The sequence below is a fragment of the Fretibacterium sp. OH1220_COT-178 genome, assembly GCF_003860125.1.
GTDB lineage: Bacteria > Synergistota > Synergistia > Synergistales > Aminobacteriaceae > CAJPSE01.
Window position 1 is genome coordinate 115,344 of the sequence record NZ_RQYL01000002.1, and the last position, 44,269, is coordinate 159,612.

38 protein-coding genes and 1 riboswitch are annotated in these 44,269 nt (G+C 59.4%); of the genes, 11 read left to right on the forward strand and 27 right to left on the reverse strand.

Going from position 1 to position 44,269, the window contains the following annotated elements:
• Window positions 1-51 precede the first annotated feature (51 nt).
• The 6 genes from EII26_RS01430 (at window position 52) to phoU (ending at window position 7,759) form a co-directional block, all read left to right on the forward strand.
• A complete protein-coding gene (locus EII26_RS01430; protein ID WP_124887347.1) occupies window positions 52-1,584 on the forward strand; it encodes a sugar ABC transporter ATP-binding protein in 1,533 nt (510 codons plus the stop codon).
• Between the two features lie 89 nt (window positions 1,585-1,673).
• Window positions 1,674-2,645 (forward strand): ABC transporter permease, encoded by a 972-nt coding sequence (locus EII26_RS01435; RefSeq protein WP_124887348.1) that lies wholly within the window; start codon window positions 1,674-1,676, stop codon window positions 2,643-2,645.
• Between the two features lie 177 nt (window positions 2,646-2,822).
• The gene (locus EII26_RS01440; protein WP_158612087.1) at window positions 2,823-3,917 is read left to right on the forward strand and encodes an AI-2E family transporter; all 1,095 of its coding nucleotides are present in this window, start codon (window positions 2,823-2,825) and stop codon (window positions 3,915-3,917) included.
• A 570-nt stretch (window positions 3,918-4,487) separates the two neighbouring features.
• Window positions 4,488-5,180: a LexA family protein gene (locus EII26_RS01445; protein WP_124887350.1), complete on the forward strand. Its 693-nt coding sequence runs from the start codon at window positions 4,488-4,490 to the stop codon at window positions 5,178-5,180.
• Between the two features lie 214 nt (window positions 5,181-5,394).
• Window positions 5,395-6,975 (forward strand): Na/Pi cotransporter family protein, encoded by a 1,581-nt coding sequence (locus EII26_RS01450; protein ID WP_124887351.1) that lies wholly within the window; start codon window positions 5,395-5,397, stop codon window positions 6,973-6,975.
• A gap of 106 nt (window positions 6,976-7,081) precedes the next feature.
• Window positions 7,082-7,759, forward strand: coding sequence for a phosphate signaling complex protein PhoU (gene phoU, locus EII26_RS01455; RefSeq protein ID WP_158612088.1), 678 nt, complete (start codon window positions 7,082-7,084; stop codon window positions 7,757-7,759).
• A 20-nt stretch (window positions 7,760-7,779) separates the two neighbouring features.
• Here the strand turns inward: phoU and EII26_RS01460 are convergent, their stop codons facing one another.
• Window positions 7,780-8,343, reverse strand: a complete 564-nt coding sequence (locus tag EII26_RS01460) for a hypothetical protein (RefSeq protein ID WP_124887353.1) — start codon at window positions 8,341-8,343, stop codon at window positions 7,780-7,782.
• A 35-nt stretch (window positions 8,344-8,378) separates the two neighbouring features.
• Complete coding sequence (gene htpG / locus EII26_RS01465) at window positions 8,379-10,268, reverse strand: molecular chaperone HtpG (RefSeq protein WP_124887354.1); 1,890 nt, start codon at window positions 10,266-10,268, stop codon at window positions 8,379-8,381.
• Window positions 10,269-10,616: 348 nt separating this feature from the next.
• On the opposite strand from htpG, the gene EII26_RS01470 reads away from it, so the two are divergent.
• The 4 genes from EII26_RS01470 to EII26_RS01485 all read left to right on the forward strand — a co-directional run bounded on the left by EII26_RS01470 (window position 10,617) and on the right by EII26_RS01485 (window position 15,341).
• On the forward strand, window positions 10,617-10,826 hold the full coding sequence (locus EII26_RS01470; RefSeq protein WP_124887355.1) for a hypothetical protein: 210 nt from the start codon (window positions 10,617-10,619) through the stop codon (window positions 10,824-10,826).
• A 13-nt stretch (window positions 10,827-10,839) separates the two neighbouring features.
• On the forward strand, window positions 10,840-11,196 hold the full coding sequence (locus tag EII26_RS01475) for a DUF1294 domain-containing protein (RefSeq protein ID WP_124887356.1): 357 nt from the start codon (window positions 10,840-10,842) through the stop codon (window positions 11,194-11,196).
• Between the two features lie 3 nt (window positions 11,197-11,199).
• Window positions 11,200-14,166: a PD-(D/E)XK nuclease family protein gene (locus tag EII26_RS01480; RefSeq protein ID WP_124887357.1), complete on the forward strand. Its 2,967-nt coding sequence runs from the start codon at window positions 11,200-11,202 to the stop codon at window positions 14,164-14,166.
• A gap of 308 nt (window positions 14,167-14,474) precedes the next feature.
• Window positions 14,475-15,341, forward strand: coding sequence for a MurR/RpiR family transcriptional regulator (locus EII26_RS01485; RefSeq protein ID WP_158612089.1), 867 nt, complete (start codon window positions 14,475-14,477; stop codon window positions 15,339-15,341).
• 172 nt (window positions 15,342-15,513) lie between these two features.
• Here the strand turns inward: EII26_RS01485 and EII26_RS01490 are convergent, their stop codons facing one another.
• The 24 genes from EII26_RS01490 to EII26_RS01605 all read right to left on the reverse strand — a co-directional run bounded on the left by EII26_RS01490 (window position 15,514) and on the right by EII26_RS01605 (window position 41,380).
• Entirely contained in the window at window positions 15,514-16,227 is a 714-nt protein-coding gene (locus EII26_RS01490; RefSeq protein WP_124887359.1) for a thiamine diphosphokinase, read from the reverse strand.
• A gap of 22 nt (window positions 16,228-16,249) precedes the next feature.
• A complete protein-coding gene (locus EII26_RS01495) occupies window positions 16,250-19,150 on the reverse strand; it encodes a DNA translocase FtsK (RefSeq protein ID WP_233572534.1) in 2,901 nt (966 codons plus the stop codon).
• A gap of 49 nt (window positions 19,151-19,199) precedes the next feature.
• Entirely contained in the window at window positions 19,200-20,234 is a 1,035-nt protein-coding gene (gene mltG / locus EII26_RS01500; RefSeq protein WP_124887360.1) for an endolytic transglycosylase MltG, read from the reverse strand.
• Between the two features lie 79 nt (window positions 20,235-20,313).
• Complete coding sequence (gene queA, locus EII26_RS01505) at window positions 20,314-21,420, reverse strand: tRNA preQ1(34) S-adenosylmethionine ribosyltransferase-isomerase QueA (RefSeq protein ID WP_124887361.1); 1,107 nt, start codon at window positions 21,418-21,420, stop codon at window positions 20,314-20,316.
• The gene (locus EII26_RS01510) at window positions 21,417-22,922 is read right to left on the reverse strand and encodes a SpoIID/LytB domain-containing protein (protein ID WP_124887362.1); all 1,506 of its coding nucleotides are present in this window, start codon (window positions 22,920-22,922) and stop codon (window positions 21,417-21,419) included. The genes queA and EII26_RS01510 overlap by 4 nt, the downstream gene beginning before the upstream one ends.
• 51 nt (window positions 22,923-22,973) lie before the next feature.
• A complete protein-coding gene (ruvB, locus tag EII26_RS01515; RefSeq protein ID WP_124887392.1) occupies window positions 22,974-24,026 on the reverse strand; it encodes a Holliday junction branch migration DNA helicase RuvB in 1,053 nt (350 codons plus the stop codon).
• Between the two features lie 27 nt (window positions 24,027-24,053).
• Window positions 24,054-24,674, reverse strand: a complete 621-nt coding sequence (ruvA, locus tag EII26_RS01520) for a Holliday junction branch migration protein RuvA (RefSeq protein ID WP_124887363.1) — start codon at window positions 24,672-24,674, stop codon at window positions 24,054-24,056.
• On the reverse strand, window positions 24,671-25,219 hold the full coding sequence (ruvC, locus tag EII26_RS01525) for a crossover junction endodeoxyribonuclease RuvC (RefSeq protein WP_124887364.1): 549 nt from the start codon (window positions 25,217-25,219) through the stop codon (window positions 24,671-24,673). Before ruvC ends, ruvA begins: the two co-directional genes overlap by 4 nt.
• A complete protein-coding gene (locus EII26_RS01530; protein WP_124887365.1) occupies window positions 25,219-25,971 on the reverse strand; it encodes a YebC/PmpR family DNA-binding transcriptional regulator in 753 nt (250 codons plus the stop codon). The genes ruvC and EII26_RS01530 overlap by 1 nt, the downstream gene beginning before the upstream one ends.
• Window positions 25,972-26,054: 83 nt before the next feature.
• Window positions 26,055-26,792, reverse strand: a complete 738-nt coding sequence (nadE, locus tag EII26_RS01535; RefSeq protein ID WP_124887366.1) for an NAD(+) synthase — start codon at window positions 26,790-26,792, stop codon at window positions 26,055-26,057.
• A gap of 169 nt (window positions 26,793-26,961) precedes the next feature.
• The gene (gene fcl / locus EII26_RS01540; RefSeq protein ID WP_274703308.1) at window positions 26,962-27,903 is read right to left on the reverse strand and encodes a GDP-L-fucose synthase; all 942 of its coding nucleotides are present in this window, start codon (window positions 27,901-27,903) and stop codon (window positions 26,962-26,964) included.
• 8 nt (window positions 27,904-27,911) lie between these two features.
• Window positions 27,912-29,000 (reverse strand): GDP-mannose 4,6-dehydratase, encoded by a 1,089-nt coding sequence (gene gmd / locus EII26_RS01545; protein WP_124887367.1) that lies wholly within the window; start codon window positions 28,998-29,000, stop codon window positions 27,912-27,914.
• A 65-nt stretch (window positions 29,001-29,065) separates the two neighbouring features.
• Complete coding sequence (locus EII26_RS01550; protein ID WP_233572537.1) at window positions 29,066-30,784, reverse strand: sulfatase-like hydrolase/transferase; 1,719 nt, start codon at window positions 30,782-30,784, stop codon at window positions 29,066-29,068.
• A 34-nt stretch (window positions 30,785-30,818) separates the two neighbouring features.
• On the reverse strand, window positions 30,819-31,781 hold the full coding sequence (locus EII26_RS01555) for a glycosyltransferase (RefSeq protein WP_158612091.1): 963 nt from the start codon (window positions 31,779-31,781) through the stop codon (window positions 30,819-30,821).
• A 104-nt stretch (window positions 31,782-31,885) separates the two neighbouring features.
• Window positions 31,886-32,752, reverse strand: a complete 867-nt coding sequence (locus EII26_RS01560; protein WP_158612092.1) for a glycosyltransferase family 2 protein — start codon at window positions 32,750-32,752, stop codon at window positions 31,886-31,888.
• A 46-nt stretch (window positions 32,753-32,798) separates the two neighbouring features.
• Window positions 32,799-33,998 (reverse strand): glycosyltransferase, encoded by a 1,200-nt coding sequence (locus tag EII26_RS01565; protein ID WP_124887371.1) that lies wholly within the window; start codon window positions 33,996-33,998, stop codon window positions 32,799-32,801.
• Complete coding sequence (locus tag EII26_RS01570) at window positions 33,995-34,843, reverse strand: polysaccharide deacetylase family protein (protein ID WP_158612093.1); 849 nt, start codon at window positions 34,841-34,843, stop codon at window positions 33,995-33,997. Before EII26_RS01570 ends, EII26_RS01565 begins: the two co-directional genes overlap by 4 nt.
• Before the next feature lie 149 nt (window positions 34,844-34,992).
• Complete coding sequence (locus EII26_RS01575) at window positions 34,993-35,589, reverse strand: methyltransferase domain-containing protein (RefSeq protein WP_199735013.1); 597 nt, start codon at window positions 35,587-35,589, stop codon at window positions 34,993-34,995.
• A 132-nt stretch (window positions 35,590-35,721) separates the two neighbouring features.
• Window positions 35,722-36,510 carry an FkbM family methyltransferase gene (locus EII26_RS01580; protein ID WP_124887373.1) on the reverse strand — a complete coding sequence of 263 codons (789 nt, stop codon included), beginning with the start codon at window positions 36,508-36,510 and terminating at the stop codon, window positions 35,722-35,724.
• Between the two features lie 263 nt (window positions 36,511-36,773).
• Complete coding sequence (locus EII26_RS01585) at window positions 36,774-37,721, reverse strand: glycosyltransferase (RefSeq protein WP_124887374.1); 948 nt, start codon at window positions 37,719-37,721, stop codon at window positions 36,774-36,776.
• Between the two features lie 98 nt (window positions 37,722-37,819).
• Window positions 37,820-38,593: an FkbM family methyltransferase gene (locus EII26_RS01590; RefSeq protein WP_124887375.1), complete on the reverse strand. Its 774-nt coding sequence runs from the start codon at window positions 38,591-38,593 to the stop codon at window positions 37,820-37,822.
• A gap of 19 nt (window positions 38,594-38,612) precedes the next feature.
• Window positions 38,613-39,944, reverse strand: coding sequence for an ABC transporter ATP-binding protein (locus tag EII26_RS01595; protein WP_124887376.1), 1,332 nt, complete (start codon window positions 39,942-39,944; stop codon window positions 38,613-38,615).
• 20 nt (window positions 39,945-39,964) lie between these two features.
• Window positions 39,965-40,804: an ABC transporter permease gene (locus EII26_RS01600; RefSeq protein WP_124887377.1), complete on the reverse strand. Its 840-nt coding sequence runs from the start codon at window positions 40,802-40,804 to the stop codon at window positions 39,965-39,967.
• Window positions 40,805-41,380, reverse strand: coding sequence for an ArsR family transcriptional regulator (locus tag EII26_RS01605; RefSeq protein ID WP_342447293.1), 576 nt, complete (start codon window positions 41,378-41,380; stop codon window positions 40,805-40,807).
• Window positions 41,381-41,509: 129 nt separating this feature from the next.
• Between EII26_RS01605 and EII26_RS01610 the strand changes: the two genes are divergently transcribed.
• Window positions 41,510-42,496, forward strand: a complete 987-nt coding sequence (locus EII26_RS01610) for a YeiH family protein (protein ID WP_124887378.1) — start codon at window positions 41,510-41,512, stop codon at window positions 42,494-42,496.
• A 77-nt stretch (window positions 42,497-42,573) separates the two neighbouring features.
• Here the strand turns inward: EII26_RS01610 and metK are convergent, their stop codons facing one another.
• Window positions 42,574-43,779 carry a methionine adenosyltransferase gene (gene metK / locus EII26_RS01615; protein WP_124887379.1) on the reverse strand — a complete coding sequence of 402 codons (1,206 nt, stop codon included), beginning with the start codon at window positions 43,777-43,779 and terminating at the stop codon, window positions 42,574-42,576.
• A 156-nt stretch (window positions 43,780-43,935) separates the two neighbouring features.
• Window positions 43,936-44,034, reverse strand: a riboswitch (SAM riboswitch).
• Window positions 44,035-44,269: the final 235 nt, after the last annotated feature.

The following is a 44,269-nucleotide window of genomic DNA, read 5'->3' on the forward strand; positions in this document are numbered from 1 at the left end:
GGGCTCCAAGCCCCCCTCCTCAAAAAAAGCGGTGAAGGCTCGCGAGAGGTCATGAGGGGGGGAGATGATGCTTTGGAGCGTTCCGCGGAGCAACACATTCTGAGCATTCGAGGCATCGGCAAGACGTTTCCCGGAGTTCGGGCGCTTTCCTCCGTCAAGCTGAATATCGGAAGGGGTTCCATTCATGCGCTCCTGGGCGAGAACGGGGCCGGCAAATCCACGCTGGTCCGCATCGTGACCGGCGGATATCTTCCGGATGAAGGAACCATGTCCTTCGATGGTCGCCCCTACTCCCCACGCACACCTCATGACGCCATTGCGGCCGGCATCCGCGTGGTGCACCAAGAGCTGAACCTGCTGCCGTATCTTTCCGTCGCCGAGAACATCTTTCTCGATTCCCTGCCCCGCCGGGGTCCTTTTCTGGATATCCGGCGTCTTCACGAAAGCGCGCTGGCGCTCCTGAAACGAGTGGGCTTGGATGTGGATCCGGCATCCCAGGTGGAACGGCTTGGGGTGGCGCAGATGCAGCTGGTCGAAATTGCGCGTGCACTCTCGCAGAGTTGCAAGCTCCTGATTCTGGACGAACCCACCGCCAGCCTTTCCGCAAAAGATGCGGAACGCCTCTTCCAAATATTGAGGGACTTGCAGAAAGACGGCCTCTCCGTCATCTACATCTCCCATCACCTCTCGGAGATCTTCAAAATCGCCGACACCCTTTCCGTCCTGCGGAACGGTTCCATGGTGCTGACCCGCCCCGTAGCCGAAATGGACCTGCCGCAGATCGTCTCCGCCATGGTCGGGCGCCAGATGGACTCCGAATACCCATTTTTGGAGGGCTCCCCCGTGACGGAGCAGCCCATTCTCGAGGTCCGTGGCCTGCGCTTTCGGGGAAATCCGCACAGTCTGTCCTTCGTGTTGAAAAAGGGCGAAATTCTGGGCATCTCCGGGCTCGTCGGTTCCCTCAGGACCGAGGCCATGAGGGCCCTTTTCGGCGCGGACCCCAAGGAGGCGGGGGAAATCCTGCTGGATGGCACCGAGGTCCGCATTTCGAGTCCATCGGATGCGGTGCGCTCCGGAATCTGCCTGCTCACCGAGGACCGAAAGGAACAGGGCCTGGTGCTCGATCTGCCCGTCGTCCAAAACGTGTCTCTGGCAAGTCTCCAGAAGGTCAGCCACAGCGGCATCCTCGACTTCGGGGAGGAGCGGCACCGCGCCGAGGAGTTCTGCGAGAGTCTGTCGATCCGCACGCCCTCGGTGGATCAGCTCGTCCGAAATCTTTCCGGCGGCAACCAGCAGAAGGTGGTCCTCGCCAAATGGCTTTTGAGGGACGCTCGGGTGTTGATCTTCGACGAGCCGACCCGCGGAATCGACGTCGGGGCAAAATACGAGATCTACCTGCTTCTCTGGAGGCTGCTGGCCGAAGGGAAGGGAATTCTGGTCGTCTCTTCGGACCTCAGCGAACTCATGGGAATTTGTCACCGCATTCTGGTATTTTCCGACGGGGAAATTGTGGCCGAGGTCCCCCGAAAGGCTTTCGATCAGGAAAAAATTCTCTCCTTTGCCTATAAAAACTATCTCCGCTGAAAACAATGGGGACAAGGGAGGTTGAGCCTCCAAGGGCTTATTTCCCTCTCCTGGGAAATGTCGCTTTGTTCCCTCTCGAGGTGAGATTCATGAAAAGCAAAAAACTGCTCAAGCTTCTGCTCAACGAGGCGGGAATCGGCGTCATATTCCTGGTCCTGTGCGCTTCGTTCGCCCTGTTCGTGCCGAACTTCGCCTCCATGAACAACATCTCCAACATATTCACCCAAATCAGCATCAACACGGTGATCTCGACAGGCATGACGTTCGTCATCCTCCTGGGCGGGATCGACCTCTCCGTCGGGTCCGTGCTGGCTCTTTGCACGATTTTGGCGGGGAAGGTCCTGACGGCGGCCAGCCTGCCCCTTCCCATCGCCATAGCCGGGGCCATAGCCGTGAGCATCCTCTGCGGAATGCTCTGCGGCCTGTTCAACGGTTTCGTCTCGGAAAAATGGAGGGTCCACTCCTTTGTCGTGACCCTCGGAATGCTCAACGTCGCCCGCGGTGCCGCACTCCAGATCAGCGGCTCCCGGACCATCTTTTCGTTTCCCAAGGCCTTCAACGATTTTGGCACCCTCTCGGCCGCCGGAGTTCCTGCAATCTTCATTCTGGCGGTCCTGGGCGTGGTTCTCGGTCATCTGGCACTGAGACGGACGGTTTTCGGCCGCATGATCTATGCCATCGGCAACAACGAGGAGGCCGTAAGGCTCTGCGGGCACAATACGCGCGTCTACAAGATATGGGCCTTTATCCTTTGCGGGGGCATGGTCGGCATCGCCGCCATCATGTACATGCTTCGCCTGAACATAGCCAGCCCGATTCTGGGGGCGGGCTTCGAGCTCTCCGCCATCGCCGCGGTCGTCATCGGCGGGACCAGCATGAGCGGCGGCAAGGGATCCCTCATCGGAACCCTGATCGGAGCCGCGATCATCGGCGTCTTGAACAACGGCTTGCTGCTCCTGGGCATGAAGGACTTTTCACGTCAAATCGTCACGGGGCTCATCATTGTGGGAGCCGTCGTTTTGGACACCTACCGCGTGCGGCTTTCGCGGATGCTCTCCTGAGGCCACCGGATGAAAAGGATCTTTCAGTAAAAGTTTTCAAGGGAAAGCTTGCGAAAAAAAATCCTTGGGGACGGAATTCCAATTCTGCGTTTTTAGGGTATAGTAAATATTGAGGTCGGTTGCTTTCTGTGTGGACGACGGGTATGAAAATCCGGGACGAGGGGATGCGGAATGAACATGAAGGTCTTGGTAGGACTTGTTGCCCTGTTGTCTGCAATAGCGCTTTGCACGGTTCTGAACCTGGCCAGCGGGGTGTTCATTCCGCTGGTCGTCGCGTGGTTCATCCTGCAGGTCTTCCGTCCGGTCATTCGGCTGGGTTGGAAACTTCATCTGCCTCCGGCCCTGAACATCACACTGGTATTCGCCATTTTTTTTGGCCTCTGCATCCTTGGAATCTACTTTTGCGCCTCTCAGGCCGTCGAGTTCAACCGGGCCTACAACCTGTACTATTCAAAGCTCAACACGATGTTCCACTCGGTTTTGAAGGCTTTGAGCATCCCCCCCTCGACGATCTCCGATTTCAACTGGCTCGACCTTCTGGGGCGCTATGTGCGCAACATTTCGGAATTGATCCTCACCTTTTCCAGCAAATTTGTCCTTACGCTTGTCTTTCTGATGTTCATGCTCCTGGAGGCCCCCTACGTCAACGAAAAAATCGACAAATCCTTTTCCGGGCCCAATGCCTTCAGGATTAAGAACATCCTGGACACCGTTTCCCAGCAAATAAGCCGCTATCTGGGCACGTTGACGCTCATTAGTCTGGCCACGGGCTTCTGCGCCTGGCTCCTGCTTGCCGCCATGGGAGTCGAACTGGCTGCCGGCTGGGGCGTACTGACCTTTCTGCTGAACTTCATCCCCACCGTGGGCTCCATCATCGCCACCATCCCCCCCGTACTTATGGCAGCACTCCAGTTCTCGCCCAGCTTATTCAAACCTCTTGCGGTCTTTTTTTCCCTGACGGCCATTCAGATCACCATAGGCAACGTGATCACCCCCAAGGTGGTGGGGGACCGGCTGGGCCTGAGCCCGATCGTCATCCTTCTCTCCCTTCTGCTCTGGGGAACGATCTGGGGAATCCCCGGCGCCCTCCTGTCCGTCCCCATCGCTTCGATCATCAAGATCGTATGCGAGAACATCCAGTCTTTACGCCCCATCGCAGTCCTGATGGGCAGCGGCAAGGACGCCCTGATGGCCGCTCCCCCCGTCGTCAGGAGGAAAACGAAAACACACGTTCAGACCAATGTCCCGAACACCTCCGAGGATTTCGAGTAGGTGGCTTTCGTTCAAAAAACCTCGGCTTTTCTGATCCGTCTCACGGGCCCGCGGCGTAATGGAAGAGGCGCCTCACCACCCACCCTCCAGGCTCTCTCGGGCACCTTACGCCCGCTCCCGGCAGAGCCTGCGCGAAGGCATCCGTTGTCTTCGCGCTCCAAAAACCCAACCGCGGTCTCGTTTTTTCTAGGCCCTTCCCTCCACAACGCCCGGACCTCCCCATAGGCGATTCTCAAAAGCCCCATCCACAACAGGAAAACGATGCATTGCTGAAAAAAATAAGCGTCCCCCAAGCCCGACAGAATCCTTTCCAACATAGGCGCGTCCTCCTTCTGTTCCGCATCCGCTCGAACTTATGCTCTTCGTGATCTTCACGATTGATTATACTACGTAATACGTAGTATAATCAATACGCAAAAGGTATTTAAGGCATAAAAACGTCGTTGAAAGCCCCTCCAAACACCTCTCGTCCTCGCCTGTCCGAGCAGGGGAGAGGAGGAAGGGGCTTAACAGAATGCCTTTCTTGGAGTAGGATAAGCTAGGCCGGCAGACACGAGAGGAGGAAGCCCCGTGAAGAAGGATGCCTCGACCATTGGGGAGCGGATCAAAGCCTGCAGGGAAAGGATCGGGATGAAACGCCCGGAGCTCGCCCGCCGCTTGGGGGTTGCTCCCAACACCCTATACCGCTACGAAATCGGGAGCATAGGGATCAAGGACTCCATCAAGGAGAGGATCGCTCACGTCCTGGGCGTCACTGTGGGCTACCTCGTGGAGGGCCGGGCTCGGGAGAGCGAGACTGCGTATCAGGAACCGGAACCGATCGTTCCGCCGCAGATCTACCTTCCGATCCTGGATCAGGAGGCCTGCGCGGGCAGCGGTTTCAATTGGACGGATGTCGAATCGGGGGTGAAGGAGTGGATGCCTTGGCCAACACTCGAAACGGGAGGGCCCGTCGGGCCTGAAAAACCCTACTTCGTACGAGTGGAGGGGGAGAGCATGATCGGCGCCAATATCGACGACGGCTGCCTGATTCTGGTCAATCCCAACATCGAGGTCAAGAGTGGGGACATCGCCTACATCCGCTGGAATGAGCGATGCTCCGTCAAGGGCATCATATTCTATCGGGATGGACGTGTGGAGCTTCGCCCGGCCAACAAGGACTTTCGCTCCATATGGGTGGAGAAGGACGAGATCGAATCTCTGGAGGTCCTGGGCAAAGTGGTCCGCTGGCTCAACATGGGCGTTCCCAAAAGCATCTTTTAATCTTCCGCGTCCCCTCCCTCCGGGATACAGGGCCGGCGCTCGAACCTTTCGGAACGCCCTTGCCGCCGCCCCCAAAATTTTGTCCTGGCCATGGCGGCTTGCGGAGCGGCAAAAAATGGAAAAGGACGTATTTCTGTCGTCCTTTCCCCCGTCGGTCTGGAGTATAATGCTGTTCTAAACCGATGAACGACGACGAGGCGAAGGAGGGAAGGGGGTGCTTTCAGGCTTTTTCACCGTCCTGGGCGGACTTGCCCTTTTTCTCTTCGGAGTCGAGACCTGCCGGGAAAGCTTTCAGGTAGTGGGAGGATGGCTTCATCGGATGCTCTTCCGACTGGCGAGAGGACGTTTCATGCCCTTCGTCTTCGGAGTTTTTTTGACGCTGTTCTCCCAGAACAGCACGATTGCCACGTCTTTGGCGATCGGTTTCGTCGATATCGGCACCATGCAGCTGACCGAGGCCATCCTGGCCATGAGCGGAGCCAGTCTGGGAGGGGGACTGGTCATCCTCCTGATCAGCCTCAATGTCGTCAGGTTCGGTCCCCTTCTGCTTTTCGCAAGCCTGCTTATGATCCGTCTTTCACGCAAGCCCGAGATTCGCAATTACGGGCGCATCCTTCAGGGCATCGGGCTCATCTTCCTGGGAATGCTCGCCATCCAGGCCGGAGTCGTTCCCATCGTGGAAAACCCCGATGTCCGCAGCCTTATCCTTTGGAGCAGCCGCAACTCTTTCCTGATCGGCCTCGTGTCCTTTCTGCTCACCTCCCTGATCCAGAACAACACCGCGGTCGTCGCCATCGCCATATCCGTCGCCGGCACCGGCCTGATCTCCCCGACCGCGGGCATGGCCATCGTTCTGGGCGCCCACATAGGCTCGACCACCATCATCCTCATCTCGGGCCTGAGCGGCAAACTCAACGCCCGTCGTCTGGGTCTGGCGACGGTGGTCTACAAGATCCTGGGAGCCCTCGTCATGGCCTGTGCAATTCCGTTTATGCCAACCCTGTTTCGACGGATGGGTTTGTCGGTCAGTTCCTCCCTGGTCTTTTTCCAGATTCTGCTGGCCTTCGTCAACGCCCTCGTCGTCACGCCCTTCGCACCGATTCTCCGCCGGATATGCGAACATGTTTTTCCCTCCGCGCGCAGTCCTGCCGAGCCCGCCTATCTCAACCCCGAACTGCAGAACGTCCCGGCCATAGCCCTGACGCTTCTTTCGCGCGAGCTGGTGCGGCTCTCCAATTTTCTCGAGGCCTATTTCCAGATCCTCTTCTCCTTTCCCTCGGAGCGCAAGCGGCTCCCCAAACTTCAGGAGGATATATGGAGCCTGTTTCGAGAGTGCCGGACCTACTTCTCGGCCATTCCGATTCCCCAGGGAGCTCTGGCCCTGAGGCGGAAGCACTTCAACCTTTCGATCACGCTTTCCTCCTTCGAGACCATGGCCTCCGGCATCCATTTCGAGCTTTCCCAGCTCTGGATGCCCAACTTCATGGAAAACGGCGCCCTGGACGGGTTGATCCTCAGTTTTTTAACCCTTCTGCGCCATTCCTTCCGCTTCTTCGTCCTTGGAGACGAGGCCATTGCCCGATCCGCAAGAAGCCACATCGAGAACTTTCGTATCTGTGAGGACAGCCTGGGCTACGCATTATTGCTGGATCTGGACAGGCAATACGGGGAAAACGGGCGGGAGCTGATGATGATTCTGGCCGTCCTGGGGCGCACCGTGTATGCGGCCGAACATATGCTGAAGAACCTGGAGCACAACGAGTCCAAGTTCTCCCTATACCGTGCAATGGAGTGATGGGATGAAAATGCAGAACGTCTTTGGGCGATTTTGGGGAAGGCCTCTCGCCTCCTCGAGACCTAAACCCCTGATCGGCGAGGAAAAAGCTCTCGACGAAATCCTGATGGCTCAGGACAAGGCGCGCATAACCCGAGAGGTTCTCGAGATGGGGCGGATGACGCATGAAATGCTGGCGCGAAGCCTGTACGTCTTCGAAAGCAACGACGACAAGGACGCCCGTTCCGTCATCGAACAGGACAACGAGGTCGATCGCCAGGAGATGGAGATCGACTGGGAATGCCTCTCGACCATGGCCATACGCCAGCCGATCCATGACGACCTGCGCTTCCTGTTCGCCGTCATCAAACTGACGACGGACCTCGAGCGCGTCGCCGACGAGAGCACGAACCTCGCTCGCCACCTGCTGCTCCACCGCTCCATCATCCGGGAATCGGACGACCTCGAGGAGATCCGCTCCATGAAGGACTCGCTTCTCGAACAACTGAAGGATGTCCTGAAGGCTTTCGAAAAACAGGACCTCTCCCTCGCACGACAGGTCTTTGCCAGAGACAGGTCCATCGATGAGCGCTACAACAAACTCTACGAATCCTTTCTGGATAACATCTCAGTCAAGGACAACGACAGGATCCGCCGTCAAGCCTATATCCTGGCTCTGGCCCGACACCTCGAACGAGCGGGCGACCACATCGCCAACGTCGCTGAGTACATTTGCTTTATGATCACGGGAGAACGCATCGCCTCGGAATCGGACCCCAACAAGGACCTGAATTCCTCGGAGTGATCTTTTCCCGCTCTTGGGGGTCATTCGGCGGGCTCCCCGTCCTCTTGCTCCTCCCCGTCGAAGAGGCCCAACATATCCGAGATGTCGAAGGATTCATCCTGCTTCGCCTTGATGGCCTCGACCTCCAGATCGAGCTTCTGCCTGGCCTCCAGAACGTTCCTCGCCTGCTCCAAACGTCGAAAGGCGACCTCCGGATACCCGCGGTTGTAAAGCTCGAGCGCGGCGTTCGTAATGAAGGCCCCCAAGAAGGACTCCAGCTTGCGGGCAAGGATCTCCTCCTCGTCCCCCGCATATTTCCGGGTGAATTTTTCCACGTCCCATTCGAGCGTCTCCCTGCTGATCGACGCAAGCTCGTCCAGGACCTTGTCGAACTCGCTCTTCTGCGACGTCGAATCCACATAGCGTTGGTTCGAGTTCGTATCGTACTGCAGGACGAAGGCCGACTCCCCTCCCTCCGAGATGGTCTCCTCGGACAGCGCCGAGGAGGGAGTCCGAACTTCAACCTCGTCCTTCGGTTCCTGAACCTCCGACTTCTTTGAGCTCTTTTTGACCGCTATTGCGTCCACCCCCATAGCATCGGCCATCCGCCCAGCGGACGGCCGTCAGAAATTCGTTTGCTCTACTCGCCCTCTCCCTCCAGGGCCAAAGCCATAACCGCACTCAGCCTTTTGACGAAAACGGACGGATCGGAGACCGTTCCCCCCTCCAGGATCAGCGCCTGATCATACAGGACACCCAGGAAGTTTTCGACCCTCTCGTCCTCCTCCTCAGCCATCTTCAGAAGGCGGAGGACAAGAGGATGCCCGGCGTTCAGCTCCAGAATACGCTTTTGGGACGGTACCTCCCCTCCCATCGCACGCATGAGCTGTTCCATCTGGAGGGACATGCCGTTTCGGGAATCCACCAGGCAGGCCGGAGAGGAGGTCATCCGAAGCGAGAGACGCACGTCCTCCAGAGAATCCCCAAAGATCTTCAGCGTTTGTTCCCTGAGGGGGGCAAAGTCCGACTCGAGCGCCTTGAGGCGGGCTTCCTCCTCCCTGCGCTCGTCCTCACTTGAAGGATGAACGGAATCGCTTGCCACATTCAGAAGCTTGAGGGATTCGAACTCGGGCCCTTCCGCAAGGACCACCTCGTCCACCGGATCCGTCAACAACAGGACCTCGTATCCCTTCTCCACAAGACGCTCCAGCTTGGGGGACGCCTTGAGCGCCGCCAGGTCCCGGCCTGCCAGGCAGAAAATCCCCTCTTGATCCGACTTCATGCGTTCCCTATAGCCTGCGAGGGTCGTCCAGCCCTCCTGGGCGGTCGAGCGGAACAACGCCAGCTCCAGGATCGTCGCCGAGTGTTCCCGGTCCCGGACGAGCCCCTCCTTCAGCACCCTGCCGAAGGTGCTCCAGAACTTCTCGTAGGCCTCCCTCTCGGACTCCAGCATCCTCCGAAGGGAGGCAAAAACCTTGCGCTGCGTGCTGCGGCGGATGACCCGGATGATCGGGTTGTCCTGCAGAATCTCCCGGGAGATGTTCAGCGGGAGGTCCTCGGAATCCACGACGCCCCTCACGAATCGCATATACTCGGGAATGAGGTCGTGGCAGTCGTTCATAATGAAGACTCGCTTGATGTAGAGGCTGATCCCCCCGGCCTTCGGGTCCATGAAGAGGTCGAAGGGAGCCTCGGAGGGAACAAAGAGCAACCCCTTGAAGCTGACGGTTCCCTCCGCGTTCAGGACGATGCGGGTCAGGGGGGCCTTCCAGTCGTGCGTCAGATGGCGATAGAACTCGTGGTACTCCTCCTCCGAAACCTCGCCCTCCGCACGGCACCAAATCGCCTTCCGGGAGTTGATGACCTCGTCCTGAAAAGACTCCTTGCCGTCCTTCCATTGGGAGGTATTCAGAAGGATTGGCCAGGCGATGAAATCCGAATACCGCTTGACGATATCGCGGATCGTCCACTCCTCGGTGTAGTCCTTCTCGTCCTCGCCGACCGGACGCAGGTAAAGGGTGACCGTCGTACCGCATTCCGGCCGTTCGGCATCGGACAGGGAATACCCCCCCTGGCCGTCGGACTCGAAGCGGAAGGCCTCGTTCGTCCCCAGCTTACGGGAGACGAGTGTCACCCGGTCGGCGACCATGAAGACCGAGTAGAACCCCACCCCAAACTGTCCGATCAGCTGCTCCCCTGCGTTCTCGTCCCCGTTTGCAGCCAGGAACTCACGGGTTCCCGACTTGGCGATGGTGCCGAGATATCGCACAATCTCCTCGCGCGTCATGCCTATTCCGTTGTCCGAGACCGTCAGAGTGCGAGCTTCCCTGTCACGGACGATACGAATCTCCGGATCGAAGCCCGCCAGCTCGCTGTCGAACAGGGCCTCGATCCGACGCTTATCCAGCGCGTCAGAGGCGTTGGAAATCAGCTCGCGCAAAAAAATGTCCCGGTTGGAATACACCGAGTGTATCATCAACCTCAGAAGCTCAGCAGCCTCCGATTGAAATTGGAATTTTTCCTCCGCCATAAGGCCAGATCTCCCTTCCTGCGGCTCTCGCGGGTGCCTCCGCGGAGCGCACGGCTTGCGACAAAAACCATACAAAGCCTCCCGGCACGGCTCTGATTATAGCCTCTCCCGGCGTCCAAATACAAGCAAGATGCCGAAATCCCAATCGCTGGCCCGACGAACGTGCCGTCCCCAAACCGGCTCTCCCGTCCCGGCGAAAGAGGCCCCGAAAAATCCCATGCTGTTATAATTTCTGTGGATCGCCGTGCGCTTCGGGCATCGGCGTGGAACACTTCCCGTTTCATCCGCGCCCGTCGGCAGTGAAACGGTGTTGTGCCGGCCGTACCGGTCGAATTTGGGAGGCCCCTCATGTCCAAACGCAACCCCCAAGATACGCCCCGCTGTCTCGTCATCTCCGCCTTGGCCATCGCGCTGCTGACGCTTCTGGTCCGAGGCCTTCTGCTCCCTTGGAGCGAGGAGGGGGTCTTGTTCGCGCTCTACGGTGCGGGGGTCGGATTTTCGCTCGCCGTCCTCTGCAACCTGGGGCTGATCTGGCTGATGCGGCGTCGAAAACCCTGATGGAGGCCCTGCAGTGAAAAAACTCTCCTACACGAAGTTCTACCTGTCCTTGGCCGTTATCGCCGGACTCCTGGCAGCCGCGGCGATCCGGGCTCTGGGCTGGAACCCCGCTCCCTACGCCCTGTGGCTCATAAGCACAAGCCTCGTGTCCTTTGCCCTCTATGGCTACGACAAGTTCCAAGGCAGCCATGGAGGAGGGCGAATCCCCGAGGCGGTGCTGCACCTGCTCGCACTCTCCGGAGGATTCGCCGGAGGGTGGCTGGGCCGTGTTCTGTTTCGGCACAAGACCCGCAAGACGCGCTTTCTTTTCATCCTCATCCTGGCCACCCTTCTGCACGCCGTCCCCATCCTCCGGATGGTTCGTGGCTGACCGATGCGCGTGCTCTCCTACCGCAGGGTCTCCGAGCTCGACCGGCTGATGCGGGAGTTCATCCCCTTGGGGGAGGACGTTCGCTTTCTCGTCCCCTCGAGACGGGACCGAAGCTGGTGGCTGGACCGGTCTGGCAACGGAGAGTTCGGACTCGCCGAAGTGCCGACGGATGTCCTGTGGAACTGGCAGGACCTCTATGAGGATGTCGCCGCCTTTACCGAGGGACGGCGTCTGCGTCCCATCGATCCGCCCGACCACCGGCTGATCCTGAGTCGCCTTCTGGGCGACCTCCTGAAGGAGGAACCCAAGCTCCTGACCCTCTGGCCCGGGCTTGGCCGGAAGGGTTTTCTGGACATTCTCTCGGAGGACATCAGGGAGCTGCTCAATGAGGCCATCCTTCCGGAACAGACGGAAGCCGGCCTGCCCGAGGACAACCCTACGTCGCAGGTCCTCCCCCGCCTCTATCGGAGCTATCTGAAGTACCTGGAGGACAACGGTCTGATGGACAGCGCACAGATCTGTACCGCCACCCTGAGCCTTCTGGAGTCCTCCTCCCTGCCCTGGGGGTCGGATTTCGCGCTCGTCCTCACAGGTTTTCTCTCCTTCACCCAGGCCCAGGTGCGTCTGGTCCGGAAGCTGAACGACCGATGCCGGGAGGTGATCGTGCTGAAGCCCGAGGCGGACCTCCCCCATTTTCACGACGCCGCCCGCCAGCTGGAGAAACTCACCTGGGAAGAGGAACCCCGGCGCGTGCCGGGACGCATCCTCCGGATGCGGACCACGGAGAGCGAACTCGAGGCAGAGGCCGCAGCCCGTGCTCTGGCCCTATGGAGCGCCGGACGAGGTCCATTGTCCTCGGAACGGGATTTTCCCGGCTTTGGGGCCGTCGGCATCATGCTGCCCTCGGACGGCGAGGAGGCCGTATCCGAGGCGCTGACCCGCTATGCCGTTCCTCATAGCGCAGCTCAGGGGATATCCGTCGACCGGACCCTGCCCGGCCGGGTGCTCTCGGCGATGTGGGTGCTTCGAAGCCAGGGCTTTCGCACCTACGACACCGCCCTTTTCCTGGCCCAGCCCTGCTTCACCGGCGAGGAGTTCTCCGTCGCCGAGGCCCTGAAGGCCGGACCGTACGGTCTGGCCGGATGGAAGGCCTATCTGGGGGAGAAGACCCCCTTGAAGGATGGGCGGAGAGAAAGACGCTCCTCCGCCCTTCGGGCTCTGCTGGCCACTGAGCGGTTCTGCAGGGTGTTGGCCCGCGGAGCCCCCCCGCCGGATCTGATGGAGGCCTTCCATAAATTTCTGTGCGAAAAGGGGCTATGGCTCGATCGCCTGAAGGCACTGCCCTTGAGCTATCCCGAGCTGGACGAGACCATCCGCACGACGGCCTCCGCCGTGGACTCCGTTCGAGAGAAGGCCCTGGCGCTTCGGGAGCTTCTGCCGGACATCGGCCCCTTGGGCAGGCAGGCCCTCAAAGGCGAAGATGCCGCCGAATTCCTTCAGATCTGGTGCCGGGAAACCCGTATTCGCCCGACGCCCCCCCTTGCGGGAGCCGTGACGCTCCATACGGGTCCCCCTCCGGTTCTGGCCTCCTATCCCGTATGGATCATGCTCGGCGTCTCCCAGAGGGACTGGCCGGGCCGTATCGCAGGTTCGCCGCTCCTGGGCGGCCCCGAGCGGGAACGACTCGCCGAGGCGGAGGCCTGGCTTCCCTCCATCCAGGACAAACACCTCCAAAGGGAGGCCCTCTTTCGCCGTTTGATCCTGACGGGCGAGGAGATGACGATTCTCTCAAAGGCCGAGGCGGACGACAACGGACGTCCCATTCCGGAGACCCCTTTTCTGGATCGCTTCATGGCGGACATGGGGGACTGGGCTTTGAGGACCCTGCCCGTCGAGGGAATCGACATCCTTCTGCCGACCGACGGACACGCCTTCGAGGATGTCGATGCACCGCTCGATGAACGCGCTCGACGCTTTGACCCCGTCGCCGGATCCTGCGGCCGGATGGAGGAGCGTCCTCTCACGCTCGCGGTCAGCGACCTCCAGACGCTCCTCGAGTGTCCCCTGCGCTACTGGCTGCAGCGCAGAGCACGATTGAGGGAACGGCCCCTGGGCCTCGTCTCCGCGGCGGACTGGGGGGCCCTGACCCATAAGTTCTGGGAACGGGTCTGGAGGCGCTTCGACGAGCGGCGCGAGGGCTTTTTGGAGATTGCCGACGCGGAGTGGAGGGCCCTCTCGGCGGTGGACACGGAGTACACGGCGTACGCTCCGATGATTCGGGACCGGCGTCTCGGCCGCAGAAGGGAGATCCTGAGGCTTCGGGTGATGCGTCTGGCGGTGCTGCAAGCCCGTATTCTCGAACGGCTGGCGCAAGCCGGGTTCCGACACCGGGCCATCCTGCTGGAGGAGGATGCGGAGCTGCTCTGCGAGTTGGAAGGGGTCCGCTTCTCCGGCCGGTGCGACCGCGTGGAAATTCTGGAGGGACGCGACGGCGCCCTTCGGGCCGTCATCACGGACTACAAGACGGGACGAAGTGCGAGGTACGAGGAAGGACTTTCGGGGCTTGAACGCTACCCCTGGCACGACGGCGGCCTGGACCGATTTCTCCGTGGACTCCAGCTGTCGTCCTATGCCTTGATGTACGCCCGGCAGCATTCGGACGCCGTGCTTGCCGGTGTCTGCCTTTTGGGACATCAGGACGGAGGGCTTGCCGGCACCTTTTCCGAGGAGCTCCGGGGCCCCTGCACGGCGGAGCTGCGGGGAGAAAAGAAGGGCAACCGCTGTACCCTGGAAGAACGGCAGGAGGAGGCCCGCTACGCGATGGTTTGCGCCGCCCGGATACTCGGGGAAGGCCGTTTTGCCCCGTTTTACGGCGCACCCTCCTGCCGCTACTGCGGCATGAAGAGCGTCTGCCGCAGGGGAGAGACCGTCGGCGAGGCCCTGGGTCCCGAGGAGGATCCGGACGAATGATCCTTGCCGTCGCGAGCATCTTCCTCGCCCTGCTGTCTCCCGGGGTCGGCTGAAAAACTGCAAAAGCGCGCGCTGTCCATTCGATCCTATTTTCCCGCAGCAACAGGATTGAGACAACGAGACGGCACCGTATGGGAAGGCTTTTTTGTTCAAACACAATGGGCAGGACAATATCTTACGGCGCAGCTCCATGAAAAAGGCCGTTTGCCTGAGGACCGGGGATGCAAAGTGCGATGGGACGTCCCATTGGATACCGGTTCACAGCCAATGCCATTTTTCGACGTCGCCGAATTTCGGGTGAGTATGAGATGAATGGGAAAAAAAGGCGAAACAGGAACGTCCTCGTTCTGATACGGACGAACTACAATATTCTTTCGACCTCGCAGAAAAAAGTCGCGGACTATGTGCTCGCCAACCCAGAGCTGGTCATGACGACCTCGCTCGTGGATTTGGCCGAAGGAGGCAACGTCAGCGAGCCGACCGTATTTCGTTTCCTGAGAAAGCTTGGTTATGATTCCTATCAGGTTTTTCGTGTGGATCTGGCCCAGACGCTGGCGGAGGGCAAGGACGACAATTTCTACTCCGAGATCAACGAACAGGACGACGCGGGAGAAATTCGGGACAAGGTCCTGGCCTTTACGGCAAACTGCTTCAACGACGGCAAACAGATCATCAGCGCCGAATCGCTGAAAACCGCGGCCAATATGATCGAAAAAAGCGAGCATATCGTCACGATTGGCGTTGGAGCTTCCTACTGCATGGCTTACGACTTGTACCATAAGCTCATGCGCCTTGGGATATCCAGCCAGGTGACGAACGACACCCATATAATGAATATCCTGTGCTCCAGGCTCACGGAGAACGATATGCTGATCTGCTTTTCCCACTCCGGGGAGAGCCGGGAAATTTTAGAAGCACTCAGGATTGCCAAGAAGGGCGGTGCAGGCACCGTGGCCGTCACCAGCTACAAAAACTCCACGGCTACGGTCCTGGCGGACTGCTCCATCCTGAGCTCCTCCTACGAGACGCATTATCGTGCAGATTCAATGACATCGCGTATTTTACAGCTTGGCATCATCGATATGCTCTACATCCTGCTGGTCCTCCACGATCGGGATAAAAGGCAGGCGGAAATCAACAGGTCGCGTCTTGCGGTGGCAAGAAACAAAACGTGATGCGCCCCCTGAGGCCCGGCTGAGCAGGAACTCATACTGATTCGCGTTTAAACAGTAACAACGACTTGCCTCCCCCGATAAAGCTTCTGGTGAAGGGGCTTTTCCAGTTGCCTCATCCTGGGGGCCAAAGACATGAGTTTCCGCTCCGGGGCCATGGGGCATAATCCATCGTTCATTCAGCAGAGCCTACATAAATCCCCAGAGTGCCGGAACGGACCGAAATCGCAACGTTGCTTCCAAGGGGAACGTTGCTGACCGCCCAAGGGCGTCCCTGAAGAAGCCTGACATCCCTGAGCGGCCATTTTGCATTGTCGATGGAAACCCCCTCGCAAACGGCCGTCAACGGCAGCAGCGACAGGACCGGCGGAACCCGCGAAAAGGAAAGGAGAAGCTCCGAAGGGCCTCGCAACGGAAAGAGGAGCTCCCTGTCGTCCGCAAAACAAAGGACGTCCGCACCGCATTCGGATCCCCAAAGCGAGGAGAATACGTTGGAGAACGCGTGGTCGAAACGTCCGCCCCAACACCCCGTGACGATGCACTCCCCCTCCAGAAGCCCCAAGGCGAGCTGAAAATCCGTATCGTCCTTGTCCGGATCGTAGCGCATCGTCTCGATCTCCAGGACCTCGGCCCAACGCCTGGCCTCTACCGAGATGCTGTCCAGGTCCCCAAGAATACGGTCGGGGCGCACACCTGCAGTACGGCAGGCGTCCGCCCCTCTGTCCAGAGCCCAGACCTCGCGCCCCACAGCGACCTCGGCCAACCAATCGGGTGCGGGAGCCCGCCCCCCGAGCACGAGCAGACGACATGGGGAGCTTTCGCTCCCCCCGCATGGTCCTTCATATCTCGTGGCCGCCGCAGCCTGAGGAAGGGACAGGTTCTTCGCCATCCCGAAGAGGCCCCGAACGCGCCTACTCCCCGAAGAGCCCGCCCGTCCGCGCGTGCTCCAGGGCCTCGAAAGCACCGTCCTCGTCCATCAGGATGTCCCGCGACTTCGAGGAGTTGGCGGGCTGGGGCCCCACGATGCCCAACTGTTCCAGGCCCGTGATGATCCGTCCGGCCCTCGGATAGCCGATGTTGAGATAGCGCTGCAGGCCGCTCGCCGAAGCGATGCCGGTGTCCATGACCACCCGTATCGCCTCCTCCATCTTCGGATCGTCGACGATGCTCGAACCGTTCCTGCCGTTGCCCTCGCCCGTCGGGTTCCCCGCGTCCTCGAACTCGATGTACTCCGGTTCTCCGAAGGCCCCCTTCATGTATTCCACAAAATCCAGCGTGCGTTCCTCGGTGATGAACGGCGCCTGGAGCCGAAGCGGACGCGGATAGCGCGTGCTGAAGAACAGCATGTCGCCCTTCCCCAGGAGCTTGTCGGCCCCGCCGGTGTCGATGATGGTGCGGGAATCCGTCTGAGACGGCACCGCAAACGCCACACGCGCGGGGACGTTCGCCTTGATCAACCCGGTGATGACGTCCACCGAGGGGCGCTGCGTCGCCAGGATCAGGTGGATCCCCGCCGCCCGGGCCTTCTGGGCCAGACGTGCGATCAGGCCCTCGACCTCCTTGCCGGCCGTATACATCAGGTCCGCCAGCTCGTCGACCACCACGACGATGTTCGGGAAACGATCCTTCGGCAGGACCTTCTCGTTGTAGGAGGCCAGATTGCGGACCCGGGCGCGCGCAAAGCACTCCGTACGGCGCTCCATCTCCTGAACCGCCCAGGAGAGCGCGGAAATGGCCTTTCTGGGATCGGAGACGGGGCGAGCCAGAAGATGGGGCAGCCCCTCGTAGATGGCGAACTCCACGTGCTTGGGGTCCACCAGAATGAGCCTCAGCGCGTCGGGGGAGCGCCGCGAACACATCCCAAGGATACAGCTGTTGACGAAGACGCTCTTGCCCGATCCCGTGGTGCCAGCAACCAGCAGGTGCGGCATGTCCTCAAGGCCGCAGACCAGGTAACGGGAGTCGACCCGCATCCCCATAGGCAGCGGCAAAAGGAAATCGCCCTTTTGAAATTCCTCTGATTCCATCGCGGAGCGCAGGGCTATGCCCTTGCGCCTCGGATTGGGGATCTCGATGCCCACATAGCGCTGCCCTAAGATCGGGGCCTCAACACGGACGGAGACGACCGCCAGCGCCATCGTCAGATCGTTGGCCAGCCCCGCGACCTTGCTCACCTTGATTCCGGGGGCCAGCTCGATCTGAAACTGAATGACCGAGGGGCCCACGACAATGTGAGCAACCGTCGCCTTGACCCCGAAATTCTGCAGCGTGTCGACGATGATCTCCGCCTGGCTGTCCGCCAGCTCCCGGGCGTCCTCCCGGTCTTCGTCCCGTACCGCAGGGCCGAGAATATCCAGGGGCGGAGGGAATGCGCCTGCACGGAACCGCTTTGCCTCCTCCTCGTCCGGAAGGTTCACATCGGGAAAAACCTCCTGAACGGCGGAATCCCGGCCGTCCGAATTCGCCCGATCCTCGACGGTGGACCGCTCGGGGGCCGGCGAGACGAGACGATCCCGGATCTCCCTCATCCGCTCCTCGGCCCCTATCTTGGGCGTGCTGTTGACCTCGACGACCCGCCCCTCCGCCCGCCACGCGCCATGCCTCAATCCGGCGGGCTCCCCTTCCGCTGCGGCCGTCTTTGGGGAAGGTTCGGGCTCCTCGCCCGAGGCCGCCCCCGGAAGGTCCGCCACCGGCGGACGTCGGTTCGTCGAAACGCGTTCGACGGGCGTCTCCTGCTGGGGGGGAGGAGGCACATCGTACTCTCCCGCCTCCAGAGAGGCCAACAGGTGATCCAAAATCTCGACCGCCGTCTGAGGCGGCTCCGAGGACTCCGCGACGGGCGTCTCCCCTGTCTGTTCCAAAGAGACCTTCTCCTCGTCCCCCGGAAGTTTCCCCTGTTCCCCCTCGTCGGGATGGCAGGGATGGTCGGAATCCCTGGGCGGCTCGCCCGAAAAAGCGACCTCCTCCTCCACCTCCATCGGAGCAAAGACCAGCTTCCCCTCGTTGACGAACGGCTCCCCATCCCGATGCTCCTCGAACACGGGGGCCTCGGGCTTCTCAACGTCAGGCTCCGCCTCGGGCCGAGGTTCCTCGGGATCAAAAACGATGACCGTCCCCGTGGGTTTGAGCGGATCGAAGGGAAGGCCCCCGGGCGAGGCGTGCCGGACAAGGCGCGGTCCTCTGTCGCCCTCCTGTGGTCGGGCGTCAACCTTCGGCTCCTCGACCCGCCCCTCGACGGCCGATCGTGCGTCGGGGCGGGCTCCTTCCTGCAGCCGAGAGGCGAAAAGAGCCGTCAAAAAAGCGGGAAAGCGCAAGCCGAAGAACATTCCGGCCAGGAAAAGAGAGGCGAAGGAGACGAGCACCGTGCCCAAAACCCCCAGATTCAGGACGAAAAAGTCGGCCAGTCCGTCGCCGATGCGGCCCGGCTCGGAAAGGGTCCAGCCCGGATTCCACCCCACCTTCCGAAACAGTCCCAGCATGAAGGCGATGGACAGGTAAAGCTGGAAGGTCCCCAAAATCTGCCCCAGAGGGCGAGGCACCCGAAAACGAACGAGCCAGGCAACACAGAGATACAGCCAGAACAAAAGAGGGACGAGGAGGGCCCCGCCCCAAACGGAGCGCAGATACCCTCCGATGCGCCGGCCCGAGTCCCCCGTCCAGGAACTGTCCAGAAGTGTCGCTATCGTGTAGATCCCGGCAGCCATCAGGAAGAACAGAAGCAGCTCGAACCAGCTTCCCCGGCCGGGATTCTGTTTCGCCGCGTGCCGCCTGTGCTGAGTTTTATTGTCGCGTTCGCTCGTCAAGGGCATCATGAGGTTCCTGCCTCTCAATTAAATTTCAATGGCCTCCGACCTGGGGCGGCTACTCCGAACGGGCCTTTTTGATGTTCCGGAGATGCCCCTCGTAAGTCGAGGAAAAGTAATGATATCCGTTCTTTCTCGCCACATAGTAGTAATAAGCATTCGCCTCGGAGCCAATCGCCGCATCCCATGCGGGAGATGACGGAATACAGATGGGGTGTGGGGGCAGGCCCGGAAAACGGTAGGTGTTGTAGGGCGAATCGACGGCCAGATCGCTGTGAAGAACCCGCGTCACCTTCCGTCCCTTGCGCTTCCAGGCGTAGACCACCGTGGCGTCGATCTGAAGCGGCATCCCTTTCTTCAACCGGTTGCGGATGACGGCCGCAATCTCGGGCCCCTCCTTGTCCCAAAGGGCCTCTCGCTGCACCATCGACGCGATCTTCGCCGCGTCGACCACGTCCCGAGAGGCCATGGACGCAATCCGACCGCCGTACCGGTCCCACCAGGCATGTGCGGCAACACGCACCAGCTCCAGCGGCTTCCTCTCCGTGAGGAAGTAGGTGTCGGGAAGGAGAAAGGCGATTCTCGACTCCTCATCCTCGGGCAGAACGTCCCTCATCTCCAAGGGATAGTTGCCATCGTCCAGGATGGAAAGGCTGAGACGATCGTCGCTCCCCGGACCGGGAGGGAGGAGATCCTGGCTGAAGAGCTCCCGAAGGGAGAAGATATCGGCCCCCGGGACGAGGGTCAACTTGACCACCGTCGGGCGCAACGTCTTGAGCTGACGTGCCAGGTTCCAAGGGTCGGATCGCCCAACGCGGTAACTCCCCGGTCGGAAGTTGCGATCCAGTCCCAAACGCGCCATCCATCGTGCCAGCGCCACAGGAGGACCCACCAAGGCATCCTGATCGAAAAAGGCCTGGGCGATCTGACGGGCGTTCATCTTGGGACCGATGAGGACAACGCGCATCTCACCATGCGAAACGGGCAGGAGGCGCTCCCAAAATTCGCTGGGGAGCTTCTGGTGAAAGGAAGCATATCCCAACCCCAGCCCCAAGAATAAAGCAATCGCCAGATACCACCCAAGTCGCTTCACCCGCTCAACTCCTCCACGCCCATCTCCCCGTCCCGACCTCTTCTTTCGGAAAGCGCCTCGTTCCTCGCCTACCTCTTGCCTACCTATGGAGCAACATGGCGTCGCCAAAAGAGAAGAAACGATATCCTTCGGCAACGGCCAGGGCGTAGACCTCGTGCAGCGCCGACAGCGCCCGCTCCTCCTCGCCCCTCCAGCCCCCCAAACCTGCGGCAAAAGCCGCCACCAGCATGAGCAGCGAACTCTTCGGCAGGTGAAAATTCGTGATCAGAGCATCGACGACGCGAAACTCGAAGCCGGGGTAGATGAAAAGACGGGTATCCATCCTTCCGGAACGGACCCCGTTCCCGTCGGACATGGACTCGAGTGTGCGGGCGACCGTGGTCCCGGCGGCGACAACCCGACCGCCCGCCGCACGGCACTCCCGTATCGCCAGGGCCGTCGCCCGTGGAATTTCGCAGTACTCGTCATGAATGTCATGATCCCGAATATCCGCGGACCTCACCGGCCTGAAGGTCCCCAACCCGACGTGCAGCGTCACCCACGCCCTTCGAACCCCGAGGGCGTCGATGTCCTCCAGGAGTTTCCGCGTAAAATGCAGGCTCGCCGTCGGGGCCGCCACCGACCCTTCCCTCAGCGCAAAGACCGTCTGATACGCCTCTTTCCAATCGCCGTCCCCATGGATATACGGGGGGAGGGGCATTCGGCCAAAAGCATCCAAAAAGGACAAAACATCCTCCCGCCCCGAACCGACCCTGACGATACGGGTTCCTCCCTCGGCCAAAGCCTCTATCCCGATCTTGCGGTCTCCAACGAGGACCTCGGCTCCCGGATGCAGTTTCCGCCCCGGCCTGACGAGGGCTTTCCACGTCTGGAAATCCTGCGAACAGGGGCTCAAAAGAAGCAGCTCCACGCCGCCCCCGCCAGGAAGCCTTCGTCCCAGAAGTCGCGCAGGCAACACCCGCGTGTCGTTCAGAACCAGGAGGTCGTTCGGCCTCAGGAACTCAAGAATATCACGAAACCGGCGATGTTCAACCCTTCCGTCTCCCACGCGCCAATCCAAAAGCCGGGAGGAGTCCCTCGGCTCCGCGGGCATCTGGGCGATCCTGTCCTCAGGAAGAGGGTAATCATAAGCATTCAGGTCGAACAGATCCTCATGCACGAGCGCTCGCTGGACGGAGGAACTCATCTGTAGCGTTTCACGTCGGTTCCCGGGTAATAGTGCTCGAGAATGCGCTCGGCATTCCATCCAGCCTTGGCGAGCGCCAGGGTGCCCCACTGGGAAAGCCCCACCCCATGTCCCCATCCGCTTCCTCGAAAGATGAAGGTGTCCCCCTCACGAACGATGGCCGCCCCAGTCGACGGGAGCGGAGCCTTGGCGCGCGGAGGCTCGACGGACCGGGCGGGAACGGCCTTTTTCGGAGGGGGCGCCGGAGATTTTTCCTTTCCTCCCCCACGCTGAATGCCCAGATAGAGATAGCCCTTTTTCTTTTCGGGGTTCTTCAGCATGTCCATAAGCTCCGTCGTGGAAAAGACGCCATCCGCGGTCATCCGCGTCAGACGCTCCTCCTGTTTCGAGGTGAGGGGCTCGTTCGACGTCGGTACCGGCGCCCTGGGCAAGCCCTCCGAGGGCCGTGGCCCCGGAATGTCGGGAAGCCAGTCGGACTCCCGAACCTCGGGCACGGCACCGTCGTCGGCCATGGGGGGAGCGGGCCGAGGGGCCTTCTCCGAAACGGCCGTCAACATGGTGCTCTTCAGGAGGTTCGGCCCGACCGCCGTGCGAAACAGGCTGGACTTAAAGGTCTTCGAACCGCCCCCCCCCACGAAGGTCAGCTTAGTCGCCCTCCCGCCCTTGTCGGTCTCTGCGATGCGGATCTCGGAGAGCGGAGCCACCGAACCGCCGCCGATCTTGGCCAATGCAGCCTCCACTCTGTCCCGAGAAATTTTTGCCGTCCAGCTGGCGTTGGGGGAACGGTAATCCACAGGCTCCCGAACGCCGCCGAGATAGGGCAAAACCTTGCCCCAGACGTCCGCATTGTTCGCCGTATGCCCTCCGCTGTCCGAGTGAAACGGCGTGAACGCAAGGTCCTTGCCGTAGACCAGGATCTCTCCCGCCGTGCTCTGTACGGCCTGATTCGTTCGGGCGGTCTCCACCCCCGCACCGCGGTACACCTGGTCGGACACCGAATCCGTGACGTCGTAGCCTCGAGCCGATCGATTCATGCTTTGGCGCAGGACATAGGTTCGCGAGATGATCGCCTGCACCCGAAGGGCCTCCATGGGCCATTTCGTCCCCACCTCGGCGGGAAGCACGCCGCACAGATAATCCTCCAGGTGCAGCACGTTCAACAAAAAACCCTGTCGCGTCAGGAGAAAATCGCCCCGATAGCTCCGCTTGTTGAAGCGCAGAAGCCCCGGACTCGAGAGGCGCACGGGGAGCGCAAAGACCTGTTTCCCCACCACGACCTTGCCGCCCCTCAGGCCGATGGAGACCGAACTGCCCAGGCTGTGGCTCCTTTGTTCACCGTCCGACAGCGTGATCCCCTGTTCCCCTGCGACCGAAAAGGAGCCCCCGGAGGCCAGACGAACGTAGACATCGCGCGCCTCCGACCGCCCCCCCAACAATAAGAGACCCCACATGGCCAAAAGCATCCGGAAGGACATGCCCGTCCTCATCCTTGCGCCAAACAATCGGATTCCCCCTGACAACAAATCGAGTGATCGACTCTTATCTTTCCTGTGCTAATACGCCTGTTCCTCATCCCCGAACGGCAACAGCGGGTCGTCCCCTCCCCGGGGCGCGGGTTTTCCGAGGTACGCGTAAGCGTTGCCCGTCGCCCGGCGCCCCCGCGGGGTGCGCTCCAGCAGCCCCTTCTGAATCAGGTAGGGCTCATAAATATCCTCGATGGTCTGCATATCCTCATTCAGGGCTGCCGCGATCGTCCCCAGACCGACGGGCCCTCCCTCGAACAGCTCGATGATCGTGCGCAGGATACGGCGATCGCCCTCGTCCAGCCCCTCCGCATCGATGTCGAGCATGTCCATGGCCTGGGCGGCGGCCTCCGCGTCGATCACGCCGCTTCCCCGCACCGCGGCGACGTCCCGGACTCGCCGCAAAAGCCTCAGGGCCACTCGCGGAGTCCCCCGAGCACGTTTCGCAATCTCCAGGGCCGCCTCGTCGAGAATGCGGACATCCATGACCCCGCCGGCCCGGAGGACAATTCGGGACAGTTCCCCCTCCGTATAGAGCGCGAGCTGCTCCACGATGCCGAAGCGGGCACGGAGCGGCGAGGTCAGAAGCCCCAGCCGGGTCGTCGCCCCGCAAAGCGTGAAACGCGGCAGGGAGAGCCCTATCGTCTTGGCCAGAGGGCCCTTGCCCACCACGATGTGCAGGGCGAAGTCCTCCATGGCAGGGTAGAGGATCTCCTCCACCTGGGCCGGCATGCGATGAATCTCGTCGATGAACAACACGTCGTTGGGCTCCACGTTCGAGACGATCGCCGCGAGGTCACCGGCCCGCTCGAGCGCAGGACCGGTCGTCGTGCGCAGCTGCCCCCCCATCTCCTGAGCGATGATCCCCGCCAGCGTGGTTTTGCCGAGGCCGGGCGGACCATAAAAGAGAATGTGGTCCAGGGGTTCCCGGCGCCCTCGGGCGGCCTCCATATAGATTCGCAGCTTCTCGCGCACCCGCTCCTGACCGATAAAATCCTCCAGGGAGCGGGGTCTGACGCTCACGTCCTCCTGAGAGCGGGGAGCCGAAAAGAAACGGGGCTCGTTTTCGTACTGATCCTGCATCATCCTGTTTCCCCCTGGATCCCCCGGCTAACGGGCCCCCCGACGAAGCTCCTTCAGGGCTGCCTTCAGGAGAGCTTCCTCGTTCATCCGATCGAAGTCCTCGCCCCTGGCTGCGCGAATCAGCCCCAGGACGGCACCGACATCCGGCTGAGAAAACCCCAGAGAGCGCAGGGCCTCCCCCACCGTGTCCACCGCTTGGGACGGCCGGGCCGGCTCGTTCCCCGGGGCCGGAACCGACTGCACGAGCGCCTCGGGCAAGAGGTTTCGAAGCTCGAAACACAGACGTTCGGCCGTCTTGCGCCCCACCCCGGGGGCCCGCATGAAGGCGGGGACATCGGAGAGGGATACGGCCCTCAGGATATCGTCCACCGAAAGCGCGGCCAGGATCGCCATGCCCGTACGGCCGCCGATCCCCTTGATCGTCGTCATCTTGAGGAAAAGCTCGCGCTCGCGCTCGTCCGCAAAACCGAATATCGAGGCGCCGGCCTCCGACACCTGCAAAAAAGTCGTAAGACGCACCCGCTCCCCGGGGCGGCAGAGCGCCAGAGCTCCCCGGGAACAGAGCACATCGAAGCCCAAGCCATGGACATCCAAAAGGACGGAGGCCTCGGTGACGCCGAGGACCTCTCCCGTGAGGCAGCGGATCACGGCTCCCCTCCCGAGGAGGAAAGCGCGAGCTCCGCCCCCGGAACGAGGCTCGAGCCATAGTAGGCCAGACCGGCCAGAGCCGCCGCAAGGGCATCGGCAGCGTCGTCGGGCGACGGGATCTCCTCGAGCCCCAAAAGGCGCTGGATCATCCGCTGCACCTGGGTCTTGTCGGCACCGCCCGTGCCACAGACGGCCAGCTTGATCTGACTGGGTTTGGGTTCGAGGACCGGAATGCCCCTCTGGGCCGCCAGGAGCATCACGACCCCTCGGGCCTGCCAGACGAATTCCGCCGTCGTGATGTTGCGCCCGAAGAAAAGGCGCTCCACAGACATGAAATGGGGGGCGCAGTGTTCGAGCTGCTCCCCCAAGGCCTCATAAATATGCAGGAGTCTGCGGGTGAACGGCATCCTTGGGCTCGTCTCGATACAGCCGAACTTCAGGACCCGCAGGCGGCTTCCCTGCTGCTCCACAATGCCGTACCCCACCCGGGCCAGGCCGGGGTCGATCCCCAGACAGACCCGCCCGCCGCTTGCGGAAACGGGCATCACTCCTCGAGCTGAGCGGCGACCTCGTCGGAAAGATCGAAGTTGGAATAGACGTTCTGAGTGTCGTCGTGCTCCTCGAGCACCTCGATCAGACGCATGATCTTCCGCGCCGTGTCAACGTCCGACACCTCGACGGGCGTCTTCGGGATCATGGAGGTCTCCGCGCTCTCGACCCCGTAGTTGGCCTTCTCGAGAGCCTCCTGAAGCGTATTGAGGTCCCCCGGCTCGCAATAGAGCGTGTATCCCTCGTCGCCGGGCTCCATATCCGTCATCCCCGCCTCGAGACCGCAGGACATCAGGGCGTCCTCGTCCAGCCCCTTGCCCTTGACCTCGACGACTCCCTTACGGTCGAACATCCAGGAGACGCTGCCGGCCTCCCCCATCTGCCCTCCGTTGCGCGTCAGCAGGGCCCGGATCTCCGGGGTCGTACGGTTGCGGTTGTCGGTCGTCACCTCGACCAGAACGGCGATGCCGTTCGGACCATAGGCCTCGTAGGTCAGCTCCTCGTAAGTGGCCCCCTCGATCTCGCCCGTCCCCCGCTTGATGCCGCGAATGATGTTGTCCATGGGGACGCTGACGGCCTTGGCCCTCTCGATCGCCGTCTTCAGGCGCATGTTCATCGCGGGGTCCCCGCCACCCTCCTTGGCCGCGATGATGATTGCACGCACCAGCTTCTGGAAAAGGTTGCCCCGCTTGGCATCCTGAGCGGCCTTACGATGCTTGATGTTAGCCCATTTGGAATGTCCCGCCAAAAAAATCACCTCATTGAGAATTAGGACCTCGTGCCTGTTCCGCAGCGAGGCCCGAAAATACAAGAAGTTCCCCCTCGGTTCCTCTATACGTCGGGAACGCAGACCGGCACGGGCCTGCGCTTGTGCTCGCTCTTGCTCCGCCTCTCCTCGATCCGTTCCCGGAGGGCGGGCTCCGCCTCGCCGGTCGCCAGGTAGCGATCCAGATCGTCGTAGGCTATGCCCATGTCCTGTTCGTCCGTCTGCCCCTCCCAGAACCCGGCGCTCGGGGCCTTTTTTACGATGCGTTCCGGCACGCCGAGATGGGCCGCCACGGCGCGCACCTCCCCCTTGAGAAGATCCGCGAGCGGCAAAAGGTCGGCGGCCGAATCCCCGAACTTCGTGAAGTAGCCCGTCACCACCTCCGCCTTGTTGCTCGTTCCGCAGACCAGCAGCGAACGGGACTGCGCCGCGGCATAGAGCGTCGACATCCGCAGCCGGGCCTTCAGGTTGGCGCGCGCCGGCTCGGAGAGCGCTCCGGTCTTCTCCAGTTCTTCGACGAGAGCCTCGTAGGCCGGAACGAGGTCCACGGTACCGCAGGGAATGTCGAGGGCATCCGCGACCAGCCGGGCGTCCTCGGCATCCGACGGCGCACTGTGACAGGGCATGATCAACGCCAGCATGGCCCGGCCGAACGCACGCCGCCCCAGGCCCGCGACGACCGCGGAATCGATGCCGCCGGACAGCCCGACGGCGATCCCTCTCGCCCCGGCCTCGGCCACACGCGCCCTCAGCCATTGCTCAATGAAACCGGCCAGCTTCGCCACATCACGGACATGCGCCAAACCTTACCCCTCCCCGACGGCAAAGACGATCTCCCGAAGCTTTATTATAGCGCACTTCGAGCCCCGCTTTCTCCCCGAAAGGCCAGACGCCCGCCAGCAAAAATCGCGGGCCGGAACAGCCGACCTTCCCGGCTCGTTCTTCCTTACGCCCTCGCCTGGCGATTCTTCTTCAGAAGTCACGCACGCCGCCGGACAGAAACGCGGCATAGGTGCGCCTCAACCCTTCTTCCAGCTCCGTCGAATGCCGCCAGCCCAGCCCATGCAGAAAGGAGACGTCCAACAGCTTGCGCGGCGTCCCGTCGGGCCTGGAGCGATCCCAGAGAAGCTCTCCCTCGTAGCCCACGACGTCGCGGACCTTCAGAGCGAGATCACGAATCGTCAGATCCGCCCCCGTCCCCACGTTCACGATGCGCGAGCCGTCATGGCGTTCCATGAGAAACAGGCAGGCATCCGCAAGATCGTCGACGTACAGGAATTCCCGCCTCGGCGTGCCCGTACCCCAGAGCGTCACCGAGGGGGCGCCCGTCCTCTTGGCGTCGTGCATCCTGCGGATCAGAGCGGGCAGGACGTGGGAATTTTCGAGCCCGAAGTTGTCCCCGGGACCATAGAGATTGGTGGGCATGACGGAGATGAAGTTCGTGCCGTACTGACGGTTGTAGGACTGACAAAGTTTGATCCCCGCGATTTTGGCGACGGCATAGGCCTCGTTGGTGGGCTCGAGCTCGCTCGTCAGCAAGGCGTCCTCGGCCATCGGCTGCGGAGCCAGCTTGGGATAGATGCAGGAGCTCCCCAGAAAGAGCAGCTTGCGGACCCCGTTTCGCCAACTCTCGTGAATCACGTTGGCCTCGACAATCAGATTTTCGTAGATGAAGTCCGCCGGGAAGGCGTCGTTGGCATGGATGCCCCCCACCTTCGCCGCAGCCAGAAACACGATCTCCGGGCGCTCGGCCTCGAAAAAGGCGCGAACTTCCGACTGGGAGCGCAGGTCCAGTTCTGAACGAGTCCTGAGGATCAAATTCCCAAACCCGGCTCGCTCCAGACGCCGCACCAGGGCCGACCCCACCAGGCCCCTGTGTCCGGCGACGTAAATTTTTGCCTCCCGCCCCATCATTCGTATCACTACTCCTCCAGCGCGCTGCGCACCTCGTATCCCGCTTCCCTCACCAGAACGTCCTTTCGGAAGAGCTCCAGGTCGTAGCGGACCATGCGCCGTACCAGATCCTCGAAGGTCACCCGACGCTTCCAGCCCAGAAGCCGCTCCGCCTTGGAGGGATCGCCCAACAGCAATTCCACCTCCGTAGGACGAAAATAGCGCGGATCGACCTCGACCAGAACGCGGCCCGTTCGGGCCTCCACTCCCTTTTCCTCGAGTCCGGTGCCGTGCCATTCGAGCTCCAGCCCCGCCTCCCGAAAGGCCAGATCGGCAAACTCGCGCACCGAATGCGTCTCCCCCGTCGCGACGACGAAGTCCTCCGGAACATCGTGCTGAAGGATGCGCCACATGGCCTCGACGTAATCCTCGGCGTGGCCCCAGTCCCGCTTGGCGTCCAGGTTGCCCAGCCAGGTTTTCTCCTGAAGGCCCAGGGCGATGCGGGCCGCAGCACGCGTTATCTTGCGCGTGACGAACGTCTCGCCGCGCAGCTCGGACTCGTGGTTGAACAGGATGCCGTTCGACGCGAAGATCCCGTAGGCCTCCCGGTAGTTGACCGTGATCCAGTAGGCGTAAAGCTTGGCCGCCGCATAAGGGCTGCGGGGGTAGAAGGGGGTGGTCTCCCTCTGCGGGGTCTCCTGCACCTTGCCGAACAACTCGCTGGTCGAAGCCTGATAGAAGCGTGTGTGCTTCTCCAGCCCCAGGATGCGTATGGCCTCGAGAAGCCTCAGAGTCCCCAGCGCGTCGGAGTTCGCCGTGTACTCGGGGGTCTCGAACGAGACCTTGACGTGGCTCTGCGCGGCAAGATTGTAGATCTCGTCGGGACGGACCTGCTGGATGATGCGGATCAGGTTGCTGGCGTCCGTCAGATCTCCATAATGCAGAAAAAAACGGGCGTCCTTCTCGTGCAGATCCTCGTAGAGATCGTCGATGCGGGCGGTGTTGAAGAGCGAGCTGCGGCGCTTGATGCCGTGTACCTCGTAGCCCTTGTTCAGCAGGAACGAGGCCAGATAGGCCCCGTCCTGCCCGGTGATTCCCGAGATCAGTGCCGTTTTCATCTAGTTTTCCTCATCTGCGATATCTCCTTTTTAAAAATACGGATGGCATTTCCAATCTTCCCAGTTCAATACATATATTTTTCGGATCGGAGCATCATCTTGTTGTCTTTTAACGTCGGCGTCGATAAAACCGCATCCCAGAGCGACCCGCCGCTTATGTAAAATAAGGGGGGAGAGCTCCATTCGCCATTCCAAAACAGCGATAAAAAGCCATCTCTACGCACATCCTGACGACGCTCAAAAATAGATGTCAGGGTTGGATAAATATTCAGCTGACTCAGCGTTCCCCTGACAGCCTCCGGACGTCGCACATGCTCCAGAACCCAGGGCTCTGTGCTGAAAAGAGTAAAGGGAACCAGCGCCTGTTCCAGATAACCGGTGCTGTGAGGTTCAATCTGCCCATCCTCCTGAAAACTTTGGCCATGATCCGACACCCATAAAATTGTGGTATCCGATAAAGTGAGAGGCTCATCTCCCAAGAGAGCAGCAAAAAATCCATCCACATTAAAACGAACGGCGTTTTTGAAGCTGTTCACGATCTCTCTGCGTTTGCCCAATGTATGCCGTTCTCCCTCTCTCAATTTCGGCAGATAGTGCTGATGTTCCTCCTTCTCACCGGGGTAACGGCCTTCGTAATGGACATGGGCCCCCCACTTTATCAAAACGACGAACAAGCCCTTCTCGTTTTTCAATCGCTCATGAAGAACCTCTGCAGCCTTGATATCCGCAAGCTTAGGGTTTGTGGAAAAATCCGACCACTTCAAGAGGACATCGTCGATATATTGCATGTCGTTCCTTCGAATGACAACATTCGGGAAATATCCCTGTAGGTCGATCAGAACCGTTTTATAGTGATTGCCCTTGGCGACCTGAAAGAGGGTAGGATATCGTAAAGAAAGCAATTCTTTGTCCGGTAATACGGTTACCCCAGTAAATATGGCCCCCTGAGAAAGCAAAGAATTGGTCCCAGCCGAAAGCGCTATCCCGTAATTCCACATATTCTCCGGCAAGGAACGGAGATACCCCGCCAAAACAGGGGTAGTATCGACCGAAGGATTGTTGATCGAGAGGTAATCCCCTCGAATGGACTCGTCAATCACCAAAAGAACGTTATCGTTTGGTTGCCCTCGCAGCATGGCTGGAACATACTCTTGTCTCGGTATCCTGTAATATTGAGCTTCGTCGTGATACTGCATAAAAAGATGCAGGCTGTTGGAAAGAGAGTCAAAAAAAACGTGACGGCTGGTGGGGTGCAGAAGATAAAAGAGGAAAAGGATCAATGCAGCTGTAGCCTCAATCCATCGACGACGTAAAGAGGCCGTCTTTTTCGAGGGGATTCCAGACGACCTCTTCAGCCCCTGAAAACATGCCAAGAGCACCACAACCAAGGCAGCGGGCACAACCCCTTTCAATAAACTTTCCGGGGACAAGACGGCAAGTATTGTCCCCGAAGCCATGCTCCAAGGTGTCGCCAAAAGGTTGCGTATGTCTTGCGCATCCGGAAATCGTTGCATAACCCCATAAAAAACATGATACGAGGCATTGAGCAGCAGCCAGCAGCCCCATTGTAGGAGAATGCCCACTTTGGGAACACCTCCAAGCAAAGTCAGAAAAGCTGCGGAAACGCTCAACAGGATCAAGATATGGACGGCCAAACGAAAAGCACCGATAGTCCAAGAATGATACTGAAAATAAAGGGTGAATTGATCGATATAGGCCTGACGAAAAAAGAAAAAATCGACCAAAGCATTCAGAAAGCAGAGCAAAAAACATTGTTTGAACATTTTTATCACAAAAAAACGCCCCCTGTATCCCACATCACTTGGACTTGAACAAAGAATATGAATTTGACGACAAACGAAATTCTCTCAGGGCTGCATTTGCCTTCGAGACCCCTTTGATCATGGAGGTCAAATCGAAACTGCGTGCCCGAAGCAAAAGCTTCAGAGCCGCCGCGATCATAAACAGCTTGAACTTGAACCTCAGCCAGAGCCGTTCGGCCCCTCGAACGTCGTCGTAAATGCAATCGAACAGCAGGTGGAAATTGTACCACTTCGACGCCGCCATGTTGATGATGTTCAGGCGTGCTCCTTTTGCCGCATGATGGCAAAGGGTCCCCAAAACGGAATTTATCAGTTTTTTATTCATTTTCGTATACAGATAATAGGACAGCGCCACGTCCTCTCCAAGGGCATAGCCTCCGAAACGCTGAAACTCCTCGGGGAAGCGGAGTCCGAGTTCATCAAAAACGTTCCTTCGAAAAGCCATGCTGCAGCCACTGAGCCACTCCACATCGATACCGTGGGCCTCGGGGCAGGTACTCCTGTTGTGCAGATACGAGGTCATGATGCGCGAACGAGAAGAAAGGCTGAAAGACTTATCGTCATTTGCCCCATCGATAGCTGCTACGTGAGGAATGTTGACCCCCCAGATCGCCCCATCACCAAAACTTTGGAGTAGCCCCTGCAAAGCATCGTTGGCGAGCTCGCTGTCATCATCGATGAACAACAGATACGCTACGTGGGGAAAAGACTTTAGTACATGCTCCACCGCATCGTTTCGTTGAGACGTCAATCCGGACCGGGGAGCCTTGAAGTATTCCAGGGAGAACGTCCATTTCCCGCTCTCCACAATCCTTCGGGTCCGCTCGTCGTCGCTGGCGTCCCAGACCACGCAGACAAAATCCCGGAACACCGATCGTTCCAGGCTGGAGAGCGCATATTGTTCGATCTCGTCGCTGCGGTTCTTCGTAGCTACGATCACGGCCAGAGAAACATCCACCACAGGCTGCCTCCTCCATAGTACATCCCCTGTTTTTAAAGCCCGCACGCCCTTCCCCTCGTCCCCCTCGTCCGGACTCAGACGCGTCCAAGGAAATCTCGGCCTTAAAAATTTTGCAACTGGCGAGACAAAACATCCCAGAGTTTGTCAAAAGAGCCCTCGAACGATCCGGAACTCTCGGCGCATAAAAGCCTGCCGTCACGATAGCGGGCATAGAGCTCCGACACCCCGAGCTTCTCGATCCAGCTCCTCCCCCAACATTTCAGGTGCATTTTGAGGATCGCCCCCCAGGCGGAGAGAGAGGGAAGCGATTTTTTATAGATTCGTCGATTCTCCCTCAACAGCCTTTGGGAATAGGCCGACGAGACCCCCGAGTTACGGAAGGCCGTCAACACCCGATCTACAGGCTGAAAACATACCCCGGACCGGAGAAAGCGCAACATCAAATCCCAGTCCCCCGAGACCCGAAACGAGGGGTCAAAGAACCCGCAGCGATCATAGACCGAGCGCGCGACGAAGGTGGCGGGATGTGCAATGCTCATGTGACTGAAAAGACGTCCGTGATCGCCCACGGGATAGACCGTCCATCGATGCCGAGCCTCGTCCACTACGGCCAGCTTCCCGTAGAACACGCCAGCTTCGGGATGCTCTCGACAGGCCTCGGCGACCGTCTCGAGCGCCCACGGCGCGTAAAGGTCGTCCGCATTGAGAATGCCCAGGACATTCCCGGTCGCGCGGGCCAGGCCTTTGTTGAAGGCGTCGTAGATCCCCTCGTCCGGCTCAAAGACGACGTGCGTCAAATGCGGCCGATAGCGCTCGATGATCTCCCGCGTCCCGTCCGTCGAGCCCCCGTCCACAACGATGTATTCCGACGCAGGGCAGGACTGTGAAAGGACGCTGTCCAGGCTCCGTTCGATCGTAGCAGCCGCGTTCAGGCAGACGGTGATGACGGAGAACCTTGGTGAAAACATGCTCATATCGACTCCTGGCTAAAGCAAAAGGCTCATTTCTCAGTAATCATTCGCAGAGGAGCCGGCAAAAAAGCTCCATGTAAGCTTCAACGGACCTTTCCTCGAAAAATGCTTCGGCCTGCCTCCGAAGCATTTCTCTTTCCATCGGCTGCCTCAGCGCCCTCTCGATCCCCTCGGCAAGAGCGTGCGCATCCTTTACCGGAACGAGATACCCGTACTTTCCGTCCTCAAGAATCTCGCGGATCCCTCCAGGAGCATCCGTCGCCACAGGGGTCGTTCCGACAGACAGAGCCTCGATCAACACCGTCGGAAGCCCCTCGTAAAAGGTAGAGAGGACCAAAGCGTCAGCCTCCCTCACAAACGGAAGCGGATTGTCGACCATGCCCACCCAGTCGATGTCCGAATCAACCCCCAATGCTCCGGCCTTACACTCCAGCCGAGCCCGATCCGGGCCATCTCCCAGAACGAGCAACCGAATCGGCATCGTTCGCCTGAGCAGAGAAAAAGCCTCCAGAAGCGTATCGAAGTCCTTTTCGGGACTCAGACGAGCGACAGCGGCCAAAACCGGAGTATCCTTATCCTTCAGCCAAGGATGCCCGCAGCACTCCGCACCCTTTTCCCTCAGGGTTCTGCCCACCACAGGATTGTAAATGAACTCCGCACAGGAGGCAGGAACGCGAAAACGCTCGACCAAATCCGACGCCACGGCAGAGGAGACGCCAACGACACAATCCGCTTTAGGATAAAAAAAACGGCACATCTGGGAAAAACAGAAACGAACCGGAACGATCTGACGCCTCAAGTGTTCGGAGAGCAAAGTATGCTCCGTTACGACGACCTTCGAGGGGCGTCCGGCAAAATAATTGGCCGCCAGCACGATGGAATTGTAGTGAGCCGTCAGCATCAGACACGGCCGGCTGCGCTTGATGTAACGCGTCAAACTCCGTACGGACGTGAAAAGTTTTCGGATGAAGATCGAGATCGCCCATGGGAGCAAAAATATATTCCTGCTTTTGAAGAGCCGATGAAACCCTCTGAGCGACTCGTAATAATGCCCCCCCTCAAGTTCCATAAGACAGACCCTTTTGTCGAGCCCAGCCTTCAGGGACTCTGACTGAGGCCCCGGAACAACGATATCGACAGGGAATCCCTGTCGCGCCAAAAGACCGGCTAGACGAACCATGATCCTCTCTGCGCCCCCGGGCCCCAGGGAGGCGAGCACGACGGCAATCCGCTTCTCTTTCATCTTTTCAGGAATCCTCTCAGGGAAACGTAAGCCGACTGAGCCATCAGCGCGTCAACGGACATTCCTTCATACAGCATGAAACGCGGCAGGGCCAGAAGCTTCTTATGCTCCCCTGCCGACAAACGGCCCGGCGAGGTCATCACGCATGTCGCGGCGTCAAGAGAACGCAAAACGGACTCTGCCTCCTCGGTAAAAAGGCCGTAGGCATAAGCATAATGCACAGGAGTGCATCCGGTATGCCGAGCGATTTTCTCTCCGGCCAAAACGAACTCCTCACGGATAACCTCCCGGGGAACCGTCTGCAGGTTCAGATGACGATGCCCGTGATTTCCCAACCCGGCCAGGGGATGGAGATGAAGCTCCCGGACGTCGTTCCAGGTCAGAAAAAGCTCCTTCAGGTTCTCGATCTCATACCCGTTTTCCGCACATATTTCCCCAATATAGGTCTCAGCCCCCAAAGACGATTGCAAGGCCGCGGCTCGCCCCCTCATGAAAGCGTCGTTCTTCTCGGCCGGGCTTTCAAGAGAAATCGCGTTTCCTCTCCAGAGGATCGACCTCCGCGCGGAAAGCAGGCCTTCCAGGGCGTACCACCAGGGAATGTGGTCCCCATCAATGAAGGCCGTGCTCAAATAGACCGTGAAGGGCACGTCATGCCTTTCAAAGACCGACAGCCCCTCGGTCAGATTATCCCGATACCCATCGTCCAGAGTGACGACAAGGGAACGGGAAGGTAAAGCACATTCCTCCACCAAGGCGGAATGGAGCTGCGACAGCGACAGAAAGGCGAACCCTCTACGCTTGGCTTCAGAGAAGAAGCGGTCCAAGTACTGCGGGGAGACCTTCATGTCCTCGTTAGGTGAAAGCCGCAGCGGGTCTCTTTCTCCAATGCGATGGAGCATGAGGCAAAAAACATCGTTCGCCATAAGGCGGTGGACGACCGACATTGCTAGGGGACTGGAGAGCCCCTTCAGAAACCATCGTCCGAGCGTGCTCTTCATTTTCGGGCGAAAATCCCAATGGTCATCGTGTAATCCTCGTCATAAAAATCCAACAGACCGGCGTCCGCCACATCCTCGACAGAAAGCCCGTCCAAAAACGCCTTGGCCACAAAAACGTTCCCATACCCCTGAACGACGACCTCTCCAAAACTTTCCGCAAACAACCGCTCGGCGGACCGCGTCGTAAAGCGCCAAAAATCTCCCCAGCGGTCCATGTCGTAACGGCTGATCTGGGATATACCGCTCACCGTCGCCAGCAGAACCCCTCCCGGGGTCAGAAGTCTACAGGCACCTTGCACCGCCCCTGCCAAATCGTAGATGAAATTGAACGTCTGGGTACAGATGAAACAATCGGCAAGGGCTTCGGGAAGCGAGTCCGGCCGGGAAAGATCACCCGTTACCGTTGCGGTATCCGACGACGGGTCGACGTGCAGAATATGGGAAACGAAATCGTTGCCAAATTTTCGCGTGTAGCTGTCCCCTGCAACCTCCAGAACCCTGCCCGTAATGCATGAAGCATGTTCCTCAAGAAACTTTTCGATGTAATAGCGGTCCAGAGGCATCCCCCTGTCGAATCCGAAGAGACGGCTCACCGGTTCCAGACGTCTGCCCTCAAAAACAACTTGAGGTGGATTGGAAAAACAAGCTCTCAACTTTCTCGCTATCCGGGAAACGATTCGCACCGCCCTCACCCTCTCATCGACGTCACGTTGGGAACGGACCCACTAAAGCCTCTCGTTGACCGCAAAAATATTGACCTGCCAGGGCATGTCCCCACACTCGAAGGGAGATGAGGCGGAATTCCCCAAGGGAGCGAGCCGATAATGGAAACCAGCCTCGTCCAAGGTCTCTAGAATATGCCCCAGCGTCCCCGTTCCCCAGGAATGGTACTCGCAAAAAAGACGGCAGACGCGGTTCAATACAGGCTTCAAAGAGGGTAAAACAATCGACTCTGCTCCTTCGATATCCATTTTCAAGAGATCCACGCGCTTTTCGTCCGCCAGAAGTTCCGCCAGCTCGACGCTGGAGACCCTGCGCATTGCCTCTCCTGTCGCCACACGTCCTCCATCGGCTCCGTCCGAATCGAAAGCCACGCCATCCGAATGCACCCAAACCGCAGCCTTATGCAGGGCGACTCCCGTCATAAGCCCATTACGAGCGAGGTTCCGATGCAGATAGCCGAACACGTTTTCATCCGGTTCAAAAGCGGTCATCCTAGCATCCGGATACAGCATCTTGAAGTAGGCGGCGCTTACCCCTACATTAGCCCCGCAGTCGTAAACGACGGGACAAGAGTGGGCACAACGAAAAAAATAAGAGCTGTTCCTGAATATATCCACGTATTGCCAGAAAAAGCTGGGAGCGTCGGGCACATCAAAGACGAGACCCTTAAACTGTACGTTCGACAGCGGACGGTGACGCTCCCGCCGCGCACATGCAGAATAAAGCCGCAGAAACTCCCTGCCCTCCGCCGTCGCCAGATACCCCAAACGTCTCCATATTTTTGCAAACATCGTTCACTCACCTGACATGGCGTTTCAGCACGCAATTTGTCATTTCCTCTTCTCCGCCACGACGCGCACCTGTGTCCAGGTCGTCTCCCATCTTGCGTACAGCCGGCAGCACAGATCGAAAAAACGGCGTCCGCCACAAGCCAGCAGACGATAATGGGGAGGCTACTTGTGACGGTACGGCTTCGACTCCAGAACATGAAAACCGGCTCGGGTAATGCTTCTTCATTCAAGCCCATCCTCTCGAGAGCGCTTCCAAAGATAGATCACTTAGCTCCCTCCGCCCCCATCAGAAGACGGCAAAGCTTGCGCAGGGCACGAACCCATAAGGGCGGAGGCAGCATTCTGTTCAGCGCACGTCCGACCGCTCGCAGGATCTCCCCATCAACCTGAACACGAACCTTTTTCAGCGGTTCATGAGCACCTGCCAGCTCTCCATTGAAAAGGGCTCCTCTCGAATCCGGGGCACTACAGTGAACTCCCGTTCCGTCAAAACCGATGTTCTCCAGCAGGGATTTCGAGGGATACAGGCCCTTTCGGTCCAGAAGAAAATTCGTCGCGTACCAGCGTATCGCCCAGGAGTCGACCTTCCCCAGTGCCTGCTGTTTCAAAAGCCGCGTATAAGGATAATGGCCACCCAGATCAAATTTGAAGGACGAATTTTCGGAACGGATGCGCGCCAGCAACCGCGAGCCGTCCGGCTCAAAATCCCGCCAGGCCCGGCTCCAAGTCCCCCATCCCCAACACCCCAGGGAGGGCAGAAAATAGCTCTGCGGCAAAGAGGGAAGGCCCAGCGGATAGATATGCCCCTGAATCGTGGCAACATCCGCATCGTCCCGGTAAAGGTCCAACCCCTCATTCATGTGATCGAGGAAGTGCGGGACCGTCACCATATCGTCCTCCAGCACGATGACCTCACCGTACTCCTCCACGACCTGAGTGACCCCGGAAATTACCGAGGCGGCAAGCCCTTGATTTTCAAACCTTTTAATCACCTCGATGGAGGCAAAGCCCTCTATGGAATCGACGTACCGCCGAACCGCCTCCACCGCGGGCCGAGCCAGGTCATTCTTGGCCCCATCGGAGAAGACAAACAAACGGCTTTGTGGCGCCAGGCGATTCGCGAGCAAGGCCTCGACCGTTTTGCGCGTGTGCTCGGGACGGTTGTAGACAAAGAGGACTACCGGCGCAAGAGAGTCCTTCAGCTTGACCATCTCCCAATATAGAGAGTTAACGGCAAATTCCCGACTAAATACCCAAACAACCACTATGTCAAGAAACCTAGCTCATTAAGACAAAACTTTCCTTTGAGCTATTTAATGCCTGGCAAAGACATCGAGACAGCAACATAGTTAGAGTACTGAAAATTATCCATGACTGGATAATAGCATCTTCGACAAAGTCCCTTCGGCATGAGCTTACAAACTATGAAGCCTCTGGATTCAAACAGTCTATAAAGAGACCGCAAAGAGGTCATCGAATCGATACCGGCCCCCCCATATTCGAACTGAATCAGATCGATGAAATCTGGGCGCAGAAAACCTCCCAGCCCCTCCAAGACCTTCAATTCATGCCCTTCAACGTCCACTTTCAGCAAATGGATATGTTTGATCCCATGAGACTTGATGTAACTCTCAAGCGTGATTGTTTTTACCTCCAAAAAAGAATTCGCATCAACCCCACACGAGGCAGGATCTCTTCGATAAAAAGAGGCCAAAGTATTCTGCGGGTCCGCAAACCAAAGTGACCGAGTTTCCTCCTCATCGGAAACAGCAGCTTCATTGATGTGCACCGTTTTGTTGTCGATAAAGACATCACGCAACTCAGCAGCGCAACTTGGCAACGGCTCAAAAAGATGTCCTTCTGCATCGGGAAACTGCTTCAAAAGCATTTGGGAGTATTTCCCCATATTAGCGCCAACATCAAAAAAAATAAAAGGTTCCTTTTGTTCCTCAAACGGTAAATGCGACAGAAAATACCCTTCTCCGTTACTCTCAAAATTACAGTCGTTAAGGTTTTCGGCCCATGCATACAAGCGCCAAGCCACTTTTTTTAAAAAAGAACGCAGGGGAAATTTTCCAAGCATATATTTTCAGCCCTTTTACTTATAATTTATTTTCAACAAATTGATCTCTTGTCGTTTTTAAGGACCACCAATCCTCAAAAACAAAAGCGCCTAGTCTCTTCTCCGGGGCATAGGGCGACATACAAAACCGACCAGAAATTTCAAAAGCAAACGCTGGAGCCCGTGAGGGTTCCACAAGCATTTCTCTTTGAAACAAATAAGCGCGGAGCCTTACTTGGTAAACTCCATTATTCAGCATTGATGTCGGCAACCGTACACTTACTTGACAAAGACCTTCCAAAACAGGCAATTCGCCTTCGGTTCCCATTTGATCCGTCTGATAACTGTACCAAAGCAGAGTTCCGTTTTCGTCATAAAGGGCGTAGCCGACCTCCAACGCCGGATCCGGTATTTCCGCCACTCCCTCGATCTCCACCCAGACCTTGTCCTTGCGTTCGACGGCTCCCGAAACCGCCTTTCCGTCCTCCCCATAGAGCCCGAAGCGCAGCGGCTTGAACCAGGGGTTCTCGAAAAGGTCGCCCGGGTTCCTCCACTCGGCGACCTCAGTGGCTTCCCTGGAGACGTTCAGGTATTCCCGCACCCCCGCGGAGACATCCGGCGTGTCGAGCGCCACCCGGCCCCGGTCCAGACACACCACCCGGTTGCAGAGCTGGGAGACGGCACTCATGTTGTGGCTCACGAACAGGATCGTTCGGCCCTGCTTGTGGCTCACCTCGTCCATCTTGCCCATGCACTTCTTCTGAAACTCCGCGTCCCCCACCGCGAGGACCTCGTCGATCATCAGGATCTCCGTGTCCAGGTGAGCGGCCACGGCGAAGGCCAGGCGCACGTACATCCCGCTGGAGTAGCGCTTGACGGGCGTGTCCAGAAACTTCTCCACCCCCGCGAAGTCCACGATGGCGTCGAAATTCCTTCGGATCTCCGCCTTGCTCATCCCGAGGATGGCGCCGTTCAGATAGATGTTCTCGCGACCGGTCAGCTCGGGATGAAAGCCCGTCCCCACCTCCAGCAGGCTCGCGACGCGCCCTTTCAGGGACACGCGTCCGGTCGTGGGCTCCGTGATGCGGCTCAGGATCTTGAGCAACGTCGACTTTCCCGCCCCGTTGCGCCCGATGATCCCGACGCGCTCCCCCTCCTTCACGTCGAAGGAGAGGTCCGACAAGGCCCAGAACTCCTCCAGGGCGGGGTTCCCCCCTCCTGTTCCCCCGGAAAAAGGATGGCGAATGCGCCGTCCCAGCCCCTTGACCCGATCGACCAGGACATCGCGCAGCGCGATATAACGCTGGGGCGACCTATGCGCCAGCAGATACTTCTTTCCCAATCCCTCGATCTTGATGACCGTGTTCGACATAGGCAATCGTTCCCCTCACCTCAGATAAAATCCGCGAAGAAACGCTCGGTGCGGCGGAAGAACCAGACCCCGCTGACGAACGCGGCGACGGAGACCACCGTCGAGATCAGGAAACCCGGCAGGTAGATCGAGCCCGCCGTCCCCTGGACGCACCACCGAAATCCATCGATCACGCCGACCGTCGGATTGAGGCTGTAGAGCAACCGCCAGCGGTCCGGCACCACGGAGCTGGAGAAACCGACGGGCGAAACGTAAAGGCCGAACTGCACCAGAAACGGGACGATATAGCGGAAGTCCCGGTACTTGACGTTAAGGGCGGAAAGCCAGAACCCCGCCCCCAGGGCGGCCAGAGTGGCCAGCAGAAAGAAAAACGGCATGAAAAGGATCGAAAAGGAGGGGGCGAATCCGTACCACAGCATCAGGAGCCCCAAGAGCGCCAGAGAGATCAGGAAATCCACGGCGCTGACGATGACCGAGCTGGTCGGCACGATCAGGCGCGGAAAGTACACCTTGCTGATCAGGCGCGACTCCGCGATAAGGGAGTTCGAGCTCTCCTGCATGGCGTTGGCGAAGTACTGCCACGGCAGCATCGCGGAGAACACCAAAATGGGATAGGGCACACCCTCGCTGGGCAGCTTGGCCAGCCGGCCGAACACGAGGGTGAACACCACCATGGTCAGAAAGGGGCGGATCACGCTCCAGGCGATGCCGATGATGGTCTGTTTGTAGCGCACCAGGATGTCGCGCCAGGCCAGAAAGTAAAACAACTCCCGATAGCGCAGGAGCTCACGGAAGAAGGCCCCCGTCGTCCGGTTCGGCTCGATGATCAGATCGAAGCCGTCCATGGATTTGTCCGCCATTTAACCTGCATCCCTCACTTGTTCTCGCAGCATTTCGTCCCGTTCGCCCCAGACGAACAGGGACTCCTCGGGACACAAGGTCCCCCGAAGCGTTTCGTATTCCTCCGGGGTCAACACGAGCGCACGGATCTTTCGGGCAATCATCCCCTCCACGATCTCGATCAATCCGCCCAGATACTGGCGATCGACCTCACCGACCAGAACCAGGTCGATGATCCCGCTGTCGATCCCATGCGCGTAGTCCCCCGTGATCAGCGCAAGTCGGACACTCCCCAGACGTTCGACGATCCCCTCCACCACTTGGTCGATCCCCAGCACCTTGCGCACGATGCGCTGCAGCTCCGGAAAGAGAGGGTGCGTCTTGCAGGCCCGAAAGGTGCGTTTTCTCCCCTGCTCGGGGACCTCCTCGAGAAATCCCGCGGAGCACAGACGATTCAGCTCCACGCGCACGGCATTGGTGGACTCCCCGAACTCCTCGGCCAGTCCCCGAAGGTAGGCCGTGACGTCGGGATTCAAGAAAAATTTCAAAAGCAATTTGATGCGGGTCTTGGAGGATATCAACGATTCTATCATCATACGAGTAATTTTATTACTCGTAAATGATCTTGTCAAAGGCTTCGACAAAATATCCATCGGCCAAAACGAGGTAGGTTATAATGGGATTCAAGCTCAATCCGCCGCATAGCGCGAAAGGAGAAACCCACTTTGAACAAATGGAAAAACTTCGTTCCCGGCCTGTTCCTCTCCATCGCCATCGCCGCACTCGCATGGTTTTGCGGCCGCAGGCTGCCCGTCGTCGGCGCCCCGGTTTTCGGCATCCTCTTCGGGATGCTGGTCGCCCTGTGCGGCAGCTTTCCCGTCCTGAAAGAGGGGACGCGCTTCGCCTCCAAAAGGCTGCTTCAGCTCTCCGTCATCCTGCTGGGCTTCGAGATGAACATGAGGAACGTCCTGGCGGTCGGGAGCGAGTCGCTGATGGTCATGGCCTTTACCCTGACGGCGGCGTTCCTCTCCGCCTGGGCCATGCAGAGGGTCCTTCGGCTCGATTCCGTCACCGCCACCCTGATCGGTGTAGGCACCGCGATCTGCGGCGGCTCGGCGATAGCGGCCACGGCCCCCGTGATCGACGCGAAGGACAAGGACATCGCCCACTCCATATCCACCATCTTCCTCTTCAACATCGTGGCGGTCTTCGCCTTTCCCGCGTTCGGACACCTCCTGCAGATGAGCGACCAGGGCTTCGGCATTTGGGCCGGAACGGCGGTCAACGACACCTCCTCCGTTCTCGCGGCGGGGTACGCCTACAGCGATGCGGCCGGGAAACTCGCGACGATCGTCAAGCTGACGCGCACCCTCATGATCATCCCCATCACCTTCGGACTCTCCCTCTACGTCGCCCGCACCCGGAAGGGCACCGCGAACTTCAGCCTCGCCAAGGCCTTCCCCTGGTTCGTCCTGGGATTCGTGGCGGCCTCGCTTCTCCACACGGCGGGGATCGTGAGTCCCGACATCTCCCGTGCCCTGACGCTCTCCGGAAAGTTCCTCATCGTCGCCGCCATGGCCGCCATCGGGCTCAACACCCATCTGGGCAAGCTCCTGGCCAACGGACTGAAACCCATCCTCATGGGCCTGGTCTGCTGGATCAGCCTGGCCGCGACCTCCCTGATCGTCCAGCACTTTCTGAGATTGCTATAGAAAATCCCAGCGACAAAAGTCCCCCGGAAGGAGCTCCTTCCGGGGGACTTTCGCCGCCTTAAAAATTTTTTCTGCGTCTACAGCCCTGCGGCCTTGCGAAGGGCGTCGGCGCGATCCGTCCTCTCCCAGCCCGGCAAGGTGGGAAGGTCGATCCGCCCCATGTGCCCGTAAGCGGCCAACGCCTTGTACTGGGGCTTGCGCAGATCGAGATCGCGGATGATCGCCGCCGGACGAAAATCGAAATGGGAGCGCAGCAGCTCCACGATCTTCTCGTCCCCGATCCTGCCCGTCCCGAAGGTGTTCACGTTCAGGGACACCGGCTCGGCAACGCCGATGGCGTAGGCCACCTGAATCTGGCACTCGTCGGCGATCCCCGCGGCCACGATGTTCTTCGCGGCATAGCGCGTCATGTAGGCTCCGCTGCGGTCCACCTTGGTGGGGTCCTTCCCGGAAAACGCCCCGCCGCCGTGGGGGACCCAGCCGCCGTAGGTATCGACGATGATCTTGCGCCCGGTCAGGCCGGTGTCGGCCATGGGACCGCCCTTGACGAAACGCCCCGTGGGGTTCACGAAAATGCGCGTCTCGGAGTCCATCAAATGGCTCGGCACGATGGGATTGATCACGTTCTCGATGATGTCCGAGCGGATCTCCTTCAGGGTCGCCTCGGGGTGGTGCTGGGCGGAGACCACGATGGTGTCGGCATGGACGGCCTTTCTGCCCTCGTAGCGCAGGGAGACCTGCGTCTTGCCGTCCGGACGAAGATAGGAGATCGTGCCGTCGCGGCGCACCTTGGTGAGCTGGCGCGCCAGGTTGTGAGCGAGGGCGATGGGCATCGGCATGAACTCCTCGGTCTCGTTGCAGGCATAGCCGAACATCATTCCCTGGTCGCCGGCGCCGATCTTCGCGATGTCCTCCTCGGAAAGTTTCTTCTCGCGCACCTCGATGGCATTGTCGACGCCCTGGGCGATATCCCCGGACTGCTCGTCGATGGCCGTCAGGACCGCGCAGGTCTCGCCGTCGAACCCATATTTGGCGCGGGTATAGCCGATGTCCTGGACGATCTCACGCGCCAGCTTGGGAATATCGACGTAGGTGCGGGTCGTGATCTCGCCGGAGACCATCACCAGCCCCGTGGTGCAGAGCACCTCGCAGGCCACGCGCCCGTTGGGATCGTCCTTCAGGATCGCGTCCAGGATGCCGTCCGATATCTGATCCGCCACCTTGTCCGGATGTCCCTCGGTCACGGACTCCGAGGAGAAGATAAACTTTTCCTTGTCTGCCATTGTCCCTTACCTCCTGAAAATATAGCGAAGCTATTTGCGCACGCGTCGGAAAAAATTCGGAGAAAACAGCCCCCCGGCTCCCAAACGGGGGATTGACCGCCATACAAAAGGCACCCTTCCCTCCAAGGAAGAGTGCCTGTCCGCGTCCTGCTCTTCCTCTCATCATCCAGCCTTGCCGGGCTGCTGGTATTGGCACCTGATCTGACAGGTTGCCGGGCTTCATCGGGCCAGTCCCTCCACCTCTCTCGATAAGAGATCGTCTTGTTTTTAGGCCGGCACATTTTGGCCGACACATTATTATAACCTTTTGAAGGGCACCGTCAAGTTATATTTTCGCATTGTGTCGCCGGACTGTGATAATGTCATCCCTTAGCGGGACCGAGAGAATGTCACCCCCTCAGGACAGGAGCCTCTTGGATAATGGAGGCATGAGGAATTCAGGTGACTTGAAATTGCCCGTCAAGCAAGCGCGCAAGGTATTCGTCCTGGA

What these genes read in the sequence shown, in the direction of transcription:
- EII26_RS01430 (WP_124887347.1), top strand. Translation starts at nt 52, where the DNA reads ATGAGGGGGGGAGATGATGCTTTGGAGCGTTCCGCGGAGCAACACATT.
- EII26_RS01435 (WP_124887348.1), top strand. Translation starts at nt 1,674, where the DNA reads ATGAAAAGCAAAAAACTGCTCAAGCTTCTGCTCAACGAGGCGGGAATC.
- EII26_RS01440 (WP_158612087.1), top strand. Translation starts at nt 2,823, where the DNA reads ATGAAGGTCTTGGTAGGACTTGTTGCCCTGTTGTCTGCAATAGCGCTT.
- phoU (WP_158612088.1), top strand. Translation starts at nt 7,082, where the DNA reads ATGGCTCAGGACAAGGCGCGCATAACCCGAGAGGTTCTCGAGATGGGG.
- EII26_RS01460 (WP_124887353.1), bottom strand. Translation starts at nt 8,343, where the DNA reads ATGGCCGATGCTATGGGGGTGGACGCAATAGCGGTCAAAAAGAGCTCA.
- htpG (WP_124887354.1), bottom strand. Translation starts at nt 10,268, where the DNA reads ATGGCGGAGGAAAAATTCCAATTTCAATCGGAGGCTGCTGAGCTTCTG.
- EII26_RS01470 (WP_124887355.1), top strand. Translation starts at nt 10,617, where the DNA reads ATGTCCAAACGCAACCCCCAAGATACGCCCCGCTGTCTCGTCATCTCC.
- EII26_RS01480 (WP_124887357.1), top strand. Translation starts at nt 11,200, where the DNA reads ATGCGCGTGCTCTCCTACCGCAGGGTCTCCGAGCTCGACCGGCTGATG.
- EII26_RS01485 (WP_158612089.1), top strand. Translation starts at nt 14,475, where the DNA reads ATGAATGGGAAAAAAAGGCGAAACAGGAACGTCCTCGTTCTGATACGG.
- EII26_RS01490 (WP_124887359.1), bottom strand. Translation starts at nt 16,227, where the DNA reads ATGGCGAAGAACCTGTCCCTTCCTCAGGCTGCGGCGGCCACGAGATAT.
- EII26_RS01495 (WP_233572534.1), bottom strand. Translation starts at nt 19,150, where the DNA reads ATGATGCCCTTGACGAGCGAACGCGACAATAAAACTCAGCACAGGCGG.
- queA (WP_124887361.1), bottom strand. Translation starts at nt 21,420, where the DNA reads ATGAGTTCCTCCGTCCAGCGAGCGCTCGTGCATGAGGATCTGTTCGAC.
- ruvB (WP_124887392.1), bottom strand. Translation starts at nt 24,026, where the DNA reads ATGCAGGATCAGTACGAAAACGAGCCCCGTTTCTTTTCGGCTCCCCGC.
- ruvC (WP_124887364.1), bottom strand. Translation starts at nt 25,219, where the DNA reads ATGCCCGTTTCCGCAAGCGGCGGGCGGGTCTGTCTGGGGATCGACCCC.
- fcl (WP_274703308.1), bottom strand. Translation starts at nt 27,903, where the DNA reads ATGATGGGGCGGGAGGCAAAAATTTACGTCGCCGGACACAGGGGCCTG.
- gmd (WP_124887367.1), bottom strand. Translation starts at nt 29,000, where the DNA reads ATGAAAACGGCACTGATCTCGGGAATCACCGGGCAGGACGGGGCCTAT.
- EII26_RS01550 (WP_233572537.1), bottom strand. Translation starts at nt 30,784, where the DNA reads ATGTTCAAACAATGTTTTTTGCTCTGCTTTCTGAATGCTTTGGTCGAT.
- EII26_RS01560 (WP_158612092.1), bottom strand. Translation starts at nt 32,752, where the DNA reads ATGTTTTCACCAAGGTTCTCCGTCATCACCGTCTGCCTGAACGCGGCT.
- EII26_RS01565 (WP_124887371.1), bottom strand. Translation starts at nt 33,998, where the DNA reads ATGAAAGAGAAGCGGATTGCCGTCGTGCTCGCCTCCCTGGGGCCCGGG.
- EII26_RS01570 (WP_158612093.1), bottom strand. Translation starts at nt 34,843, where the DNA reads ATGAAGGTCTCCCCGCAGTACTTGGACCGCTTCTTCTCTGAAGCCAAG.
- EII26_RS01580 (WP_124887373.1), bottom strand. Translation starts at nt 36,510, where the DNA reads ATGTTTGCAAAAATATGGAGACGTTTGGGGTATCTGGCGACGGCGGAG.
- EII26_RS01585 (WP_124887374.1), bottom strand. Translation starts at nt 37,721, where the DNA reads ATGGTCAAGCTGAAGGACTCTCTTGCGCCGGTAGTCCTCTTTGTCTAC.
- EII26_RS01590 (WP_124887375.1), bottom strand. Translation starts at nt 38,593, where the DNA reads ATGCTTGGAAAATTTCCCCTGCGTTCTTTTTTAAAAAAAGTGGCTTGG.
- EII26_RS01595 (WP_124887376.1), bottom strand. Translation starts at nt 39,944, where the DNA reads ATGTCGAACACGGTCATCAAGATCGAGGGATTGGGAAAGAAGTATCTG.
- EII26_RS01600 (WP_124887377.1), bottom strand. Translation starts at nt 40,804, where the DNA reads ATGGCGGACAAATCCATGGACGGCTTCGATCTGATCATCGAGCCGAAC.
- EII26_RS01605 (WP_342447293.1), bottom strand. Translation starts at nt 41,380, where the DNA reads ATGATGATAGAATCGTTGATATCCTCCAAGACCCGCATCAAATTGCTT.
- metK (WP_124887379.1), bottom strand. Translation starts at nt 43,779, where the DNA reads ATGGCAGACAAGGAAAAGTTTATCTTCTCCTCGGAGTCCGTGACCGAG.